The 56640-nt window shown below is 60.9% G+C and carries 57 protein-coding genes (2 of these 57 only partly in view); 37 read left to right on the top strand and 20 right to left on the bottom strand.

All coding sequences use genetic code 11. The features are described from left to right. A protein-coding gene (locus ACXHXG_RS06365; RefSeq protein ID WP_457898768.1) for an SDR family NAD(P)-dependent oxidoreductase crosses the window boundary here: on the top strand, window positions 1–653 show its 3' portion. The gene continues 76 nt to the left of window position 1, outside the view; 653 of the gene's 729 nt are visible here — the last part of the coding sequence; its start codon lies off the left edge, out of view; it ends in the stop codon at window positions 651–653. A gap of 36 nt (window positions 654–689) precedes the next feature. Here the strand turns inward: ACXHXG_RS06365 and ACXHXG_RS06370 are convergent, their stop codons facing one another. Both ACXHXG_RS06370 and ACXHXG_RS06375 read right to left on the bottom strand, forming a co-directional pair. Then, window positions 690–1718: an aldo/keto reductase gene (locus ACXHXG_RS06370; protein ID WP_457898769.1), complete on the bottom strand. Its 1029-nt coding sequence runs from the start codon at window positions 1716–1718 to the stop codon at window positions 690–692. A gap of 97 nt (window positions 1719–1815) precedes the next feature. Further along, window positions 1816–3978, bottom strand: coding sequence for a mechanosensitive ion channel family protein (locus ACXHXG_RS06375; protein WP_104821615.1), 2163 nt, complete (start codon window positions 3976–3978; stop codon window positions 1816–1818). Window positions 3979–4142: 164 nt separating this feature from the next. On the opposite strand from ACXHXG_RS06375, the gene ACXHXG_RS06380 reads away from it, so the two are divergent. After that, window positions 4143–5108 (top strand): DUF1444 domain-containing protein, encoded by a 966-nt coding sequence (locus ACXHXG_RS06380; RefSeq protein WP_283051412.1) that lies wholly within the window; start codon window positions 4143–4145, stop codon window positions 5106–5108. 7 nt (window positions 5109–5115) lie between these two features. Here ACXHXG_RS06380 and ACXHXG_RS06385 read toward each other — a convergent pair whose 3' ends face one another. From ACXHXG_RS06385 to ACXHXG_RS06430, 10 genes are all read right to left on the bottom strand, one after another. Then, a complete protein-coding gene (locus tag ACXHXG_RS06385) occupies window positions 5116–5406 on the bottom strand; it encodes a type II toxin-antitoxin system RelE/ParE family toxin (RefSeq protein ID WP_457898770.1) in 291 nt (96 codons plus the stop codon). Further along, window positions 5394–5678, bottom strand: a complete 285-nt coding sequence (locus tag ACXHXG_RS06390) for a CopG family ribbon-helix-helix protein (protein ID WP_457898771.1) — start codon at window positions 5676–5678, stop codon at window positions 5394–5396. Before ACXHXG_RS06390 ends, ACXHXG_RS06385 begins: the two co-directional genes overlap by 13 nt. A gap of 87 nt (window positions 5679–5765) precedes the next feature. After that, a complete protein-coding gene (gene pncB, locus ACXHXG_RS06395) occupies window positions 5766–7070 on the bottom strand; it encodes a nicotinate phosphoribosyltransferase (RefSeq protein WP_104821612.1) in 1305 nt (434 codons plus the stop codon). Window positions 7071–7268: 198 nt separating this feature from the next. Beyond that, entirely contained in the window at window positions 7269–7538 is a 270-nt protein-coding gene (locus ACXHXG_RS06400; RefSeq protein ID WP_158704412.1) for a hypothetical protein, read from the bottom strand. A 77-nt stretch (window positions 7539–7615) separates the two neighbouring features. Continuing rightward, a complete protein-coding gene (locus ACXHXG_RS06405) occupies window positions 7616–8575 on the bottom strand; it encodes a 2-hydroxyacid dehydrogenase (RefSeq protein WP_457898772.1) in 960 nt (319 codons plus the stop codon). A gap of 12 nt (window positions 8576–8587) precedes the next feature. Next, window positions 8588–10225 (bottom strand): ABC transporter ATP-binding protein, encoded by a 1638-nt coding sequence (locus ACXHXG_RS06410; protein WP_104821609.1) that lies wholly within the window; start codon window positions 10223–10225, stop codon window positions 8588–8590. Continuing rightward, window positions 10222–11376, bottom strand: a complete 1155-nt coding sequence (locus ACXHXG_RS06415; RefSeq protein ID WP_457898773.1) for an ABC transporter permease — start codon at window positions 11374–11376, stop codon at window positions 10222–10224. The genes ACXHXG_RS06410 and ACXHXG_RS06415 overlap by 4 nt, the downstream gene beginning before the upstream one ends. Then, window positions 11376–12467 carry a microcin C ABC transporter permease YejB gene (locus ACXHXG_RS06420; RefSeq protein ID WP_104821607.1) on the bottom strand — a complete coding sequence of 364 codons (1092 nt, stop codon included), beginning with the start codon at window positions 12465–12467 and terminating at the stop codon, window positions 11376–11378. The genes ACXHXG_RS06415 and ACXHXG_RS06420 overlap by 1 nt, the downstream gene beginning before the upstream one ends. A gap of 172 nt (window positions 12468–12639) precedes the next feature. Next, a complete protein-coding gene (locus tag ACXHXG_RS06425; protein WP_457898774.1) occupies window positions 12640–14478 on the bottom strand; it encodes an extracellular solute-binding protein in 1839 nt (612 codons plus the stop codon). Window positions 14479–14586: 108 nt separating this feature from the next. Next, window positions 14587–15222 (bottom strand): TetR/AcrR family transcriptional regulator, encoded by a 636-nt coding sequence (locus tag ACXHXG_RS06430; RefSeq protein WP_457898775.1) that lies wholly within the window; start codon window positions 15220–15222, stop codon window positions 14587–14589. A 36-nt stretch (window positions 15223–15258) separates the two neighbouring features. Between ACXHXG_RS06430 and ACXHXG_RS06435 the strand changes: the two genes are divergently transcribed. From ACXHXG_RS06435 to ACXHXG_RS06475, 9 genes are all read left to right on the top strand, one after another. Then, window positions 15259–15828: a hydrolase gene (locus ACXHXG_RS06435; protein WP_457898776.1), complete on the top strand. Its 570-nt coding sequence runs from the start codon at window positions 15259–15261 to the stop codon at window positions 15826–15828. A 144-nt stretch (window positions 15829–15972) separates the two neighbouring features. Continuing rightward, window positions 15973–17019, top strand: coding sequence for a penicillin-insensitive murein endopeptidase (mepA, locus tag ACXHXG_RS06440; RefSeq protein ID WP_457898777.1), 1047 nt, complete (start codon window positions 15973–15975; stop codon window positions 17017–17019). 122 nt (window positions 17020–17141) lie between these two features. Beyond that, window positions 17142–17519: a methylglyoxal synthase gene (locus ACXHXG_RS06445; protein WP_104821602.1), complete on the top strand. Its 378-nt coding sequence runs from the start codon at window positions 17142–17144 to the stop codon at window positions 17517–17519. 31 nt (window positions 17520–17550) lie between these two features. After that, a complete protein-coding gene (locus ACXHXG_RS06450; RefSeq protein WP_457898778.1) occupies window positions 17551–18576 on the top strand; it encodes a glucokinase in 1026 nt (341 codons plus the stop codon). Between the two features lie 228 nt (window positions 18577–18804). Next, on the top strand, window positions 18805–20598 hold the full coding sequence (locus ACXHXG_RS06455) for an ABC transporter ATP-binding protein (RefSeq protein WP_457898779.1): 1794 nt from the start codon (window positions 18805–18807) through the stop codon (window positions 20596–20598). Window positions 20599–20613: 15 nt separating this feature from the next. Continuing rightward, complete coding sequence (gene dapB, locus ACXHXG_RS06460) at window positions 20614–21438, top strand: 4-hydroxy-tetrahydrodipicolinate reductase (protein WP_285169081.1); 825 nt, start codon at window positions 20614–20616, stop codon at window positions 21436–21438. A 124-nt stretch (window positions 21439–21562) separates the two neighbouring features. Further along, a complete protein-coding gene (locus ACXHXG_RS06465) occupies window positions 21563–22198 on the top strand; it encodes a 2,3-bisphosphoglycerate-dependent phosphoglycerate mutase (RefSeq protein WP_285169082.1) in 636 nt (211 codons plus the stop codon). 105 nt (window positions 22199–22303) lie between these two features. Continuing rightward, window positions 22304–22594 carry a CopG family ribbon-helix-helix protein gene (locus ACXHXG_RS06470; RefSeq protein WP_283048496.1) on the top strand — a complete coding sequence of 97 codons (291 nt, stop codon included), beginning with the start codon at window positions 22304–22306 and terminating at the stop codon, window positions 22592–22594. After that, a complete protein-coding gene (locus tag ACXHXG_RS06475) occupies window positions 22591–22794 on the top strand; it encodes a type II toxin-antitoxin system RelE/ParE family toxin (protein ID WP_457898780.1) in 204 nt (67 codons plus the stop codon). Before ACXHXG_RS06470 ends, ACXHXG_RS06475 begins: the two co-directional genes overlap by 4 nt. Window positions 22795–22892: 98 nt before the next feature. On the opposite strand, the gene phnF is transcribed toward ACXHXG_RS06475, so the two are convergent. Next, window positions 22893–23627, bottom strand: coding sequence for a phosphonate metabolism transcriptional regulator PhnF (gene phnF / locus ACXHXG_RS06480; protein WP_283051405.1), 735 nt, complete (start codon window positions 23625–23627; stop codon window positions 22893–22895). 101 nt (window positions 23628–23728) lie between these two features. Here phnF and phnG point away from each other — a divergent pair, with 101 nt between their 5' ends. The 14 genes from phnG (at window position 23729) to phnN (ending at window position 36136) form a co-directional block, all read left to right on the top strand. Then, on the top strand, window positions 23729–24208 hold the full coding sequence (phnG, locus tag ACXHXG_RS06485) for a phosphonate C-P lyase system protein PhnG (RefSeq protein WP_283048494.1): 480 nt from the start codon (window positions 23729–23731) through the stop codon (window positions 24206–24208). Then, window positions 24205–24834: a phosphonate C-P lyase system protein PhnH gene (phnH, locus tag ACXHXG_RS06490; protein ID WP_283048492.1), complete on the top strand. Its 630-nt coding sequence runs from the start codon at window positions 24205–24207 to the stop codon at window positions 24832–24834. Before phnG ends, phnH begins: the two co-directional genes overlap by 4 nt. A gap of 3 nt (window positions 24835–24837) precedes the next feature. After that, window positions 24838–25947, top strand: a complete 1110-nt coding sequence (locus ACXHXG_RS06495) for a carbon-phosphorus lyase complex subunit (RefSeq protein WP_285169083.1) — start codon at window positions 24838–24840, stop codon at window positions 25945–25947. Beyond that, complete coding sequence (locus tag ACXHXG_RS06500; RefSeq protein WP_285169084.1) at window positions 25944–26840, top strand: alpha-D-ribose 1-methylphosphonate 5-phosphate C-P-lyase PhnJ; 897 nt, start codon at window positions 25944–25946, stop codon at window positions 26838–26840. Before ACXHXG_RS06495 ends, ACXHXG_RS06500 begins: the two co-directional genes overlap by 4 nt. Then, a complete protein-coding gene (gene phnK / locus ACXHXG_RS06505; protein ID WP_104821592.1) occupies window positions 26837–27613 on the top strand; it encodes a phosphonate C-P lyase system protein PhnK in 777 nt (258 codons plus the stop codon). The genes ACXHXG_RS06500 and phnK overlap by 4 nt, the downstream gene beginning before the upstream one ends. A gap of 10 nt (window positions 27614–27623) precedes the next feature. Continuing rightward, window positions 27624–28331: a phosphonate C-P lyase system protein PhnL gene (gene phnL / locus ACXHXG_RS06510; RefSeq protein WP_283048488.1), complete on the top strand. Its 708-nt coding sequence runs from the start codon at window positions 27624–27626 to the stop codon at window positions 28329–28331. Beyond that, complete coding sequence (locus ACXHXG_RS06515) at window positions 28328–28945, top strand: DapH/DapD/GlmU-related protein (RefSeq protein WP_283048486.1); 618 nt, start codon at window positions 28328–28330, stop codon at window positions 28943–28945. Before phnL ends, ACXHXG_RS06515 begins: the two co-directional genes overlap by 4 nt. A gap of 306 nt (window positions 28946–29251) precedes the next feature. Further along, window positions 29252–30106: a phosphonate ABC transporter ATP-binding protein gene (gene phnC, locus ACXHXG_RS06520; RefSeq protein WP_457898781.1), complete on the top strand. Its 855-nt coding sequence runs from the start codon at window positions 29252–29254 to the stop codon at window positions 30104–30106. A 92-nt stretch (window positions 30107–30198) separates the two neighbouring features. After that, window positions 30199–31104: a phosphonate ABC transporter substrate-binding protein gene (gene phnD / locus ACXHXG_RS06525; RefSeq protein WP_104821588.1), complete on the top strand. Its 906-nt coding sequence runs from the start codon at window positions 30199–30201 to the stop codon at window positions 31102–31104. Between the two features lie 66 nt (window positions 31105–31170). Continuing rightward, the gene (phnE, locus tag ACXHXG_RS06530; RefSeq protein ID WP_457898782.1) at window positions 31171–32151 is read left to right on the top strand and encodes a phosphonate ABC transporter, permease protein PhnE; all 981 of its coding nucleotides are present in this window, start codon (window positions 31171–31173) and stop codon (window positions 32149–32151) included. 8 nt (window positions 32152–32159) lie between these two features. Next, window positions 32160–33506, top strand: a complete 1347-nt coding sequence (phnE, locus tag ACXHXG_RS06535) for a phosphonate ABC transporter, permease protein PhnE (protein ID WP_283048478.1) — start codon at window positions 32160–32162, stop codon at window positions 33504–33506. Between the two features lie 188 nt (window positions 33507–33694). After that, entirely contained in the window at window positions 33695–34381 is a 687-nt protein-coding gene (locus ACXHXG_RS06540) for a DUF1045 domain-containing protein (RefSeq protein WP_285169090.1), read from the top strand. 16 nt (window positions 34382–34397) lie between these two features. Next, on the top strand, window positions 34398–35537 hold the full coding sequence (locus tag ACXHXG_RS06545) for an alpha-D-ribose 1-methylphosphonate 5-triphosphate diphosphatase (protein WP_104821584.1): 1140 nt from the start codon (window positions 34398–34400) through the stop codon (window positions 35535–35537). After that, entirely contained in the window at window positions 35534–36136 is a 603-nt protein-coding gene (gene phnN / locus ACXHXG_RS06550; RefSeq protein ID WP_104821583.1) for a phosphonate metabolism protein/1,5-bisphosphokinase (PRPP-forming) PhnN, read from the top strand. The genes ACXHXG_RS06545 and phnN overlap by 4 nt, the downstream gene beginning before the upstream one ends. Before the next feature lie 78 nt (window positions 36137–36214). On the opposite strand, the gene polA is transcribed toward phnN, so the two are convergent. Continuing rightward, window positions 36215–39217 carry a DNA polymerase I gene (gene polA / locus ACXHXG_RS06555; protein ID WP_457898783.1) on the bottom strand — a complete coding sequence of 1001 codons (3003 nt, stop codon included), beginning with the start codon at window positions 39215–39217 and terminating at the stop codon, window positions 36215–36217. Between the two features lie 448 nt (window positions 39218–39665). On the opposite strand from polA, the gene ACXHXG_RS06560 reads away from it, so the two are divergent. After that, window positions 39666–40082, top strand: coding sequence for a MarR family winged helix-turn-helix transcriptional regulator (locus tag ACXHXG_RS06560; protein ID WP_283048471.1), 417 nt, complete (start codon window positions 39666–39668; stop codon window positions 40080–40082). A gap of 113 nt (window positions 40083–40195) precedes the next feature. Further along, window positions 40196–41584, top strand: coding sequence for a M20/M25/M40 family metallo-hydrolase (locus ACXHXG_RS06565; RefSeq protein ID WP_457898784.1), 1389 nt, complete (start codon window positions 40196–40198; stop codon window positions 41582–41584). 101 nt (window positions 41585–41685) lie between these two features. Here ACXHXG_RS06565 and ACXHXG_RS06570 read toward each other — a convergent pair whose 3' ends face one another. From ACXHXG_RS06570 to ACXHXG_RS06585, 4 genes are all read right to left on the bottom strand, one after another. Next, window positions 41686–42747: an ABC transporter ATP-binding protein gene (locus ACXHXG_RS06570; RefSeq protein WP_457898785.1), complete on the bottom strand. Its 1062-nt coding sequence runs from the start codon at window positions 42745–42747 to the stop codon at window positions 41686–41688. Next, the gene (locus ACXHXG_RS06575) at window positions 42744–44345 is read right to left on the bottom strand and encodes an ABC transporter permease (protein ID WP_104821578.1); all 1602 of its coding nucleotides are present in this window, start codon (window positions 44343–44345) and stop codon (window positions 42744–42746) included. Before ACXHXG_RS06575 ends, ACXHXG_RS06570 begins: the two co-directional genes overlap by 4 nt. Before the next feature lie 186 nt (window positions 44346–44531). Further along, entirely contained in the window at window positions 44532–45548 is a 1017-nt protein-coding gene (locus ACXHXG_RS06580; RefSeq protein ID WP_283048467.1) for an iron ABC transporter substrate-binding protein, read from the bottom strand. 235 nt (window positions 45549–45783) lie between these two features. Further along, window positions 45784–47121, bottom strand: coding sequence for an MFS transporter (locus ACXHXG_RS06585; protein ID WP_104821576.1), 1338 nt, complete (start codon window positions 47119–47121; stop codon window positions 45784–45786). Between the two features lie 57 nt (window positions 47122–47178). On the opposite strand from ACXHXG_RS06585, the gene ACXHXG_RS06590 reads away from it, so the two are divergent. The 6 genes from ACXHXG_RS06590 to ACXHXG_RS06615 all read left to right on the top strand — a co-directional run bounded on the left by ACXHXG_RS06590 (window position 47179) and on the right by ACXHXG_RS06615 (window position 52713). Continuing rightward, complete coding sequence (locus ACXHXG_RS06590; protein WP_158704411.1) at window positions 47179–47466, top strand: hypothetical protein; 288 nt, start codon at window positions 47179–47181, stop codon at window positions 47464–47466. 50 nt (window positions 47467–47516) lie between these two features. Further along, window positions 47517–48653: a ubiquinol oxidase subunit II gene (gene cyoA / locus ACXHXG_RS06595; RefSeq protein ID WP_104821575.1), complete on the top strand. Its 1137-nt coding sequence runs from the start codon at window positions 47517–47519 to the stop codon at window positions 48651–48653. A gap of 47 nt (window positions 48654–48700) precedes the next feature. Then, a complete protein-coding gene (gene cyoB, locus ACXHXG_RS06600; RefSeq protein WP_104821574.1) occupies window positions 48701–50704 on the top strand; it encodes a cytochrome o ubiquinol oxidase subunit I in 2004 nt (667 codons plus the stop codon). A gap of 5 nt (window positions 50705–50709) precedes the next feature. After that, window positions 50710–51339 carry a cytochrome o ubiquinol oxidase subunit III gene (cyoC, locus tag ACXHXG_RS06605; protein ID WP_104821573.1) on the top strand — a complete coding sequence of 210 codons (630 nt, stop codon included), beginning with the start codon at window positions 50710–50712 and terminating at the stop codon, window positions 51337–51339. Next, a complete protein-coding gene (cyoD, locus tag ACXHXG_RS06610; RefSeq protein ID WP_104821572.1) occupies window positions 51336–51761 on the top strand; it encodes a cytochrome o ubiquinol oxidase subunit IV in 426 nt (141 codons plus the stop codon). The genes cyoC and cyoD overlap by 4 nt, the downstream gene beginning before the upstream one ends. Window positions 51762–51933: 172 nt before the next feature. Further along, window positions 51934–52713 carry an SURF1 family protein gene (locus ACXHXG_RS06615; RefSeq protein WP_457898786.1) on the top strand — a complete coding sequence of 260 codons (780 nt, stop codon included), beginning with the start codon at window positions 51934–51936 and terminating at the stop codon, window positions 52711–52713. Window positions 52714–52716: 3 nt separating this feature from the next. On the opposite strand, the gene ACXHXG_RS06620 is transcribed toward ACXHXG_RS06615, so the two are convergent. Then, window positions 52717–53283, bottom strand: coding sequence for a histidine phosphatase family protein (locus tag ACXHXG_RS06620; RefSeq protein ID WP_104821571.1), 567 nt, complete (start codon window positions 53281–53283; stop codon window positions 52717–52719). A gap of 238 nt (window positions 53284–53521) precedes the next feature. Here ACXHXG_RS06620 and ACXHXG_RS06625 point away from each other — a divergent pair, with 238 nt between their 5' ends. The 3 genes from ACXHXG_RS06625 to ACXHXG_RS06635 are packed head-to-tail and all read left to right on the top strand — an operon-like array spanning window position 53522 to window position 55154. Then, a complete protein-coding gene (locus ACXHXG_RS06625) occupies window positions 53522–53731 on the top strand; it encodes a CbtB domain-containing protein (RefSeq protein WP_283048454.1) in 210 nt (69 codons plus the stop codon). Window positions 53732–53743: 12 nt separating this feature from the next. Further along, window positions 53744–54484, top strand: a complete 741-nt coding sequence (locus ACXHXG_RS06630; protein ID WP_457898787.1) for a CbtA family protein — start codon at window positions 53744–53746, stop codon at window positions 54482–54484. A gap of 1 nt (window position 54485) precedes the next feature. After that, window positions 54486–55154 carry a hypothetical protein gene (locus ACXHXG_RS06635; RefSeq protein ID WP_457898788.1) on the top strand — a complete coding sequence of 223 codons (669 nt, stop codon included), beginning with the start codon at window positions 54486–54488 and terminating at the stop codon, window positions 55152–55154. 142 nt (window positions 55155–55296) lie between these two features. Here the strand turns inward: ACXHXG_RS06635 and ACXHXG_RS06640 are convergent, their stop codons facing one another. Then, a complete protein-coding gene (locus tag ACXHXG_RS06640) occupies window positions 55297–55605 on the bottom strand; it encodes a GCG_CRPN prefix-to-repeats domain-containing protein (protein WP_104824939.1) in 309 nt (102 codons plus the stop codon). Window positions 55606–55859: 254 nt separating this feature from the next. On the opposite strand from ACXHXG_RS06640, the gene ACXHXG_RS06645 reads away from it, so the two are divergent. After that, window positions 55860–56640, top strand: the 5' end (the start) of a protein-coding gene (locus ACXHXG_RS06645) for an inorganic phosphate transporter (protein WP_457898789.1). 821 nt of this gene lie beyond the right edge of the window; only the first 781 of its 1602 coding nucleotides appear in the window; the start codon lies at window positions 55860–55862; the stop codon falls past the right edge of the window.

Raw genomic sequence — 56640 nt, forward strand, 5'->3', positions numbered from 1 at the left:
CCGACAAAGGCTACCATGTCATCATCGCCAGCCGGACGTTGGAAAAGATCACCAAGGTCGCTGACGCCATCAATGCCTCCGGCGGCAGTGCCGAAGCGATAGAAACCGATGCGACCAACGAAGCCGCGGTGAAGCGGCTGTTCGAGCGTGCCTTTGCGCCGCAGGATGAGATCGATCCGCCGGACTTCATCGTCTTTAACGCCGGCATCAATCGTCATGTCGGCTTTCGCGGCGTCACCGCCGCCGAGTTCGAGGAATTCTGGCGCATCTGCTGTTTCGGCGGCTTCCTCGTCGGCCGGGAGGCGGCCCGGCATCTCGTCCCCCTCGGACGCGGCACAGTGATCTTTACCGGCGCTTCGGCAAGCCTGCGCGGCAAGGCAGGATATGCGCAGTTCGCCGCCGCCAAGGCGGGCTTAAGGATGATCAGCCAGAGCATGGCACGGGAGTTCGGGCCGCTCGGCCTGCATGTCGCCCACACCATCATCGATGGCGGCATCGACGGCGAAAGATTGCGGTCAAGGCGGCCGGACGTGGAGGCCGACGCACTGCTCAACATCGATGCCATCGCCGAGACCTACTGGCATATCCACCGCCAGCATCCCTCCGCCTGGACGCAGGAGATCGACCTGCGCCCCTATAAGGAAACGTTCTGAGGCCGGCGCTTACCAGCGCCGACCCCATAAAAATCCTCAGCCGGCAGGAAAGGGATTGCGTTCACTAAAGCCGCGCTGATGCCAATAGGGGTAGGTGGGCGTTTGGGCGCTGGCGGCATCGAGGCGGGCGACCTGCTCCGTTGTCAGGTTCCAACCGACGGCACCGAGATTGTCGCGCAACTGGCCTTCGTCGCGGGCGCCAACGATAATGCTCGACACCGTCGGCCGCTGTAGCAACCAGTTCAGGGCCACCTGCGGAATAGTCTTGCCGGTTTCCTTCGAAACCTCGTCAAGCGCATCGACCACAGCGTAGAGATACTCGTCATCCACCTGCGGGCCACTGTCCGCCGTCTTGTGCAAGCGGCTGACCTCCGGCAATGGTTGGCCGCGACGGATCTTGCCGGTCAGGCGGCCCCAGCCGAGCGGGCTCCAGACGACGGTGCCGACCTTCTGATCGACAGCAAGCGGCATCAGTTCCCACTCGTAATCGCGGCCGACAAGCGAATAATAGGCCTGGTGCGCGACATAGCGCGGCAGGTTGTGGCGATCGGCCGCCGCCAATGACTTCATCAGGTGCCATCCGGAGAAATTCGAGCAGCCGACATAGCGAATCTTGCCGGCACGCACGAGATCGTCGAGCGCCGACAGCGTTTCCTCGACCGGTGTCATGGCATCGAAGCCATGCAACTGGAAGAGGTCGATATGATCGGTCTGCAGGCGCTTCAGTGAAGCTTCCACGGTCTTGATCAGGTGGAAGCGCGAAGAGCCGACATCATTCGGCCCATCGCCCGAGCGAAAGGTTGCCTTGGTGGAAATCAGCACCTTGTCGCGGCGACCCTTGATCGCCTCGCCCAGCACCTGCTCGGCAACGCCGCCGGAATAAACATCGGCGCTGTCGAAGAAATTGAGACCGGCATCGAGGCATATATCGATCAGACGGCTTGCCTCATTGACGTCGGTGGCGCCCCAGGCACCGAAAAACTCGCCTTTGCCGCCGAAGGTGCCGGTACCGAAGCTCAGGACCGGCACGCGAAAACCCGATCCGCCGAGATAGCGATAGTCCATAACATAACCTCCAAAAGGATGGATGCATCAAAGATGGCGCGCGAGAGCGAACCGTACGGAGGTCGGACCGCACTCGTGCTTGAGTGATGTGTGGCGGTTACCCGGTTTGTTCAACACCTTCGATGCCCGCCGTCCGCATCTCGATCACTTGGCGGGCGGCCGCTGCGGCGGCATCCTTCTCGCTTGCGACTTGGACCGTCGGGAAGGCAAAATGGATGTCGTTTTCATCGAAGGCCTGCTTGATCATCGCCAGGGCGTTACGACGGATGACGGAGACTTCGCCGGGCTTGGTGGTGATCGCCAGCCTGATCTCGATCGCGAAATCACCGAACTGCTCGACACCCTTCATCTTCAGCGTCTGGATGATGTTGGGTGCCAGTTCCGGATCATCGAGCAGTCGCTGGCCGATCTCCTTGATGATCCGCTTGGTCTTCGTCAAATCGGTGTCGTAGGTGACCTTGATGATGATCTTGTCGATCGCCCAATCGCGGTTCATGTTGTTGACCGCTCCGAGCGAGCCGAAGGGAACCGTCGCCAGCGGGCCGCGCTGATGACGAAGTTTCACCGAACGAAGGCTGAAGGATTCCACCACGCCCTTGTGGTTGCCGCTTTCGATATATTCGCCGATGCGGAAGGCATCATCCCAGAGATAGAAGATGCCGCTGATGACATCCTTGACGATGGTCTGCGCGCCAAAACCGACGGCAACGCCAACCACACCGGCGCCGGCGATCAGCGGCCCGATCTCGATACCGAGACCCGACAGCACCATCATGATGGCGATGATGCCGATGGCCACGGCAAGGATATTGCGGAAGATCGGCAGCAGCGTGTGCAGCCGGGCGCGGCGGGCCCTCATCTCCTCGCTGTCGCTGACGAGCGGCGCAGACGCGGACAGCTTGGCATTGATGTAGGTCCTCGACAGATGCCAGAGCAAATCGGCGGCGAGCAGAATGACGATGCCGCCGATGATGCCGCGTGCGATGCGGTCGATCATGGATTCAGGCGGCCTCATCATCATGGTTGCTTCAACACCGAGCATATGGCCGAGCCAGAGGGCAGCAAGCGCGATGATGACGGCGCGTACGCCGCGGTCGAGCAGCACTGTCGCAAGCGTGCCAGCACCTAGAACACCGCCAGCCGCATCATGCAGCGCTTCCACCGCCCGCGACGACACCGAAAGCGCGCGCGGCAGCAGAATGACATAGATGCCAAGCCAGAGCAGACCATTGAAGCCGCTCACCCACAGGCACCAAAGCGCGGCGAAATAGATGGTCAACAGCCACGAGATGACCTTCCTGCCATTCGTTCCAGCATGCGCGGGACGCGCCCAGACAGCTTCGACGGCAATCAGGAACAGGCCGATGCCAAGCGTATAGCCGACAAGAGCGCGGGCGCCATCGGAGAAGCCGAGCGGCTCCATGGCCTGGACCACCGCCCAGCCGCAGGCGAAATAGATGACGAAAAGGGTGCCTCGCCTGTACCAGTATTTCGCGACGCGCCGCCGCTCGGCGATCCGCGCAGCGCCACCATCCTCATCGAGAACATCGCTCGCCCTTCGCATCGCTATCAGCTCCATCAGCAGTCTGCCGAGCGAGACCGCCAGCCTTATGGAGACGATCGCGATGACGCAGGCGATTGCAAAACTTTCGATGATCGGCGGCCAATCGAAGATGAGAAGCGGAACCAGCATCGCCACGCCATGAACGATGGCCGGCACCACGCCGCCCATGAACTGGAAGCGCGCGGCCTGCAATTCGGTCTCAACCCCGGCCGCCCGCTCGGTACGCTGCATATGCTTGGCATTGATCAGGCGGGCAACCACCAGTTCGGCCACGAGACCAAAGAAAAACAGCACCACCGCCTGAATGCCGATGCGCACCCGGCCCGCCGCCTCACCTTCGTTTTCAAGCCGCTTGGTGGCAGTCATCACCTCGGAAGGCAAGGTCATCGCGGCTTGAGACACTATCTCCAGGTGCCGTCGGGTATGGCCGAGCGTATCGGACAATTCCGACATCTGGCCGCCGCCCGAGCTAGGATTGTCCGTCGACGCAGGCTTGGCATTCACCTGCGACGCAAGCCACTGTTTGACGTCGGGCTCGTTCATCAACTGAATGAGTTCGCGGACCTTCTCCGGTGGCGGAGCGGCGGCCGATGGTGCGGCCGCAGTTTGCGCATGGACCGCAGCCGGTACGGCAAATGCAATAAGACATAGAAGCAGAGCTCCAATCGACCGCCTGCCACCCCCGACAATACTCATATGCGCCGCCCTTCTCGCAATCGGCCCGATCAGCCTGTTTTTGCAGACTATACGCCTTTTTAGTGCGGACAAGCAGGCACTTACGCAAGTCACGCAATCAATTAGGTATCGGCATTGCACACGAGCTGGTGGCACGTTAGGTTTTGCAGGAATACCGCTTGGGGATGTATCGCGTGTTCAACTTCCTGAAAAAGCTCTTCGGCAGAGGCAAACGGCCGAACACGCAGATCGAGCCGCCAGCCCCGCCCGCGCCACAGCCTGCCGGCACGCCGGCGATCAAGAGCCTCGATCTCAACATTCCTGACGAAGCGCTGGAAAACGAGGCGCGCTTTGCCGCCTACCTGCAAGAACGCCTGCCCTTTTTCGGTGAGGTAATCAAAGTCGACTATGATCCGGGCGCCGGCAGCCTGACGCTGCACAGCCGCAACGGCGACACGATGACGAAATTCCTGAGCAACGCGCTGCTGGCGCTGCGCGAAAAGAAAGGACAGGCGCGCGCCCGGGCTCTGCTCAACTATCTCAACATGACCGAAGCGTTGGAAGGCGGCGACGAGCTCGGCAAGGTGCTGCCGGTGCTGAAATCGCGCAGCTTCGTCGACGTGGCGCGGCAGCAGATGATACAGGCAGTCAAGGACGAACCCGAGCCGCCGCAATTCGTCTATCTCGATGAGGCCGAGAATCTGGTCAGGCTTTTCGTCGTCAATGGCGAGACCGCGGTCAGCTATGTCATGACCACCGCATTGGACGGCTGGGGCATTGACGTCGGCGAACTGGCGGATACGGCGCAGGATAACCTCTATAAGTTCCTGGCGAAGACCGGCGTGCAGATCGCCAAACGCAGCCAGTTCCAATATGTCGAGATCGACGGCCAGTTCGAATCCAGCGTCGCCTTCCTGCCGAAATTCTGGGCGCAGGTGCAGGACCAGTCCGGTGGCGCTGCGCCGATCGCCGCCTTCCTGTCACGCGACAAGGTATTCTTCACCCACGAAAACGACGCCCAGGGACTGCACCTGCTCGAATTGATCAGCACCGACCTCAGCGACGTGCCCTATGTGATCTCACCCGATCAATATCGCTGGGAGGACGGCAAATGGTCGCTGTTTAAGCGGGTGGGGCGGAGCGTGCAGTGAGGCGTTGTTATTTGTAACCGTCTTCGCGGCCGTGGCGGATAGCTGCTATGAGGACGTCTTCACCAAGATATTGATAAAGAACAATATAGCCATCCCGCCCAAACGTAACGATGAGCTCGCGTAATCCTTGTTCTGAGCCTTCCACGGGCCGCCCCATATCGGGCTGGCTCGACAATATCTGAATTGTTTGAATAATCCTTGCTGATGCCTTCCTCGCCGCAGCATTTTTGGACCGCAGAAATGCCCTCATCCGCTCGAGGTCACGAAGAGCGCGCTGCGTCAGCCTTACCGATGGCATTCAGGTGGGGCCTTCTCATCGTCGTCGCCCCAAGTCTCTAACCAAGCAATGACTTCATCGCCCGTCACATGCAGGCTCGTCGCCTGATAGTCGTCCAATGAACGACGCACATCCTGCAACAGAGAGTCGCGCTTTTCCTCACGTTCCACATACTGCCTAACGGCTTCGTTCAGCAGTCGATCCGGCTTACGGTGGCGGCTGGCTGCCAACTTCTGCAGCCGTTCGTTCACGTCAGGATCAATTTCTACACTGGCCTTCAAAGCGGGTGACATCGAATTCTCCGGAGGTAACCGATACCGACGATATAGTATCAGCCCCTTGCGTAAAGAACCATCGGCTGGTTCCTGCCAAAGGAATGCCTACACCAGCACCTCTTGATCGACCCGATCCTCGGCCCCAAAGAACTTCAGATAACGTTCGACCTCTGCAGGCTCGCCCGTTGCCTTCTGCGGATTGTCCGAGAGCTTTACGGCCGGGCGGCCATTGGCTTGGATCACCTTGCAGACGATCGAGATGGGGTTGAGACCCTCGATTTCGGTGGGGGCGCAGCCGGCGAAATCATTGGTGAGGTTGGTGCCCCAGCCAAAGCCCATGCGCACGCGGCCCTCGAAATGCTTGTAGGTGGCGATGATCGCATCGACATCCAGGCCGTCGGAGAAGATCAGAAGTTTCTGGCGCGGGTCGCGACCCATCTTCTTCCACCAGTCGATGATCTTCTCGCCGCCTTCGATCGGAGGGGCGCTATCCGGACGAAAACCGGTCCAGTCGGCCACCCATTCCGGCGCGTTGCGCAGGAACGAAGCCGTGCCAAAGGCATCGGGCAGAACCACCAGCAGGTTGCCGCCGTAGAGGCGGTTCCAGTCGCGCAGCACCTTGTAAGGCGCCTTGCCAAGCTCATCGTCAGTCTTGGCGAGCGCCGCCGCGACCATCGGCAGCTCGTGCGCGTTGGTACCGACGGCCTCGAGATCGGAATCCATGGCGAGAAGGACGTTGCTGGTGCCGGTGAAGGCATGGCTGACGCCTTCCTTCAGCGCTTCCACGCACCAACGCTGCCAGAGGAAACTATGGCGCCGGCGGGTGCCGAAATCGGAAATACGCAGGTTCGGCAGCTCTCTCAGCCGCTCGACCTTTTCCCACATCTTCGCCTTGGCCCGCGCATAGAGGACATCGAGCGTGAAGGGGCCAAGCGCCTTCAGCGCCGCGCGCGATCGGAGTTCGTTGATGATGGCGAGGGCCGGAATCTCCCACATCGTTGTTTCCTTCCACGACCCGTGGAAGTCGAGAATATACTGGCCGTCACGCTTGGATAGCTCGTACTCCGGAAGCTGAAAGTTCGACAGCCAGGCCAGGAATTCCGGCTCGAAGATCTGGGCGCGGCCGTAGAAGCTGTTACCCGCCAGCCAGATCATCTCCTTTTTGGCAAGCCTGAGCGTACGCGCGTGATCGAGCTGCTCGCGCAATTCCTTCTCGTCGATCACTTCGGCGAGCCGGACGCTCTTGGTGCGGTTGATCAGGGAGAAGGTGGCGTCGACATCTGGATAAAGCTTCCAGATCATCTGCAGCATCAGAAGCTTATAGAAATCCGTATCGATCAGACTGCGGATGATCGGATCGAGCTTCCAGGTATGGTTATAGACACGGGTGGCGATATCCGTCTTCGTCATCTCGTTCCTGCCCGTCTCCCTGCGCCCCGGACGTCATGCTTTCCGCCTTCCAGCTTACTGGCGGCGGGTATAATGCTCTTCTTATCAAAAAATGTTGAGCGAAAGTCCAGTCACTGAAAGAAAATTGATACTAAATTAAAACACGCTGCTCCGGATAGTGGCGGCGCGGCCTTCGATCGAGGCTGATGACCAAATTCGTTACGGCTGGGAATTGCCTTGAACCGGCGGCTTTGGTGCCGTGGTCTGATCCTGGGTCGTTGTCTCTGGCGCGGTCTGCGTGGGTCTGCTGTCCCATAATTCCACCAGCGCCCACACGACCGCCGTCAGGGCAAGCGCGACAAGGAGCACCGCCAACACCCGGCCGCCCATATGGCCTTGTTTGGCCTCGGTCGCCGGCAACTCCTTTTCCTCATGCAGACGGCGATCAGAATCCTCCCAATGCGTATGGGTTTCCAGCTTCCGTGGCATGACAGCCTCCTTCCAAATTCGCCTTGCGGCGATGTTCTTTGGAAAACGGAGGCGGCTCTGGAAGGTTCCGAAGGCGCTCAATAGCCCCGGCGGCGATCCACCAGATATTGCAGCGGTTCGCCGCGTTCAAAGCGGGCGATTTGCTCTTCGACATGACGCATCAGCGAGTATTCCTCGGAAACCGCCGCATCATGCGGGGTGATGACGACATTCTCCATACCCCAGAGCGGGTCATCCATCGGCAGCGGCTCGACATCGAAGACATCGAGCGACGCGCCGCCGAGCACGCCGGTTTCGATCGCCGAGGCGATATCGGCCTGAACCTGGCTCTTGCCGCGTCCGGCATTGATGAACACCGGTTTGCCCAGAGCGCCGTTACGACGGAGCTTGGAAAAGAGCGAGCTATTGTAGAGCCCCGTCGTCTCCGGCGTCAGCGGCAGCAGGCCAACGAGAATATCGGTCCTCGCGAGAAAAGCATCGAGTTCGCCGGCATCGAACGTTTCCATGCCGTCAATCTGCTTTTTCTGCCGCGACCAGCCGATGACGTCGAAGCCCATGACCTTGAGTTTGGCGGCGGCATCGAGGCCGAGAATGCCGAGACCCATGACCCCAACCGTGACTTCGCGCGCCTCAGGCGCCGAAAGATGGCCCCAGACGCGCTTGCGCTGGTGCCTGAAGTGACCGAAGACGTCGCGCAAATGCATGAGGCATTGCAGCACGACCCATTCCGTCATGCGCACCGTCAAGCTGCGGTCGACGAAACGGACGATGGGAATGTCGGGAAGGTCGGCGATATTCATCATGGAATCGACGCCGGCACCGCCGGAAAAGATCACCTTGAGGTTGGGTGCGCGCTGAAAAAGATCGGCATCCGGCTTCCATAGAAGGGCATAGTCGACCTGGCTCAGATCCGCGCCCTTGTTGGCGGGATCGGCGAGATTGATGCTGCCGCGATCCGCAAACGCGGTTTTAAGGGCTGCTACGATGGCCTCAGGCGTGAATTTCAGATCGACGAGAACAGGGCTTTTGACCGGCATGGCGATTGTCTTTTATTGCTGGACGGCGGCGGTGGGGACCGCCTCGATGTTGAAGGCTGCGGCGAGAAGCGCCTTAGTGTAATCCTCTTTGGGCGCACGGAAAATCTCCGCTGACGAACCCTGCTCGACGACCTTGCCGAAGCGCATGACGATCAGCTCGTTGGCAAGCGCCTTCACCACTTTCAGATCATGGCTGATGAAGAGGTAGGCAAGGTCATGGCGCCGCTGCAGGTCGCGCAGCAGATCGACCACCTGGGCCTGCACGCTCATGTCGAGCGCCGAGGTCGGCTCGTCGAGCATGACGAAACGCGGCTTCAGCACCATGGCGCGGGCAATGGCGATGCGCTGACGCTGGCCGCCGGAGAATTCATGCGGGAAGCGCCAGCGGGTCGAGGGATCGAGGCCGACCTCTTCCAGCGCCCAGCAGACGCGCTGATCGCGCTCTTCCGCCGACAAGGATTGCTCGTGCACCTTAAGCCCTTCGGCAATGATTTCGCCGACCGACATGCGCGGGCTCAGCGATCCATAGGGATCCTGGAAGACGACCTGAAGCTGGTTGCGCAGCGGCCGCATCTCCTTGAAGGAATAATCCGCAATGTCCTTGCCGACAAAACTGATGCGGCCTCTGGAGGAAATCAGCCGGGCCAGCGCCAGGCCAAGCGTCGTCTTGCCGGAGCCGGATTCACCGACGACGCCCAGCGTCTGCCCAGCCCTGAGCCTGAGATCGATGCCGTCGACCGCCTTCACATGGTCGACTACCTTGCGCATCAGCCCAGCCTTGATCGGGAACCAGACCTTGATGTCGGTGCCTTCCATGACCAGGGGCTTGCTGATGTCTCCCACCGGCGGCTCGCCGCGCGGCTCGGCGGCAAGCAGATGCCGGGTATACTCATGCTGCGGATTGGTGAAGACCTCCTCGACCGTGCCGGTCTCGACGATATGGCCCTTAGTCATGACGCAGACGCGATCGGCAAATTTGCGGACGATGCCGAGATCGTGGGTGATGAACAGCATCGACATGCCATGCGCACCCTTGAGGTCGCGCAGCAGTTGGAGGATCTGCGCCTGCACCGTCACATCGAGCGCCGTCGTCGGTTCGTCGGCAATCAGAAGCTCCGGCCGGTTGGCGAGCGCCATGGCGATCATCACGCGCTGACGCTGGCCGCCCGAGAGCTCGTGTGGATAGGCCTTGAGGCGCTTTTCCGGCTCGCGGATGCCGACCTGGTTCAGGAGATCCAGGATGCGGCTACGGGCCGCCGGGCCGACCACGCCCTGGTGCAGCGCCAGGATTTCGCCGATCTGCTTTTCGATCGTATGGAGCGGATTGAGCGAGGTCATCGGCTCCTGGAAGATCATGGTGATGTCGTTGCCGCGCACGGCACGCAACTCATTATCGGACGCCTTCAGCAGATCCTTGCCCTTGAACAGGATTTCGCCCGAGGGATGGCTCGCGGACGGATAGGGCAGCAGTTTCAGGATCGAATTGGCCGACACCGATTTGCCAGACCCGGATTCGCCGACCAATGCCAGTACCTCGCCCTTGGCGATATCGAAGGAGACGCCGTCGACCGCGGTCGAAGTTTGGCCGCCCTGATGAAAGGCGACGGATAAATTGCGGACGGAAAGCAATGGGGTGTGGTCTCCGCTCATCGGAACGTCTTCCTCGGATCGAATGCGTCGCGGACGGCCTCACCGATGAAGATCAGAAGCGACAGCATGATCGACATGGTGAAGAAGGCGGAGAGGCCCAGCCAGGGGGCCTGCAGGTTGGATTTGCCCTGCGCGATCATTTCGCCAAGCGAAGGCGAGCCGGGGGGCATGCCGAACCCTAAGAAATCCAGCGAGGTCAGCGTCGTGATCGAGCCGGAGAGAATGAAGGGCACGAAGGTCAGGGTTGCGACCATGGCGTTCGGCAGCAGGTGTCGGTACATGATCGTGATGTTATTGACACCGAGCGCGCGGGCGGCGCGCACATATTCGAAATTGCGCGCTCGCAGGAATTCGGCACGCACGACGCCGACCAAACCCACCCAGGAAAACAGAAGCAGAATGCCGAGCAGGATGAAGAAGCCGGGCGGCAGGACCGAGGCGATGATCAGCAGAATGTAGAGCACCGGCATCGACGACCATATCTCGATGAAACGCTGCAGGAGAAGGTCCGTCCAACCGCCGAAATAACCTTGGATAGCGCCGGCGGCAACGCCGACGACTGCCGAGCAGATGGTCAGCGCCAGGCCGAACAGCACCGAGATGCGGAAGCCGTAGATCATGCGCGCCAACACATCGCGCGCCTGATCGTCCGTGCCGAGCCAATTGAGATTGCTCAAGGTGCAATTCGGATCGGCGACACCTTTTTCATAGCCGGAGCAGCGCTGTTCCTTGCTCATCAGCCAGAAGGGGGCGGTCGGGGCCGAGGTTCCTTTCGGAAGGTTCGAATTGGCGGTCTGGTAGGAATAGTGGATCGGCGGCCAGATCATCCAGCCGTTGGCGTTGATTTCGTCCCGAATATCCTGTGCGCGATAATCGGTCTGCGCGAGGAAGCCGCCGAACTTTTCCTCGGGGTAATCGACGAAGACTGGCGTCAGGATCTCGCCCTTGTAGGAAATGAGGATCGGCCGGTCGTTGGCGATGAATTCCGCCCCGAGACTGAGGAAGAACAGGATCAGGAACAGCCAGAGGGACCAGTAGCCGCGGCGATTCGCCTTGAAATTCTGCCAGCGGCGAACGTTCGTCGGGGAAAAGAGGCCTTTGCGCGGCGGCTTTACCGCTGTCGGGGTCGTCGAATTGGTCGCCACGTCCATCAGACGTCCCTCCGCTCGAAATCGATGCGCGGGTCGATCCAGGTATAGATCAGGTCCGAGATCAGGCCGACGAACAAGCCAAGCAGCGAGAAGATATAGAGCGTTGCGAACACGATCGGATAGTCACGCTGGACGACGGAGAGATAGCTGAGGCGGCCGAGGCCGTCGAGCGAGAAGATATTCTCGATCAGCAGCGAACCGGTGAAGAAGGCCGAGATGAAGGCCCCGGGAAAACCGGCGATGACGATGAGCATGGCATTGCGGAAGACATGGCCGTAGAGCACCCGCCGCTCGCTCAGCCCCTTGGCGCGAGCCGTGATGACATATTGCTTCTTGATCTCTTCGATGAAGGAATTCTTGGTGAGCAGCGTCGTGGTGGCGAAGGCGGCGAGCGACAGCGAGATCAGCGGCAGGACGAGGTGCCAGAGATAATCGATGATCTTCTGCCACCATGTAAGATCGGCAAAATTGTCGGAGACGAGGCCGCGCAGCGGAAACCAATCGAAGAAGGAACCGCCGGCGAAAAGCACGATCAGCATGATGCCGAAGAGGAAGCTCGGAACGGCATAGCCGATGATAATGACGCCTGATGTCCAGACATCGAAGGTCGATCCATCCTGTATCGCCTTGCGGATGCCGAGCGGGATGGAGATGGCGTAGGAGAAGATCAGGATCCAGATGCCGAGCGAGATCGACACCGGCAGTTTCTGCCCGATGAGGTCGATCACCGTCGTATTGCGGAAGAAGCTTTCGCCGAAATCGAAGCGAATATAATTCCACATCATCTGCCCGAAGCGCGTAAGCGGCGGCTTGTCGAAGCCGAATTGCTTGTCGAGCTTGGCGATCAGCTCCGGATCGAGCCCCTGGGCGCCGCGATATTTCGAACTGCTGTCATCGACGTTCTGCTGGCCGAGCACATCGGTGCCGCCGGAAAGACGGCCATTGGCATTGTCCGCCTGGCCAGTCAACTGCGCGATGACCTGCTCGACGGGACCGCCGGGCGCGAACTGCACGATGGTAAAGGAGATCGCCATGATGCCGATGATGGTCGGGATCATCAGCAGCAGACGTCTGAGGATATAGGCGCCCATCAGTCCGTCACTCCCCCATCGAGGAATATGCCTGCTCTCGCCTCAATCCATCCGTCGTTCAAGTCGCTTATTCCCTTCCGCCGAATTGAGCCGGCGCAGTCATTTCAGGCTGAAACTGCCGAATCGGCATGAGGCATTTGGAGCCCAGCATGCCCGTCATTGCAAGAGCCGCTCATTTGCCGGCGTTTTTCGACCACCATGTCTCGGGAAAGCCCATCGAATATTCCGGCAGGTTGGCGGGATGTTCGAACTTGTCCCAATAGGCGATGTGAAAGCTCGTGGCATAGAACAACGGAACGACATAGTGGTGGGCGAGCAGCGCGCGGTCGAGCGCCCTCGCCGATGCCTCCTTCTCGGCGACATTCTTGGCATAGATGACCTTGGTGATTAGCGCATCGATGCCGGGATCGGCTATGCCGGCATAATTTCGAGAACCCTGGCGATTAGCGGAGGCCGAACCCCAGAAATCGATCTGCTCATTTCCGGGATTGAGGGTCTGGGCCCAGACATTCCAGATCATGTCATAATCGAAGCTACGCACCCGATTGATATATTGTGAGGAATCGACCGTGCGCACGCGCGCGTCAATGCCAATCTTCTTGAGGTTCTGCGCATAGGGCAGCACCCATTTTTCAACAAAAGGGCTGCCGAGAAGAATCTCGATGGAAAAGGGCTGCCCGGTCTTGGCATTGACCATCTGGTTGCCCTTGATGACATAGCCGGCATCCTTGAGAAGCGCGATCGCTTTGCGAAGATTGTCGCGCGATTTCTGCGGATCGCCCCCCACGGGATTGCTGTAGGGGGTCGTAAAGACCTCAGGCGGCACCTTGTCCTTGATCTCGTTCAGAATATTCAGCTCTTCGCCTTGGGGCAAACCGGAGGACGCAAGCTTAGTGCCGAAGAAATAGCTGTCGTCACGGCGATACACACCATAGGCGACGGTGCGATTGATCTCTTCGAAATCAAAGGCGTAGTTGAGCGCTTCGCGTACGCGCTGGTCCTTGAACTGATCACGGCGCATGTTCGGCACCAGCGCCTGCATCACGCCCGTTGCGCGCAACGGATTGGGCAAGTCTTCGCGCTTGATGCGTCCATCCTTGGCAGCAGGGAAATCATAGCCTGTGACCCAGCGGCTGGCGCTGTTGTCCTGCCAGAAATCGACATTGCCGCCGCGAAAGCCTTCGAATTCTACATCGTCATCGCCGTAATAAGCGTATGAGATCGCTCCGAAATTGTTCTCGCCGACGTTCACGGGCATGCTCTTGCCCCAATAGTCGTCGCGAAGCTCGTAGCGGATGGTAGACCCGGGCGATACCGAAACGATCTTGTAGGGCCCGGAGCCCATAACCGGCTCCAGCGTCGTGCGCGTGATGTCGCGCGGCTTACCGTCAGGACCCGTGCCTTCCCACCAATGTTTCGGAACGACCAAAAGCTGACCGAGAATGGACGGTAGTTCGCGGTTGTTCTTTTCGTCGAAATAGAAGGTGATGTCGCGATCACCGGATTTTTCGGCTCGCGTTACATGCGAATAATAGCTTGTCAGGAAAGGATTGAGTTCTTTCGACTTTTCGAAGCTGAATATGACGTCCTCGGGGGTGACCGGCGTTCCATCGGCCCATTTCGCCTCTGTCCGCAAACGGAACGTGGCGCTTGAGACATCGTCCGGATAGGACACGCCCTCGGCAAGCTGGCCGTAGGAAGAGAAAATTTCGTCGTCGGCCGACTTCAGCAGGGTATCAAATACAAGGCTGAGCCCCGACGCCGGATTGCCTTTTAGCAGCACCGGATTGAGCGTGTCGAAGGTGCCGTTGGAGGAAAGCTTCAACTCGCCGCCCTTCGGCGCGTCCGGATTGACGTAGTCGAAATGCTGGAAGCCGGGCTGGTATTTCAGATCGCCGAGAATGGCCGTGCCGATGCGGAATTGCGGCTCGTCGGCGTTGGATGGCGCCGGCAAGACCAGCAGGCAGAAAAGAGAAGCAACCAAGCCTGCTTTCAACCGCGACAACGCCATTCATGATCCCCTGTGATTTGACTGGAATCAAGCATAGGCCAAATACGGGCAAAAAACAGGACGGATTGCTCATCTCTTCGCAAACCGGCCCATTGCCACTTCATGAAATCAGGCTTTTGCGGCAGCCTCTTCAAGGCGTTTGCGCAGCATCAGGCGCAATTCGCGGACAAGGCGCCGGTCGCCGGCCGCTTCCGGCTCGTTGGCGGCAACGACGGCGATGCGCAGCAGTTCGAGAACGATCGCCGACATCAGGGCGACATCGTCCGTGATGGGCGGCTCGGCTCGCCGCAGAATGGCGGAAATCAGCTCCTTCAGCTCGGCCCGCGAACGCATCTTGCGGTCCTTCGGCACATCCCGGCGGGTGGCAAGCACCGGAAATTCCGGAAACTCCTCGATGAAAGCGCCGAGCCTGTCGAAGATTGCCTCGCCGCTGTCGGCCGCCGAAAGGCCGCCGCTCTTTTCCGCGATGTCCTGAAGCACCGCTTTCAGCCGCTCCAGCCGCTCGATATGCAGCGCTTCGGCAAGCAGCGACTTTGTCGGAAAAAATTGATAGAGCGAGCCGATCGACGAGCGCGCTTCGGCGGCGATCTCCGTCATCGTGGCCGCGTCATAGCCCTTCTGAACGAAGATTTTTGCAGCCGCTTCCAAGAGCACGGCAACGCGATCATGCCCGCGGCGGCGCTTCGGAACACGCGTCTGCGGCTCCGCGCTTGATTTTTGCGAGGATTCGCTCATGTTTGTCATTGTGAGGATACCCTCATATTTCCCCGGAGCCCCCTGATGCCTCTTTACGATCCCCAAACCACCGCACTTGTCTCCATCGATCTGCAGGGCCTGGTTCTCAGCCGCCCGCTCGCACCCCACTCTGCGCAGCAGATCGTCGAGAATACAGCCGCCATCGCCAGGAAATTGAAAGCCGACGGCGGAACCACAGTCTTTGTGACGGTTGGATTTTCCGCAGACTATGCCGACGCTGTCAACCAGCCCGTGGACGAAAGCTTCAGCTTTCCAGAGGGAGGTTTGCCGCCGGCAGCTCTGGCGGCACCCGCCGAAATCGCTGCGCTGATACCCGACATCGCCATCGTCAAGCGCCAATGGAGCGCCTTTTACGGCACCGAACTCGATCTGCAACTGCGCCGCCGCGGCATCAAAACACTCATCCTTACCGGTGTCGCCACCAATTTCGGCGTCGAATCGACCGTTCGCGACGCCTATGCGGCCAATTATGCCGTCATCGTCGCCGAGGATGCGGTAACGACCTTGTCGCAGGAAATGCAGGATTTCGCCTGCACAAAGGTGTTGCCGCGGCTGTCGCGTATCCGCAAGACGTTGGAAATTCTGGCTGTTTGATCATACACTTAGCGCTCCGGAGCGCCGATATGCGATGGTGCATTAGCCTTGCGCGATAAAACACGGATTCACCAAAATCGCTTTTCAAGGTAGATTCACCCGCAAATCACTTCGGCCATCGCCGGCAGCTTCTCAAGGAACCACATGATTTCTTTCCTGGTTCGGACCCTCAATGTGTTCAGCAAATTTTCCCTCGCCGTAACGATCGGGGCTGGTCTCGTCAGCGGCGATGCGCTGGCGCAGCAGGCAACCCCGTCACCCGGCAGCGCCAAGGCGATTTTCGGGGCTGTGACACTGCCGACGCAGGGACCGCCGCAATCGCTGGGTTTTTATGCCAAGGGCTGCCTTTCCGGCGCCGAAGCGCTGCCGGCCGACGGGCCGACTTGGCAGGCCATGCGCCTGTCGCGCAACCGCCGCTGGGGCCGCCCGGAAATGATCGGACTCCTCGAGCGCCTGTCGCGCGACGCGGCCAAATATGACGGATGGCCGGGTATCCTGGTGGGCGACATCTCGCAGCCACGCGGCGGGCCGATGTTCAACGGTCACGCCTCGCATCAGATCGGCCTCGATGCCGACGTCTGGCTGACGCCGATGCCATCGCGGGCTTTGACAACGGCCGAGCGCGAAACCCTGCCGTTCACTTCGATGCTGGCGAAGGACAAATTCCTGACGATCAACGACAAGGTCTGGACACCGGAGCATGCCCGCCTCCTGATGCGCGCCGCCAGCTACCCCGAAGTCGAGCGTATCTTCGTCAATCCGGCGATCAAGAAGAAGATGTGCGACACGTGGACCGGCGACCGCACCAATCTCGGCAAGCTGCGCCCGGAATATGGCCATGACTCGCATTTCCATATCCGCCTCCACTGCCCCGCAGGCTCGGCCAACTGCAAGCCGCAGGCACCCGTTGCCGCCGGCGACGGCTGCGACAAGTCGCTCGCCTGGTGGTTCACACCCGCGCCCTGGGCCAAGCCGAAGCCCAGCACGAAGCCGCCGGCAAAGCCGCGCGAAGTCATGGTTTCCGATCTGCCGAAGGCCTGCCAGACCGTGCTGAATGAACCTTCCGTCGCCTCGGCCCGCGCCGCCACCTTCGGCGCCAAGGCCGCCGCTGCTACCGCTGCGACCGGCGCGCTGCCGGTTTCCAGCGCCGATACGGGCAGCACTCCCCCGGACAGCATTCCGCAACAGTAAAGGGCGGCAGGGCCGGTTCGGCCGGCTTGACCCGTCATTCAAAAGCCCGTCTTTCAAAGGGCTGTCTCTTGGTATAGAAGGCGGATAAATCGATTAAAAGTTTTGGGCGGAGTGAGAGTTTCATGGCCGGCAAATGCATCGCGCTGATCGCGCATGATCAGAAAAAGGATGCAATGGCGGAGTTTGCACGCCGCAACCAGGATGCGCTGGCCGATTGGCATATCGTTGCCACGGGCACGACCGGCGGCCGTGTGCTCGATGTCTGCCCCGGGCTTAAGGTCACCCGCATGAAGAGCGGTCCGCTCGGCGGTGATCAGCAGATCGGCGCCATGATCGCCACCAGCGAGATCGATGTGCTCATCTTCTTCATCGACCCAATGACCCCCTTGCCGCATGATGTCGACGTGAAAGCATTGACGCGGCTTGCCGTTCTCTACGACATTCCCATGGCTCTCAACGAAGCCACCGCGGAACGACTGATCAAAACACTGAACCATTAATCCGCCTCGGCGGCAGACCACGGACCTGGCCATGCCCAAACTCAGCCACAGCGAAGCCCCCCTGCCCTTTCCTATCCTTATCGGCGATATCGGGGGAACCAACGCACGCTTTTCCATCCTCGTCGATGTCTATGCCGAGCCGAAGCATTTCCCGAACGTGCACACCGCTGATTTTAAAACGATCGACGAGGCGATCCAGCAAGGCGTTCTCGACAAGACGGCGGTGCAGCCGCGCTCGGCGATCCTTGCCGTTGCGGCGCCGGTTCGGGGCGACGAAATTCCTCTGACCAATTGCGACTGGGTGATCCGCCCGAAGACGATGATCGAAAATCTCGGCCTAGAGGATGTGCTGATCATCAATGATTTCGAAGCGCAGGCGCTGGCGATCGCCGGTGTTTCCGAAGAGCATCGCGAGACCATCGGCGAAACGTCGGAAGGCATGATCGCATCGCGCGCCGTATTGGGGCCGGGCACCGGCCTTGGCGTTGCCGGCCTCATCCATGCCCAGCATACCTGGATCCCGGTGCCTGGCGAAGGCGGACATATCGATCTCGGGCCGCGCAGCGCGCGCGATTTTCAGATCTGGCCGCACCTGGAGCCCATCGAGGGCCGCATCTCCGCCGAGCAGGTCCTCTGCGGCCGCGGCCTGCAGTATCTCTATCACGCGATCTGCAAGGCTGACGGCATCGAGCCCGTGCTGACGCAACCGGCCGATATCACCACCCACGCACTCGCCGGCACCAACGCTCAGGCCGAAGAGACGTTGACGCTGTTCGCCACCTATCTCGGTCGTGTCGCCGGCGACATCGCCTTGATCTTCATGGCGCGCGGCGGCGTCTACCTTGCCGGCGGCATTTCGCAAAAGATCCTGCCGGCGCTGCAGAAGCCGGAATTCCGCGCCGCTTTCGAAGACAAGGCGCCGCATAGCGCGCTGATGAAGTCGATCCCGACGCATGTGGTGACCCATCCGCTCGCCGCGCTCGCCGGCCTCTCGGCCTACGCCCGCATGCCGGCCAATTTCGGCCTGGCGACGGACGGCCGCCGCTGGCGGCGTTGACCAAAGGGGCAGCAACAGATGATCAGGCGCGGTCGTTGAGAGGATCGAACCGGCGACCACGCGACGCCTTTTTGGAGGAGTGGCCTTACCTTATAATAAGCTTGGCTCCATGACCTGCCTTAACCAGTGCAACAGGCCATATCTAGCCAAAACCGTCCTAACTCTTTATAGACCCGCGAAAGCACGTGCCATATGCGGCTCGCTTGGTTTGAGACAGGAAGCCGATATTTGAAGTCGCCGGACACCAAAAAAACCGATATCGACAGTGAGACGATCGCCGCTGTGCTGAAGCGTATCATTGCTGAAAACGGTCGTGACCATATCTGGGGCTACTCGATCGCAATATTTTGCCTCGTTGTGGTCGCAGCGTCGACGGCGACGATGGCCGCGGTTATGAGACCGATCGTGAACGGAGCTTTTTACGAGCGCCGCGCCGAGGTTATGTGGCTGATTTGCTTTGCGATATTAGCCGCCTTTGTGGCCCGTGGTTTTGCTGGTTATTTTCAATCGGTCATTCTGTCCAAAATTGGCAATGACATCATTGCCCGTTATCAAAGGCGCCTCTATGCACATCTGATGACATTGTCGGTTGGCTTCTTCAGCGAAGCCCGTTCGGCTCAGATTGCGGCGCGAGTGAGCCAGAACGTTTCCGGTATCCGCGATGTGATGAACCTTATCATCACATCGACTGCGCGTGACTTTTTGTCATTTGTCTTTCTGCTGGCCAATATGGTCTATCAGGATCCGCTGCTCAGTCTCCTATTCTTCGTCATTGCGCCGCCTGTGTTTCTGGCCTTGCGCCACATCTCAAGGCGCCTGCGCGCCGTTACGCGCGAGGCGGTCATTCTCAACAGCCGCGTGCTCGGCGCGATGCAGGAGACTATTCAAGGGGTTTCCATCGTCAAAGCCTTCACGATGGAGCGCGAGCTCGAACGCAAAGTCGATAAGCTGATTACGGCGGCTGAAAACCGACAAAACCGAATTGCCCGTATTTCCGAGCGTAATGGCCCGCTGATCGAAACGGTCGCCGGCTTTGCCGTGGCCGGGGTATTTGCATACGCTGCCTATCGTTCGATCTATGAAAACGTTCCGCCGGGCGCAGTGTTTTCGTTCATCGTGTCGCTGCTGCTCGCCTATGATCCGGCCCGGCGTCTCGCCAAATTGCAGGTGCAGTTAGAGCGCGCCGTCGTCAATGCGCGCATGATCTATGAATTGCTCGATATGGAGCCGCGTCAGCGCGACCTAGCGGACGCCAAGCCGCTCGCCATCACCGAGGCCCGCATCGAGTTTCGCGACGTTCACTTCGCCTACGGCGACGAAGCCGTTCTATCCGGCGTGAGTTTCGTTGCTGAGGGCGGAGAGACGACGGCCTTGGTCGGCCCTTCCGGCGCCGGCAAGTCCACCGTCATTAATCTTATTCCGCGCTTCTACGATCCCAAGGCCGGCAGCATCTTCATCGACGGGCAGGACATAGCGCATGTGACGAAGCAGTCGCTGCGCGAACAGACCGCCTATGTCTCGCAGCAGCCCTACCTCTTCGAAGGCACGATCCGCGACAACATTCGTTACGGTCGTCCGGAAGCGACGAATGCCGAAGTCGAGGAGGCCGCCCGGCTCGCCTATGCCCATGATTTCATCCAGGCGCAGCCCCAGGGCTACGACACGCCGGTCGGCGAAAACGGCGTGACGCTTTCCGGCGGCCAGCGCCAGCGCCTGTCGATCGCCCGTGCGCTGGTGCGAAACGCGCCGATCCTGCTCTTGGACGAAGCGACATCGGCGCTCGACACCGAGTCGGAAGCAGCCGTACAGAAGGCGCTGGACGAAGCCATGAGCGGCCGCACCGTCGTCGTCATCGCCCATCGTCTGTCGACGGTCGTGCGGGCGGAGAAGATCATTGTCATGCAGAACGGGCGCGTCGTCGAAGAGGGCAACCATGAGACGCTTGCGACGGCCGACAATGGCCTCTACGCTCGCCTCAACAACCTTCAGCGGCCGGTCGTTTCCGGCACTTCCCGAAAATAAGACGATAGAGAAGACATGAGCGACGATGCGATGAAGCTGGTGGTGGTGGGCGCGGCAGGCCGCATGGGACAGGCGCTGATCCGCCTCATCCACACCACCGAAGGCGTCACACTGCACGCCGCCGTCGCACGTCCAGGCTCCGCTTTCATCGGCAAGGATGCCGGTGAGATTGCCGGGCTGGGGCCGATCGGCGTCCCGGTCACCGATGACCCGCTTTCCGCCTTCCTGCATGCCGAAGGCGTGATCGACTTCACGACGCCCGCCACCAGCGTCACCTTCGCAGGCCTCGCCGCCCAGGCGCGCATCGTCCACATCATCGGTACGACCGGCTGCTCGGCGGAAGACGAAGCCAAGTTCAAGGCGGCCTCTCGCCACGCCCGCATCGTCAAATCAGGAAATATGGGCCTCGGCATCAACCTCTTGAGCGTCCTTATCGAGCAGGCGGCGCGCGCGCTTCCGCCGGCCGATTGGGACATCGAGGTCCTGGAAATGCATCACAGACACAAGGTCGATGCCCCATCCGGCACCGCGCTCCTGCTCGGCCAGGCGGCGGCAAAGGGCCGCGGCATCGATCTCGGCGAAAATTCTGTGCGCGTGCGTGACGGCCATACCGGTCCGCGGCCGACGGGCACCATCGGCTTTGCCACGCTGCGCGGCGGCGGCGTCATCGGCGATCACTCGGTCATCTTCGCCAGCGAGAGCGAGCGGCTGACACTTTCCCACAATGCCGGCGACCGCTCATTGTTTGCCCGCGGCGCGCTTCAGGCAGCGCTCTGGGCGCGCGACAAAAAACCCGGCTTTTATTCTATGCTCGACGTTCTCGGGCTTTCCACACGTTGATCCCATCCTGGATCGGTTCAGCACGGAACTGCTGAACCGCTTCAGCCTTTTGTTCTCATGCAATTCCGGACGGAAAACCTCTACGCACTTTTCCTGGAATTGCTCTATCAAGGAGGAATATTTCATGAGCGGTACTCTCGTCCTCGTTCGCCACGGGCAGAGCGACTGGAATTTGAAGAATCTCTTTACCGGCTGGAAGGACCCCGACCTCACCGAACTCGGCATCGAAGAAGCCAAGACCGGTGGCAAGGCGCTTGCGGATTACGGCATCAAGTACGACGTCGCCTTCACCTCCGCGCTGGTCCGCGCCCAGCACACGCTGAAGATCATCCTCAATGAAGTCGGTCAACCGGACCTCGAGACCATCAAGGATCAGGCGCTGAACGAGCGCGATTACGGCGATCTCTCGGGCCTGAACAAAGACGACGCACGCGCCAAGTGGGGCGAAGAGCAGGTGCATATCTGGCGCCGCTCCTACGATGTTCCGCCGCCCGGCGGCGAAAGCTTGCGCGACACCGGCGCCCGTGTCTGGCCCTACTACCTCACGGAAATCCTGCCACGTGTTCTCGCCGGCCAGAAGGTGCTGGTCGCCGCTCACGGCAATTCGCTGCGCTCGCTCGTCATGGTCCTCGACCGGCTGACCAAGGAGCAGATCCTGGCGCTCAACCTCGCGACCGGCGTGCCGATGGTCTACAAGCTCAACGCCGACTCCACCGTCGCTTCCAAGGAAGTGCTCGGCGACATGTCGGGCGCGCATTGAGCGCCTAGCAATACAAAGCCACCCCTCATGTGGCCCGACGTGAGGGGTGGAAAATTTGGCATGACGTGTTACCTTGTACTAACGGTGTAACACATGAGATCAGATATGACAGACGCCACGTTCACGTTTCGAGTTGAGGAAGACTTGAAGTCTGCCTTCAACGAGGCGGCGCGGGCGCATGATCAAACCGCGGCGCAACTGCTTCGCGCATTCATGCGCGACTACGTGAAGCGCCAGCAGAATGAAGCTGAATACGACATCTGGTTTCGTCAGCAAGTTCAGGCGGGGCTTGATTCCGCCAATGCCGGCAATCTCATTCCAGCCGATGAAGTAGAAGCCGAGTTCGCTGCTTTGCGGGAAGAAACACGCCGCAAGCTAAGCAGAAAACCCTCGTGAATCTTATCTGGACTCCCGAGGCAAGAGCTGATCGACACGCAATTTACACTTATATCGAGGCGGATAACGCTGCCGCCGCGCTCGCGCTTGACGAACTTTTCGCCAAGAGATCAGCACAGCTTATTGCGCACCCAATGACGGGCCGTCCTGGTCGCGTGTCGGGAACGCGAGAGCTGGTCGTCCATAGACACTATTGCTGATTTACGATCTCGCGGACGAAACGGTGCGAATACTCCGCATTCTCCATGCTGCTCAGCAATGGCCTCCGAGCGGGATTGGACCGATTTCCTAAAGCCTTTCAATTCTCGACGGTGAAACGGACCCTGTCGGCGGCGAAGCGGGAAATCGAATATTGCACCGGAACATAATCGAGATCGGAATTGAGCGCCTGTGCGACCAGCACGATGGCGCCCGGGGATAATTGCAGGTCGGCCAGATCGCCTTCGTCGGCATGCGTCGCGGTGATCTCGGTGACGACGCGCACATAATCTGGCACGCCAAGCTCACGAAATGCCTTGGTGATCGATCCGGTCGTCCGGTAGATCTCGGCAATAGCGCCGAAGCGATCCGCCGGGAACCAACTTGTGGCCCGCGAAACCGGACGGTGATCCGCCTGACCGAGCGTTTCCAGGCGCACAAGCCGTGTGCCGGTCTTGATCTTGAGCTGCCGAGCCAATTCCGTACTCGCAGCCTCCTCGCTGGCGGCCAGCAGGATACTACGGGTCTCGCGCACCTGATCGCCAATGCCTTGCGAAAACCGCGTTCGCTTTGAAATCGGGAAGCTCAGGCGCTCCTTGCGCTCGATCAACGTTCCGCGCCCCTGCACGGCCCTAACGATTCCTTCCTGCGCCAGCGCCGCAAGTGCACTTCGTATCGTATGCCGGTTAACCCCGAACTGCAGCGCGAGCGCCGTTTCCGGCGGCACCATGCCAGTGTCGTCAAAATCGCCGTGGTTGATCGACGTGCGAATCCGGTCGGCGATCTGCCGCCAGAGCGCCACGCCCGTCTGTCTTTGTACCTTCTGCCCCGCCATATCGCCTGCTGCTAATGTCACACGCTTGTCACGTCTCGCCAATAAATATAAAACTACCTTGTATGGTTGTCTATATCAATAGACATTTTGAGGATGACGCGATGAATTCAGCACAGAGGCAAGAGGCGGCAGCGCAGGAGCGCCGGGAACGCAAGCGCGCCGCCGATCTTTTGGCGCGGGCCGAACGCGAAGAGCTAGACGCGGCCTGGGAAGCATTACCCAACAAGCCCGTGGTTCAGCCCGTACGAGGACCGGAAACCGGGCTCGTCATGGTGCGCGGCCGCATCGGCGGCGGCGGTTCGCCCTTCAATCTCGGCGAGGTCACTGTGACGCGCGCCACCGTCAAGCTCGCCTCGGGTACGATCGGCCACGCGCATGCGCTCGGCACCGACCGCGATAAGGTGCGGCTCGCGGCGATCTTTGACGCGCTCTGGCATCAGCCGGCCACCAAGGAGTTCGTCGAGAAAGCCATCCTGCTGCCGGTCACCGATCGGATTGCCGAATATGACCGCAAACGCGCCGAGGAAACGGCAGCCACCCGCGTCGATTTCTTCACCATGGTCCGCGGAGAAGACAAATGAGCCTTTCCACCACCTCTACGACGCGCGGCAACGATGCGTTGACCGGCGGTTTCGCCGATCCGGTGTTCGACGCGCAGAGCGTCTTCAAGATGATGATGGATGCCATGGCGCGGCCTGGCATCATCCAGACGATCACCTCCGATATCGCTCCGCCCGCTCCCCTCGGCTTTGCTGCCGGCGCAATCGGCCTCACGCTTTGCGATCATGATACGCCGGTGTGGCTATCGTCCAGTCTCGCCAAGTCGGCCGCGCCGGAATGGCTGAGCTTCCATACCGGCGCAGCGGTGGCATTCGACAGGATCGAGGCGCGCTTTGCCTTTATCGAGGCCGGCATGGCGCTCGCTTCCCTCAACCAATTCGCCGTCGGCACTCAGGAATATCCCGACAGATCGACGACACTGCTGCTCGAAATCGCAGCCCTTGAGGGCGGCAAGGAACTCGCGCTCTCAGGCCCCGGCATTGCCGGTATCCGCATGATCGCTCCGATCGGCCTGCCCGATACGTTCCTGCGCATCTGGAACGACAATCGCGCGCTTTTTCCGCGCGGCGTCGATCTCGTTCTGACGGCGGGACGGCAATTCCTTTGCCTGCCGCGCACCACCAAGATCATCGCGACGGAGATGTGACGCATGTATGTTGCCGTTAAAGGCGGCGAAGCCGCCATCGCCAATGCTCACCGGCTGCTCGCCGATCGTCGTCGCGGCGACCGTTCGCTGCCGGCCATCGGCATCGACCAGATCGTGGCGCAATTGGCGCTCGCCGTCGACCGCGTCATGGCGGAAGCCTCGCTTTACGACCGCACGCTGGCAGCCCTTGCGGTTCGCCAGGCGCGCGGCGATATGATCGAAGCGATCTTCCTGCTACGCGCCTACCGCACCACGCTGCCGCGCTTCGGCTATTCCCAGCCGCTAGATACGTCAGCGATGAAGATCGAGCGCCGCATCTCCGCCACCTACAAGGACCTGCCGGGCGGCCAGCTTCTCGGCCCCACCTTCGACTATACCCATCGCCTGCTCGACCCGAGCCTGCTCACCGATGCGCCCGTGGACGAGCCGATGCAACGGCCGGCGGAAGAAGGCCGTGTGATGCGCGTCTCGGAAATTTTGAGCCAGGAAGGACTGATCGAGGGCGACGGTGAAATGCCGATCGACCACGAGACCGGCGACCTGACGCGCGAGCCGATGGAATTCCCGATGACCCGCGATCTGCGCCTGCAGGCGCTTGCGCGCGGCGACGAAGGTTTCCTGCTGGCGCTCGGCTATTCGACCCAGCGCGGCTATGGCCGTACCCACCCCTTCACCGGCGAAATCCGCATCGGTGAAGTGGAGGTCGAACTGGACGTGCCGGAACTCGGTTTCGCCGTCTCGCTGGGTAGCATCCAGGTTACCGAATGCCAGATGGTCAACCAGTTCAAGGGATCGGCCAAGGCGCCACCGCAATTTACCCGCGGCTACGGCCTCGTCTTCGGCCAAAGCGAACGCAAGGCCATGGCGATGTCGCTGGTCGACCGGGCGCTCCGTGCCGATGAACTCGGCGAAGATATCGTCGCACCCGCCCAGGACGAGGAATTCGTCATTTCCCATTCCGACAACGTGCAGGCGACCGGCTTCGTCGAACATCTGAAGCTGCCGCACTATGTCGACTTCCAGGCCGAACTCGACCTGGTGCGCCGCATGCGCCGCGACTTCGAAGCCGCCCGCGACGGCGGCAAGGATCCCCTGACGGAGGCAGCCGAATGACCGAACTTGCCACCTATAATTTCGCCTATCTCGACGAACAGACCAAGCGGATGATCCGCCGCGCCATCCTGAAGGCAATCGCCATTCCCGGCTATCAGGTACCCTTCGCCTCACGCGAAATGCCGATGCCCTATGGATGGGGCACTGGCGGCGTCCAGTTGACTGCCGCGATCATCGGGCCGGATGATGTCCTCAAGGTCATCGACCAGGGCGCCGACGACACGACCAACGCCGTCTCTATCCGAGCCTTCTTCCAGAAGGTCGCCAATGTCGCCGTCACCACCCGCACGGACGAGGCGACCATCATCCAGACACGCCACCGCATCCCGGAAGGCAAGCTCGAGCCCAATCAGGTGCTGGTCTACCAGGTGCCGATCCCCGAACCGCTGCGCTACCTGGAGCCGCGCGAGACCGAGACGCGCAAGATGCATGCGCTCGAAGAGTACGGTCTCATGCATGTGAAGCTCTATGAGGACATCGCCCGCAACGGTCGCATCGCCACGACCTACGCCTATCCGGTCAAGGTCGCCGGCCGCTACGTGATGGACCCATCGCCGACGCCGAAATTCGACAATCCGAAAATGCATATGTCGGATGCGCTGCAGCTCTTCGGCGCCGGCCGCGAGAAGCGCATCTATGCCGTACCGCCCTACACCGAAGTCGTCAGCCTCGATTTCGAGGATCATCCCTTCGAAGTGCAGCGTTTCGACAAGCCTTGTGCGCTCTGCGGCGCCGAGCAGGTCTATCTCGACGAAGTGATCCTCGACGACAAGGGCGGGCGGATGTTCGTCTGCTCCGACACCGATTTCTGCGAAGACCGCCGCGCCCATGGCCATGCCGGCCCCATGCTGGCGGCCAATGGGCTGGCTTCCAACCAGGAGGCCGCCGAATGAGCGACACGCCACTCCTCAAGGTCAAGGACATCTCGAAATTCTACGGCAGCCGCATCGGTTGCCGCAATGTGTCCTTCGACCTCTGGCCCGGTGAAGTGCTGGCGATCGTCGGCGAATCCGGCTCCGGCAAGACGACGCTGCTCAATTGCATTTCGACCCGGCTGCTGCCGACCACCGGCAGCGTCGAATATCATATGCGCGACGAGACCTATCGCGATCTCTTCCGCATGAACGAGGCCGAGCGGCGCTTCCTGATGCGCACCGACTGGGGTTTCGTCCATCAGAACCCCGCCGACGGCCTGCGCATGACGGTTTCGGCCGGCGCCAATGTCGGCGAGCGGCTGATGGCGATCGGCAACCGGCACTACGGCAATATCCGCAACACCGCGATCGACTGGCTGGAGCGCGTGGAGATAGACGCCGACCGCATTGACGATCAGCCGCGCGCCTTCTCAGGCGGCATGCGCCAGCGCCTGCAGATCGCCCGCAATCTGGTGACCGGTCCGCGTCTGGTCTTCATGGACGAGCCGACCGGCGGCCTCGACGTTTCCGTGCAGGCCCGCCTGCTCGATCTCGTTCGCGGTCTCGTCAACGATCTCGGCCTGTCGGCCATCATCGTCACGCACGACCTCGCCGTCGCCCGGCTGCTTTCGCACCGCATGATGGTCATGAAGGACGGCGTGGTGATCGAACATGGTCTCACCGACCGCGTGCTCGACGATCCGCGCGAGCCCTATACGCAACTGCTCGTCTCTTCGATCCTGCAGGTCTGAGGAAAAAGCCATGGCAACCCCCCTCGTCGTTTCCGAAGTCTTCAAGAGCTTCACCATGCACCTGCGTGACGGCATCCGCCTGCCGGTCGTCGCCGATGTCTCCTTCTCCGTCGCATCGGGCGAATGCGTGGTGCTCGGTGGCCCTTCCGGCATCGGCAAGAGCTCGCTTTTGAAGATGATCTACGGCAACTACGCCGTCGATAGCGGCCAGATCCTGGTGACGCATCGGGAAAGGATCATCGATCTCGCCGCCGCTGATCCCCGCACCGTGCTGGAAGTCCGCCGCCATACCATGGGCTATGTCAGCCAGTTCCTGCGCACCGTGCCGCGCGTTGCGGCCATCGACGTCGTTGCCGAGCCGCTGCTGGCGCGTGGAACAAGTGCCGAGACCGCTCGCGAAAGGGCGGGCAACCTGCTGGCGCAGCTCAACCTTCCGGAAGAGCTTTGGCAATTGCCGCCCGCCACCTTCTCCGGCGGCGAGCAGCAGCGCGTCAACATCGCCCGCGGCTTCATCACCGATCATGCCATTCTGCTGCTCGATGAGCCGACCGCCTCTCTCGACGCGAGAAACCGTGCCGTCGTGGTCGACATGATCGAACAGAAGAAAAAGGCCGGCGTCGCACTACTCGGCATCTTCCATGACGAGGAAGTGCGCGAGGCCGTCGGCAGCCGCATTCTCGACGTGTCGCAATTTTCGCCCAGAAAGTCCGCCGCATGAGCCGCAAATTGGGCGAAACGCCTTTCATCAGCCCCTCGGCGAGCGTCAGCAACTCGACGCTCGGCCGCTACACCGAAGTCTCGGACCGCTGCCGCATCGACGAAACGGAGATCGGCGATTACTCCTACATCATGCAGGATGGCGCGGTCTGGTGCGCCACCATCGGCAAATTCGTCAACATTGCCGCGGCGGTGCGCATCAATGCCACCAACCATCCGACCTGGCGGGCGACGCTGCATCACTTCACCTATCGCGCCGCCGACTATTGGCCGGATGCCGATATGGAGACAGAATTCTTCACCTGGCGGCGCGACAACCGCGTGACCATCGGCAACGACGTCTGGATCGGCCATGGCGCCACCATCCTGCCGGGCGTCACTGTCGGCAACGGTGCGGTCATCGGCGCCGGCGCTGTTGTCTCCAAGGATGTCGCCCCCTATACGATCGTCGGCGGCGTGCCGGCCAAGCTCATCCGCCAACGCTTCACCGAAGCTGTCGGCGAACGCATGGACAAGCTTGCCTGGTGGGATTGGGATCATGCCACATTGCGCACCGCGCTTGCCGATTTCCGCGCCCTTTCGGCCGAGGATTTCCTAATCCGCTACGGCGCATGACGCCACTGCGCGGTCCTCGCGCAATCCACCCGCAAATCCTCTTCGAAGCCCGAAAATCTCCCCGGTTTTCGGGCTTTTGCGTTGCCGTTACGGAAGGGCGCAAACAGGGAGGAATTGTAACAGCAGTTACACAAATCTGACATTGGAGGTTCATGAACCGGGACTAATGCGTTGCTCATGCTCAGCGCATGGCAGCGTCGAAGGCTTCTTCGAAGCGAAGGATTATGCGCTCGTCCAACAGATTTCCGCGGCCCAGACGTCAACGTTTGTTGCGGCGGAGCCGGGCAGCCGCGAAAGGAAAGCCTCATGTTCGAGCTGAAGAATGTCTCGCGCCGGTTCGGAAACAAGCTCGCTGTCGATTCCGTGACGTTGGACATTCCGCAAGGACAAATGGTCGGCATCATCGGCCGCTCGGGCGCCGGCAAATCCACGCTGCTGCGCATGATCAACCGTCTTGCCGATCCGAGCTCCGGCTCCATCCATTTCGCCGGCATCGAAGTCTCCAAGCTGCGCGGCCGGGCGTTGCGCAACTGGCAGCGCGATTGCGCCATGATCTTCCAGCAGTTCAACCTGGTTCCCCGTCTCGACGTTCTCACCAACGTCATGCTCGGTCGCCTGAACCAGCGTTCGACCACGCTGAGCCTGCTTTCCATCTTCAGCCGCGAGGAGCGCATCCAAGCCATTGCGGCACTCGAACGTCTCGGCATCGAGCAGACTGCATTGCAGATGGCCGGCACGCTGTCGGGTGGCCAGCAGCAGCGCGTCGCCATCGCCCGCGCCCTGATGCAGCAGCCGAAAATGATACTTGCCGACGAGCCGATTGCCTCGCTCGATCCGCTGAACGCCAAGATCGTCATGGATGCGCTGCGCGACATCAACGAGCGTGAGGGCATCACCGTCATCACCAACCTGCACACGCTGGATACGGCGCGCAATTATTGCGAACGCATCGTCGGCATGGCGGCGGGGCGCGTCGTCTTCGACGGCAAGCCATCAGAGCTGACGGCCGCGGCGGTCAAGGAAATCTACGGCACCGACAAGGATGGCGCCGGTATCGACGAGACGATGACGTCGACCGCCATCAATCTTTCCGATCAGCCCGCGCAAGCCGCGGCAAACGCATCCGCCGGCCCGCAACCGCTGGCACTGGCCGGTCTCTGAGCGAGACGGCCGCGATCGAAGGCCCGCGTCAAGGGCGCATTTCTTCTAGACCGAAGACATCCGGGGACACCGGTTAATCAGGAGACGAACCCATGTTGAAGAAGACCCTTCTCGCAGCCACGGCGCTTCTCGCGCTCGCTGGCGGCGCTGCCGCTCAGGACATCAAGGAATTCCGCGTTGGTATTCTCGGTGGCGAAAACGAAGCCGACCGCCTGCGCAACTACGCCTGCCTCTCCGACCACCTGAAGAAGGAGTTCGGTTTCGAGAAGGTATCGCTGTTCCCGGCTGCCGACTATGACGGCGTTATCCAGGGCCTGCTCGGCGGCACGCTCGACTTCGCCGAACTCGGCTCTTCCGGCTATGCAGCCACCTACATCAAGGACCCGAAGGCAGTTACCCCGATCCTGACCACGCAGCAGACGGACGGCTCGACCGGCTATTACTCGATCGGTCTCGCTCTGAAGTCCTCCGGCATCAAGACGATCGCCGACGCCAAGGGCAAGAAGCTCGGCTACGCCGATCCGGACTCCACTTCGGGCTATCTCGTTCCGCTGACGCAGATTCCGAAGACCACCGGCATGCCGAACGACAAGTTCTTCGCTTCGACCCAGTTCAACGGCGGTCACGAGAACAACCTGCTCGCCGCCTATGACGGCAAGGTCGACGTTGCCGTTGACGATTCGTCGGGCCTCGGCGATTTCAAGGACGGCTACACCTCCGGTACCTTCCACAAGGAAGTCGACAAGGGCGCCGTCGATCCGAACAAGCTCGTCGAAGTCTGGCGTTCGCCGCTGATCCCGAACGGCCCGCTCGTCGTACGCAACGCCCTTGGCACCGAATGGCAGGCCAAGCTGACCGACTTCTTCCTGAAGCTCCCGACCACCGATGCCAAGTGCTTCTCGGCGATCGAAGGCGGTGACTTCAAGGGCTACGTCAAGGTGAACCCGGACTTCTACAAGGCCGTTGTCGAAGTTCGCAAGGCTGCCATCGGCGGCTAATCCCTATCCAGACTGCAGGGCGGCCGGCGACGGCCGCCCTTTTCCTATCACAAGGGCAGGACATTCATGACGATTGCCGATACTCAGCTACAGACGCAAGGCGCTCCCCAGGGCGCCAAGGATATCGGTGACGCCTGGAGCAGGATGGTGGCGCGCCGCCGCCTTTATACCGGCATCGGCCTGCTGATCCTGATCATCGCCTTCGTCAGCTCCGTGCGCTTTGCCGACGAGAGCAATGCCGGCCACTTCTTCGATCGCCTGCCGCATCTTTTCGATTTCCTGAGCTGGCTCATCCCCAAGGATTGGGCCGACGTTTATCGCGCGCTCTTCGACTTGCCGAGCCCCAATGGCGCAAACGGCGTCGGCGGCGAGGAGTTCAATTTTCCGAACGGCCGCGTCTATGTCTGGGGCAACTTCTATATTCCTGAATATTTCGAGCTGATGATCATCACGATCAACGTGGCGCTGGTTTCCACCATCATCGGCTTCGTCGTCGCCCTGCCCCTCAGCTTCTTTGCCGCGCGCAACATGTCGCCGTCGCATCCGGTTCGTCTGGTGACCAAACGCTTCATGGAATTGCTGCGCGCCTTTCCCGAAATCGTCATCGCCGGCCTGTTTTCGGCGATCCTGTCGATCGGCCCGATCGCCGCCATCATCGCCGTCGGCCTGCATACGATCGGGGCACTCGGCAAGCTGTTCTACGAAGTGATCGAGAATATCGACATGAAGCCCGACGAGGGCATGAGGGCGGTCGGCGCGAGCTGGACGGAGCGCGTTCGCTTCGCCGCGCTGCCGCAGGTTCTGCCGAATTTCATGTCCTATGTGCTGCTGCGCCTGGAGATCAATGTCCGAGCCTCCACCATCATCGGCGCCGTCGGCGGCGGCGGCATCGGCGAGGAGCTGAAGCTTTCGATCTCGCGCGGCTTCGGCGCCAAGACGGTAGCGCTCGTGCTGCTGCTTTTCGTGACGATCATTGCCGTCGACCAATTTTCCGCATGGCTCCGTCGCCGTCTCATCGGCGAACATGCCTTCCTTCTGCAACACTGAGGTTGCCCATGTCCGTCATCGACGCCGGTCGCATGCAGGAAATCGAAGCACGCTATCCGGAGATCCTGCACCGATCATTCCGCCAGCGCTTCGGCGCGCTGATGATCTTTCTCGGCGTGATCCTTTACGGCATCTACGCCGTCTGGTTCTTCGACCTGCCGAAGATCATCGCGGAAGCGCATTGGGAACGCGTCGGCATCTATCTCAGCGAATGGATCAGCTACGACGTGCAGCCGGAATTCCGCGTTTCAGGCGACAAGATCAGCGTCAAATATCCGCGCTTTTCGCCGCTCGGCGATAATCCGCACCCAGATTGGGTGACGAACAATCCCGACGGCAGCCTGACGATCTCGGTCAGCGGCACCGGCCGCAGCGTAACGGTGACGAAGACGCAAGCGATCCTGACCGCGCATGGCGTCACCGTTCCGATCGACTTCACCGGCGACGCGCCGAAGCTCCTCGGCTCGGAACCGCCGCCGTCGTGGATCACGGTCTATGACGATAACATCCTCGCCAATATGGGCTTTGCCGGCGACGTCAGCATTTCCACCGACCGCGTGAAGATCCGCAAGCGTTTCCTCGGCTGGGCGAATTTTGTCTTCGACACGCACTCGCCTTTCTTCGACAAGCCGGCAAGCGAAGTGATCGGCCTGATCGTCTCCGGGCCACGCCTCGACCCGGCGCAATCCAATCTCTCGCTGGCCTTCGACAACATTTGGAACAATGGCGCCTGGCAGCATGGGGACGTCTGGACCAAGCTGTTCCAGACCATCGTCATGGCCTTCCTCGGCACGCTGCTGGGATCGCTCGCCGCCTTCCCGCTCTCCTTCCTTGCGGCCCGCAACATCACGCCGAGCCGCCTGGTCAATCAGATATTAAAGCGCTTCTTCGACTTCCTGCGTTCGGTCGACATGCTGATCTGGGCGTTGTTCCTGACCCGCGCCTTCGGCCCCGGCCCGCTTGCCGGCAGCGGTGCGATCTTCCTGACGGAGACCGGCACGCTGGGCAAGCTCTACTCCGAAGGGCTGGAGAACATCGACAACAAGCCGCGCGAAGGCGTCAAATCGACGGGCTCCTCGACGGTTCTCGTGCATCGCTACGGTATCATGCCGCAGATCGTTCCCGTCATCGTCAGCCAGACGCTCTATCAATGGGAATCGAATGTGCGCGGCGCCACCATCATCGGCGCAGTCGGCGCCGGCGGCATCGGCCTCAAACTTTGGGAAGCCATGCGCACCAACGCCAATTGGGAAAACGTCGCCTATATGGTGCTGCTGATCCTGATCGTCGTCTTCCTGTTCGATGCCGGTTCCAACGCGCTGCGCTCACGCCTGATGGGGACGCAGAACCGGTAAGAAGCCTTCAGAAAAATCGTGGCGCATCATCATTTTGTCACGGGAATCCGGTAGCGCAGGTCGGCAAGACAACATTGCTCGAACCCGCTTTAGCCGGATTCGAACCGCTGCTGCCTTGCTGCTCTTGCGGTTTGTCGCAAATCACCCAACAGTGTCTCGCGCAGCCGATTTTTCCAAGGAATGCAGCCTTGCGCTATGCTCTCTATTTCACGCCGCCCAAAGACGATCCGTTGACCGCGCTTGCCGCTCTCTGGCTGGGCCGCGATGCATTTTCCGATGAGATTTTCTCGGACAAGGCCATGGGTCCCGTGTCGGAAGACCATGCCGAGCTGACCGCCGATCCGCGCCGCTACGGCTTTCACGCCACGCTGAAGGCACCTTTCGAGCTTGCCGGCTCGGTGACCGAGCGCGATCTTCTCGATGTCGCCACAGAATTTGCCTCACAGACCAAGGCTTTCACCATTCCAGAGTTGGTCTTGGGCCAGCTCGGTCATTTCTTCGCGCTCGTGCCCGGCTCGCTTTACCAGCCGCTGCAGGATTTTGCCTCGCGCGTGGTCAAGGCTTTCGAACCGTTCCGTGCGCCGCTTTCGGATCACGACATAGCCCGGCGCAAGCCGGAAGGCCTGACGGAACCGCAGCGCGCCAATCTGTTGCGCTGGGGCTATCCCTACGTCAATGACGAGTTCCGCTTCCATATGACGTTGACGGGGCGCGTCCCCACCGAACGTCAAGCCGACATGCACGACGTCCTGCGCGCGCGCTTCGCCGACCATATCGGCAAAGCGCTTCACGTTTCCGGCCTCGCCGTCTTTATCGAAGAAGAGCGCGGCGCTCCCTTTACCGTCCGTTCCTGGCTGCCGCTTTCCGGCGCCTAATAGCGAAAGACCTGACATGACCAAAGAAACCGTCCTTTCCAACGCCCGCATCGTCCTCGAAGACAAGATCGTCGAAGGCTCCGTGCTGATCCGTGACGGTCGCATTGCCGGCATTTCCGAAGGTAAGTCCGCTATCGGCGAGGATTTCGAGGGCGATTACCTGATCCCCGGCCTGGTCGAACTGCACACGGACCATCTGGAAGCCCATTATTCGCCGCGCCCCGGCGTGCGCTGGAACAAGACGGCCGCCATCCAGGCGCATGACGCCCAGATCGTCACCTCCGGCATCACCACAGTATTCGACTGCTTGCGCATGGGCTCGGATGAAGACGGCGGTTTCGAGCGCGGCGAGATGCGCGACATGGCCGACGCGATCCAGGCGGCAGAGCGCGAAGATCGGCTGCGCGCCGAACACCTGATCCACCTGCGTTGCGAAGTCTCCGCCGACAACGTCCTCGATCACTTCCAGGACTTCGAGAAAGATCCTTATGTTCGCCTGGTCTCGCTGATGGATCACGCGCCCGGCCAGCGCCAGTTCCAGACCATGGATCAATACATCTTCTACTATCAGAAGAAGCGCGGCTTGAGCGACGAGGCCTTTGCCCGTTTCGTCGCCAAGCGCCAGGAAGAATCGGCCAAATACGCGACCCCACATCGCGACGCCATCTCCAAGGTCTGCGCCGAGCGCGGCATCACCATCGCCAGCCATGACGATGCGACGCTCGCCCATGTTGACGAAGCCATCAATTATGGCGTTCGCCTTGCGGAATTCCCGACCAGCATCGACGCCGCCAAGGCGTCGCACGGCGCGGGCATGAGCGTGCTGATGGGCGCGCCTAACATCGTTCGTGGCAAGTCGCATTCCGGCAATATCGCCGCCCGCGATCTCGCCGAACTCGGAGTCCTCGACGTTCTGTCCTCCGATTATGTGCCGCTCAGCCTGCTGCATGCTCCCTTCATCCTCGCCGACGAGGTGGAGAGCATTTCGCTGCCGCGGGCGATCGCCATGGTGACCGCAACCCCCGCAAAGACCGTCAGCCTGAACGACCGTGGCCGCATCGCCGAGGGCCTGCGCGCCGATCTCGTGCGCGTCCGTCGCGATCATGGTGTGCCGGTGACGCGCTCGGTCTGGCGAGAAGGACGGCGTGTCGCATGACGGTCGAGGCCCACATAAAGCCGGCTAACGGCCTATCGGCCGATACCGTCGGCATCATGGCCGTGGTGGTCGGACCGAGTGGGGCCGGCAAGGATACGCTGATGAATCTTGCCGCCCGGCATTTTGCCGGCCGGCCGGATGTTCATTTCGTCCGCCGCGTCATCACCCGGGAAAGCGATGCCGGCAACGAGGATCACAAAAGCGTCTCGGACGCCGATTTCGACGCCATGGAGCGCGCCGGCGCCTTCGCCGTCTCCTGGGAAGCGCATGGGCTGAAATACGGAATTCCGGCCGCGGTCAGGGAGGAGCTTGCCCGCGGCCATCTCGTCATCGCCAACGGCTCGCGTTCGGTGCTCGACCGCTTCCAGACCGCCTTTCCGCAATTGAAAGTCATCAATGTCACGGCGCGGCGCGAGGTATTGGCAGAGCGGCTGATGGCACGCGGTCGCGAAAGCCGCGAGGATGTGCTGAAGCGGCTGGAACGTAGCTCGCTCACCGTCAACGGCAGCTACGACGTCGCTGATATCGACAATAGCGGCACGCTCGACGAGGCCGAACGCGCTATCATTGCCGTGCTGGAAGCGCTGATTGGGAAGTAAGCGGCCGGTGTTCCGCCTGACGCATTTTTTTGCACACCAAATCGCGGATCTCTCACCGCCTCCTGCTGCGCCCGCGGCTCAATGGGCTTCATCCCAATTGTTGGCGGCGCGGGCGTCCACCTTCAGCGGCACGGACATATCCACCGCCGGCATGGCGGCATTTTCCATCACCGACACGATGATTGGCGTCGAGCGCTCGACATCGGCGTCTTCGACTTCGAAGATCAGTTCGTCGTGCACCTGCAGCAGCATGCGCACGCGATCGGCGAGGCCGGCTGCCGCAAGCGCCGGCTCCATCTTGATCATGGCGCGGCGGATGACGTCGGCGGCGGAGCCCTGGATCGGCGCGTTGATCGAAGCGCGTTCGTTGAAGGCGCGCACGGATGGATTGGAGGAGCGGATTTCAGGAAAATGCACGCGGCGGCCGAAGATGGTCTCGACATAGCCCTTGTCGCGCGCGGCCTGCTTGGTGCTTTCCATATAGTCGCGGATACCGGGGAAACGCTCGAAATACCGCTTGATGTAATCGCCAGCTTCCGAGCGCTCGATCGACAATTGATTGGCGAGACCGAAGGCGGAAATGCCGTAGATGATGCCGAAATTGATCGCCTTGGCGCGGCGGCGCACCTCGCTCGGCATGCCCTCGATGGGCACGCTGAACATTTCCGAGGCCGTCATGGCATGAATGTCGACGCCATCGGCGAAGGCCTGTTCGAGCTGCGGGATATTGGCGACATGTGCCAGCACACGCAGTTCGATCTGGCTGTAGTCGGCGGAGATCAGCTTATGGCCCGGCGTCGAAATGAAAGCCGTGCGGATCTTGCGGCCTTCAGCCGTGCGAACCGGGATGTTCTGTAGGTTCGGCTCCGAGGAGGACAAGCGTCCGGTCGTGGTCGAGGCCAGCGAATAGGAGGTATGGACCCGTTTGGTCTCGGGGTGGACATAGCCCGGCAACGCATCGGTATAGGTGGACTTCAGCTTGGTGAGCTGGCGCCAGTCTACAATCTTGCGCGGCAGCTCGAAGCCGGCGGCCGCCAGGTCTTCCAGCACTTGCGCCGAGGTCGACCATTGCCCGGTCTTGGTCTTGTTGCCGCCGGCAAGGCCCATCTTGCCGAAGAGAATATCGCCAAGCTGTTTCGGCGAGCCGATGTTGAAGCGCTCGCCGGCCAGCGTGTAAATTTCATCCTCAAGGGCTGCGGCGCCCTGCGCCAGCTCGCCGGAGAGGCGCGACAGGATCTGCCGGTCGATGGTAATGCCGCGCTCCTCCATGTGGGCGAGAACCGGCAGCAGCGGCCGCTCCAGGCGCTCATAGACGCTGGTCAGCTTTTCCGCTGCCAACCGCGGCTTCAGCACCAGCCAGAGCCGCAGTGTCACATCGGCATCCTCGGCAGCGTAAGCCGTGGCGCGGTCGATATCGACGAGATCGAAGGTGACGTTGGATTTGCCGCTGCCGGCGACATCCTTGTAGGCGATCGGCTTGTGGCCGAGCCAACGCTCCGACAGGCTGTCCATGCCGTGCGTGGCATTGGCGCCGCCATCAAGCACATAGGACAAAAGCATCGTGTCGTCGAAGGCCTTGAGCTCGATGCCATAGCGCTTCATCAGCAGGTAGTCGTATTTCAGGTTCTGCGCGATCTTGAGGACGGAAGTGTCTTCAAGCAGGTCCTTCAATCGCGGAAGGGCATCGCGCAGCGGGATCTGATTGTCCACCAGCCCGCCGCCGAGCAGATCGCCGACGCCATTCTTGTGCCCGAGTGGCACGTAGGCGGCGCGGATGATCGCGCCGGAGGGATCGTTCCGGTTATCGGCGATCGCCAGCGAAAAACCGACGATTTCGGCCTGCATGGCATCGAGCGAGGTCGTCTCCGTATCGAAGGCGACGATGCCGGTTTCGCGCGCGTCCGCGATCCACCGATCAAGCGCGGTCACGTCGCGGATAGTGACATATGTGGAATGATCGATCGGTGCGGTGGCAAAGCTTGCCGCCCGCGCCTTGGCGAGTTCGGCCGGCTCTGCGGCACTCTCCGACGCCATGCGCGACTTGACGACCGGCGCAGGCACGGAGGCACCCTCGGCCGCGACCTCGCTGCCGGCAACAAGATCGACATTTTCGCCGACATCCAGGTCGGGGCCATGGGCGGTATCGCCCCATTCGACCTTGACCTCGGATGGTTCGATTGCAGCCGCGTCGCAATTGCAGGCATCAGCGACGCGACGCGTCAGCGAGGTGAATTCCATCGTCTTCAGGAAGCCGACCAATTTCGGGCCGTTCTGCGGCTCGAGCACCAACGCATCGAGCGGCAGCTCCAGCGGCACATCGGTCCTCAACGTCACCAACTGCCGGGAAATCCGGGCGAGCTCGGCATTGGCGACGATGTTTTCGCGGCGCTTCTGCTGCTTGATCTCTCCGGCGCGGGCGAGCAGCGTATCGAGATCGCCGAACTCCTCCAGAAGCTGCGCCGCCGTCTTCGGGCCGATGCCGGGAATGCCAGGCACATTGTCGACGGAATCGCCGGTCATGGCCTGCAGGTCGATCATCTTTTCCGGCGGCACGCCCCACTTCTCGATGACATCGGGGATGCCGATCTGCTTGTCCTTCATGCTGTCATACATATGGACCATGGGAGTGACGAGCTGCATCAGATCCTTGTCGGAGGAAATGATGGTGACGTCGGCGCCGATCGCTTCGGCCTGGCGGGCATAGGTGGCGATGATGTCGTCGGCCTCGAAGCCGTCGGTCTCGATGCAAGGCAGGTTGAAGGCGCGCGTCGCCTCGCGGATGAGCCCGAATTGCGGGATCAGCTCTTCCGGCGGCGCTGAGCGGTTTGCCTTATAGGCATCATAGATATCCTTGCGGAATGTCTTCGAGGAGTAGTCGAAGATAACCGCGAAATGCGTCGGCGTGACGCCGACCGAGGTGTCGCGCGCCGAGGTCAACAGCTTCCACAGCATGTTGCAGAAACCGGAGACAGCGCCGACCGGCAATCCATCGGATTTGCGCGTCAGCGGCGGCAGGGCATGAAAGGCCCGGAAAATGAAACCGGAGCCGTCGACGAGGAAGAGATGATCACCTTTTTTCATGGAAGCATGGATAGCGTGGCGCACCTCCAACGTCCATATAAAGTTCCATCTGGCGATGTGCAGAAAGGGCGAAATCTCTCACCGAAACGTTACCAATTTTTAATCAATCTAATCTGCGGATTCCCTTGAAAAACCATATTTGCAGCCTCATTTCATACTCACCGGCGATTGATTACGCCGAGGGTCTGGCAACCGGCCTGTCCCCCGCCATGTCAGACTTGGACAAAGGCCTATCCCCCTCTCCGGGCCTTTGTCCCCCCTTCTGAAGCCGCCATGGTCCCCCCTCCAGGCCATGGCGGCTTTTCTATTAGAATCCATTAACATAGCCAGCAAAACAAACCGCAAAATATAACCCGAATTTGGCTTGCCTCAGACGTATTTCACCCAAGATTTGATGATTGTTTTGCTCCAAAATACGGGCATACTTGCAATCATGGGATTTAATCGGATGGACTCTGCGGCCTACCTTGCCAATCAGATGGCGAAGGGATTTGCCCGCTCGTTGCAACAACGGGCGGCGGGGCTTGGCTTTTCGCCCGGCCAATTTCCGATCCTGCTCGAATTATGGTCCGAAGACGGGCTGACGCAGAAACAATTGCTGGAACGCGTCGATATCGAGCAGGCGACAATGGCCAACACCCTGTCGCGCATGGAACGCGACGGGCTGGTGGAACGCCGGCCGCATCCATCCGACAAACGCGCGCAACTGGTTTTCCTGACCGGCAAGGCCACTGCCATGCAGACGGAAGCCGTCGAGGCGGCGATGGCGGCGGACAAGGAACTGTTCCGCGGCTTCCGCAGCTTCGAGCGCGAACTGCTGCTCGAATATGTCCGGCGCATCCTAGAGAACGCCAAGCAACTCTAGCTCTGTCTCTCTCGTTCAATTGATCGGGCATTCGGAAGTTTTCGATTTTCCTGCCTCGAAACCGGGCCGGCTTTGGTCTATCGTCCGGCCAATTTTCACGTAAGGAGTCGGATATGACCGATGTATCGCCCGTTCTCGACCGTGCGGACCAGAACCTTCCGTCCAGCCTCGATAATCTGTTCGAACTGCTGCGCATCAAATCCATCTCGACCGATCCGGCCTTCAAGGCGGAATGCCGCAAGGCGGCGGAATGGCTGGTCGCCTACCTGACCTCGCTCGGCTTTACCGCCTCCGTGCGCGACACACCCGGCCATCCGATGGTCGTCGCCCATCACGACGCAGCAAATGCCGATGCGCCGCATGTGCTGTTCTACGGCCATTACGACGTGCAGCCAGTCGATCCGATCGAGCTTTGGGAGAGCGATCCCTTCGAGCCTGCCGTTAAGAACTTGGGCAATGGTCGCAAGATCCTGACCGGCCGCGGCACCTCCGACGACAAGGGTCAGTTGATGACTTTTGTCGAAGCGGTCCGAGCCTACAAGGAAATCAAGGGTGCGCTTCCGGTCCGCATCAGCATCCTGTTCGAAGGTGAAGAGGAATCCGGCTCACCGTCGCTGAAGCCTTTCCTCGAAGCCAATGCCGCCGAGTTAAAGGCGGACTATGCGCTGGTCTGCGACACCGGCATGTGGGACGGCGATACGCCGGCAATCTCGGCCGGCTTGCGCGGCCTCGTCGGTGAAGAAATCATCATCAATGCTGCCGATCGCGACCTGCATTCCGGCATGTTCGGCGGCGCGGCCGCCAATCCGATCCATATCCTCGCCGATATTCTCGCCGGCCTGCATGACGAGACCGGCCGTATCACGCTCGACGGCTTCTATGACGGCGTCGAGGAGACGCCGGGCAATATCAAGGCTTCTTGGGAAACGCTCGGCATGACGACAGAAAAATTCCTCGGCGAAGTCGGCCTCTCTATTCCCTCGGGCGAAAAGGGCCGTTCGGTGATGGAACTCACCTGGGCACGGCCGACGGCTGAGGTCAACGGCATCACCGGCGGCTATACCGGCGCCGGCTTCAAGACCGTCATCGCCGCCAAGGCGTCGGCGAAAGTTTCGTTCCGCCTCGTAGGGCAGCAGAACCCGGAAGCAATCCGCGAGAGTTTCCGCGCTTACGTGCGCTCGAAGGTTCCGGCCGATTGCTCGGTGGAATTCCACGAGCATGGCGCCTCGCCGGCAATCCAACTCTCCTACGATTCGCCGGTGCTGACCAAGGCGAAGAATGCTCTTTCCAACGAGTGGCCGAAGCCGGCTATCGTTATCGGAATGGGCGGATCGATCCCGATCGTCGGGGATTTCCAGAAGATGCTCGGCATGGAATCCCTGCTGGTCGGCTTCGGCCTCGCCGACGATCGCATCCATTCGCCGAACGAGAAATACGAGCTGAGATCCTACCACAAGGGCATCCGCTCCTGGATCCGCATCCTGGATGCGCTTGCGGCTTGAGCTACTAAGCGGTGATGGTGCCTCTCACCTTCTCCTCTCGGGGAGAAGGTTCCAACCCCAACGGCTGCTCCAGCAGCATCGTCGGTTCAACCGGAAAGAGGCTATCTGCCGACCAGATCGAATGCATGCGCCTTGCCGAGCACGCTGACATGGACAGTGCTGCCGATCTCCGGCAGGCCCACGCTGGAGCTTTTGATGGTAAGCGGCGCGGCGCCTGCGGCATTGGCGAGGGCAAGCGTCACCGTGCAGACCGCGCCGCCGAATTCGACGTCGATGACCTCACCGGCGCATAGGACACCGGAAGTTTCGCCATCGATCGCATTGAACCGCAATTGCTCGGGGCGCAGCATGATTTCCGCTCGGCCCCGCCGGCCGTTCGCGTCGGTCGGGATGCGGCCAAGCGCGCAATCGGCAAAGCCATCGCCCAGTTCCGCCGGCAGCAGGATGGCGTCTCCAAGGAAAGTGGCCGTCTCGCGGTCGCAGGGATTGAGATAGAGCGTTTGCGGCGTTCCGGCCTGCACCAATTTACCCTCGCGCAGCACGGCCACCTGATCGGCGAAGGAGAGCGCTTCCGCCTGGTCGTGCGTTACCAGGATCGTGGTGATACCGGCGTTCTGCAACACGCGGGCAACGGCCTTGCGCATGTTTTCTCGCAGGCCGGTATCGAGCGCGGAAAAGGGCTCGTCCAGCAACATCAGCCTGGGCTTGCGGCCGAGCGCACGGGCAAGCGCCACGCGCTGCTGCTGGCCGCCGGAGAGCTGGTGCGGGCGGCGATCGAGCATGCCGCGATCGAGCTCCACCATATCGATCAGCGCGTTGATCTGTTCGGCGCGATCGGCCAGCCCGCGCTCCATGCCGAAGCCGATATTGTCCGCCACGCTCAAATGCGGAAACAATGCGCCGTCTTGCGAAACGATACCGATGCCGCGGCGGTGGGCAGGCACGACGGCTGGCCCATTCGCCAGCAAGTGATCTTCCAGCACCACCTGGCCGGCATCCGGAGTCTCGAAGCCGGCGATGATGCGCAGCAGCGTCGTCTTGCCGGAACCGGAAGGGCCGACGACGGCGGTGCGGCTGCCGGCAGCGACCGTGAGGTCGATATTGTCAAGCGCGTGCACCGGGCCATAGTGCTTGCTGATATTCTTGATCGCCAGAAAGGTCATTGTCCGGCCGTCCGCTTGGATTGCGCATAGAGAAGAAGGGTGAGCGGCAGCGACAGCACTACCATCATGAAGGCATAGGGCGCGGCGGAGACATAATCGATCTCGCTGGTGAGCGACCAGAATTTCGTCGCCAGCGTCTCCGTGCCGTTGGGCGACAGCATCAGCGTCGCCGTCAATTCGTTGGTAATGCCGAGAGCCGCAAGCGCCACGCTCGCCGCGAAACCGGGAGCGGCGAGGCGCATGGTGATCTGCCGCACGGCTTGGCCCGGCGTGCGCCCCAACGCCATGGCGGCGCGTTCGAGCTCGACCGGCGCCTGGGCGATGCTGGAGCGCAAGCCCACCATGGCGCGCGGCAGGAACAGCAGGACATAGGCGAGCAACAGTGTCGCAAAGGTCTGATAGAGCGGCAGTATCAGCCGCACGGTGATCGACACCAGCGCCAAAGCGACCACGACGCCCGGCAGCGAGCCGACATAATAGTGGCAGGCTTCGAGGATGCGCTGTAGCCGGCCGGGCGCGCGTACCGAGAGCCAGGCCATGGGGATAGCGGCGATGGTGGCCAGCACACCGCCTGCAACGGCAAGCACGATCGTCTGCAGCAAAGTTGAGCCGATCGTATCCATCCGCCAGATGCCGGCACCGCCGAGATAGAGCCAGCGCGCCAGCGTCACGAACGGCACGCCGAGCGTCAGCACGGCCGCTGCCAAGGGCAGCGCAATGGCCGGGATGACGAACCAGCCGAGACGACGGCGGTCCGCCGGCCGGGCCGCACCGGAGCCGACACGGGCATACCGCTCATTGCCGCGCACCAAGACCTCGATGCCGAGCAGCAGAAGGCAGCAGAAGACGAGAACGCCGCCGAGCATGTTGGCGGCCGGGCTGTTATAGGCGGACTGGAACTGGTCGACGATCGCCGTCGAAAAAGTGTCGAAGCGGATCATCACGTAGAGACCGTATTCCGCCAGCAGATGCAGCCCGATCAGCAGCGAGCCGCCGCAGATGGCGAGGCGAAGCTGTGGCAGGATCGCCCGGAAGAAGACCCGCCAGGGGCCGAGGCCGAGCGAGGCCGCGGCATCCTCGATCGCCGGATCGAGGCGGCGCAACTGTGCAGCCACCGGCAGATAGAGGAAGGGATAATAGGCAAGCACGGAAACCAGCACGCCGCTCCAGAGCCCGCGCATGCCCGGCAAGAGGCTGACCCAGGCGTAGCTGTGCACGAAGGCGGGCACCGCAAGCGGCGCGACCGCCAGCCAGGACCAGATGCGGGAACCCGGGATATTCGTCCGCTCGGTCAGCCAGGCGAGCGTGACGGCAAGCGCGATGCAGAGCGGGATGGTGCAGACTTCGAGAAGGACTGTATTGGTCAGCAATTCGCCGACGCGACTGCGGAAAATGAGCGCAATGGCGTCGCTCCAGCCGGTGTCGACCGTGATCCAGACAATGAAGCCTAGCGGCACGAGGCTCAGAAGGGCGACGACGGATGCAAGGGCGATGACGGAAGCGTGCGGAACACGGCCACCGGACGCAGCGGTCAACGGAGGTAATCGCAGGGCAGCGGCCTGAGCGGCCGGCGCGGCATATGTGTTCTTCTGCAGCAAGTCTTAGCTGCCTTTCACGCCCTGAAATAGGAAAGCAATCGCCACTAAAGGCGATTGCCGGGATCGAAATGGCCGAATGGCCATCCGCATGCCCCTAGCAGGGCATGCGGACCGGATGCAAGGGGCTACCCTTCATTGACGCATAAGCCTTTCCGAAAACCGCTTCGCAGTTTTCGGGGTTATGCGTTAGATCAAACCGGCTTCGGTCATGAGGTCGGTGACCTTCTTGCTGTTCAGCTTGGAAGGCTCGACCTTGGGCGCCTGCAGCTCGGAAAGCGGCACGAGCTTCGGGTTGGACTGAGCACCATTGCCCACGGCATATTCATAGGAATCACCATCACGCAGAACGGCCTGGCCGCCCTTGCCGGTGATCCATTTCAGGAACGCCTGAGCTTCCTTCTTGTGCTGGCTGGAGGCGAGGACGCCGCCGCCGGAGATGCTGACGAAAGCGCCCGGATCCTGGTTCTTGAAATAGTGCAGCGCGACGTTCTTGCTGTTTTCGCCCGTCTTCGCCTGATCGCCGAACCAGTAATAGTGATAGATCACGGCACCCTCGATCTCGCCGGCATTGACGGCCTTCATGGCAACGCTGTTGCCCTTGTAGGGTGTTGCGTTTTCCTTCAGCGCCTTCAGCCAGGACTTGGTGACGTCCTCGCCCTTCAGTTCGAGAAGCGCGCTGACGATCGCCTGGAAGTCGGCGCCGGCCGGCGAGGCACCCCAACGGCCCTTCCACTTGGGATCGGCGAGGTCGAGCAGCGACTTCGGCAGATCGCCCTCTTTCAGCTTGGTCTTGTCATAGGCGAAAACCGTCGAGCGGGCGGCAACGCCGACCCAATCGCCATCAGCCGCCTTGAAGGTTTCCGGCACCTGCGCCAGCGTATCGGCATCCACCGGTGCAAAGAGCTTGCTGGCGTCGACCAGCGTCATGCCGGGAGAATTTTCGGTCAGGAACACGTCTGCGGGAGATGCGGCGCCTTCCTCGACGATCTGGTTGGCGAACTGCATGTCACTGCCGTTGCGGATCGTCACCTTGATGCCGGTTTCCTTGGTGAAGCCATCTGCCCAGGCCTGCGTCAACGCCTCGTGCTGTGCATTATAGACGACGATGCCTTCAGAATCGGCGGCGTTGGCCGTCAGCGGCGCAAGCGCAAGACCCGCGGCAAGCGCCAAGGCGCTGGTGAGATGGGTAAAGGAAAAAGTCATCGGCATCCTCTCGCTGAAACCCGTCCGTGACGGTGGTGCGGTAGCCTATATTTTTCTTGACTATCGTTTTCAAGTTTCCGCACGTTCTTTTTTATCACAAAAGTTTGAAAAGGGAGTCAAGATTTGGGGGTCGCTCCCTGACAAGGTCCGACCAAGTGCGGGAGATAAAGGTCTGATCAAAGAAAAAGCCGCGGCGCTTTCACACCGCGGCTTTCTTGATGCTTCAAAGCTTCGATCAGTTGTCGCGCGTCTCGAGCGTTTTGCTGAAGAAGATCGCAACGAGCGTGCAGACGACGCCCGAGAGCAGGTAGAGGCTGGTATAGACTAGGCCGAACTGGCTGGAGAGGGCGAGCGCGACGAAGGGTGCGAAGCCGGCGCCGATCAGCCAGGAGAGGTCCGAGGTCAATGCCGAGCCACTATAGCGATAGTTCCGGCTGAAGCGTGAGGCGCTGGCGCCAGCGGCCTGGCCGAAGGAGAGGCCGAGCAGCGTGAAGCCGACAACCACGTAGATATGGCGACCGGTGACACCGCCATCGAGCAACCAGGGTGCGACGAAAGCAAAGGCCGCGATCAACACAGCGCCAAGGGCAAGCTGGTTGCGGCGGCCGATACGGTCGGCGAGCAGGCCGGAACAGACGATTGCGGCGATACCGCAGATCGCACCGAGGAATTCCACCAGCAGGAACGAACCGGGGGATTGCGCGCTGTAGAGCGTCACCCAACCAAGCGGAAACACCGTGACCAGATGGAAGGTCGCGAAGCTTGCCAGCGGCACGAAAGCGCCGATCAGCACGTCGCGGCCATGCACGCGCAGAAGCTCCGTCATCTTGACCGGTTCGAGTTCATGGCGCTCCAGCAACGCGCCGAATTCCGGTGTGGCGACCAGGCGGAGCCGGGCGAAGAGAGCCACGACGTTGACCATGAAGGCGCAGAAGAAGGGATAGCGCCAGCCGTACTCCAAGAAATCGAACGTCGAAAGACTCGTTACGAAATAGGCGAAAAGAGCGCTCGCCAGCATGAAGCCGGTCGGCGCGCCGAGCTGCGGGATCATCGCATACCAGCCGCGGCGATCGGCGGGCGCGTTGAGCGCGAGCAGCGACGCCAGGCCATCCCAGGCGCCGCCGAGCGCTAGACCCTGGCCGATGCGCAGGGCCGCGAGCAGGATGATCGCATAGACGCCGACTTCGCTATAGCCGGGCAGGAAGCTCATTGACGCCGTGGAGCCACCGAGCAGGAACAGCGCGACCGTCAGCTTGACGCCGCGGCCGTAGGTGCGGTCGATCGCCATGAAGATGAACGAGCCGATCGGGCGGGCGATAAAGGCAAGCGAAAAAACCAGGAAGGAAAGCAGCGTGCCCTGCAAGGGATCCGCGAAGGGGAAGATCAGCTTCGGGAAAACCAGGACCGATGCGATGGCGTAAACGAAGAAATCGAAAAACTCGGACGTGCGACCGATGATCACGCCGATGGCGATATTGCCGGGGTCGACAGTGGCGCGAGCATGCATGTTGCGTGCATCGCGTTCTAAACCTGAAGACGTTGGATTTAAGGATTCATGTGTGGCGCTGGCCATATACGGGAGCCTCCCTCTCCGGACGCGAATTCCTCCACGAAATCGCGTCGAGGTAAGATGTTTTATCAAACTTACGAACTTATCAAGTATCGTGCATGGAATAATTCGCGAATTGGCGATTGGATCTGGCCTAATTTCCGTCTTTTGCCGCCACAATCCCACGGCGGCGCGCTGCGGCCGGTAGCCATATCCGCCGATCTCGGTATATTAGCCGCAACAAAGCAACTGCGCGTTGGAAAACCTTCTGGATTTCTCAAGATTTTCCCGATAGGGGAAGTTGCGCCCCGATACCGCATTGCACCCAAGCTTGCTGCGGTGCGACGAAACACCTCATACCGTTCATGACCGCCGTCCTTTAGTCGCCATACGGTCAATAACAAAAAGAGCTTTGAGACGTGCCAAGACTATCGAAGATTTTCAGCCGCTTATCCGTCCTACCGCTCATCTTGCTGCTCTCGGGCTGCAACATGGTGGTGATGGCTCCCTCCGGCGACATCGCCGTGCAGCAACGCGACCTTATCGTCGTCTCGACCGTCCTGATGCTGTTGATCATCATACCGGTGATTTTCCTAACCCTGTTCTTTGCCTGGAAATATCGCCAGTCGAACACGACAGCACCCTATAATCCGGACTGGCATCATTCGACCCGCCTCGAGCTCGTCATCTGGTCGGCGCCGCTCGCCATCATCATCGCGCTCGGCGCGGTGACCTGGATCAGCACCCACCAGCTCGACCCCTACCGGCCGCTCGACCGCGTCGCCGCCGGCAAGCCGGTGACCACCACGACAAGACCGCTGAATGTCGAAGTCGTGGCGCTCGATTGGAAATGGCTGTTCTTCTATCCCGATCTCGGCATCGCCACGGTCAACGAAATGGCCGCGCCGGTGGATGCGCCCATCAACTTCAAGATCACGGCCTCCTCGGTGATGAACTCGTTCTTCATTCCCGCGCTCGCCGGCCAGATCTACGCCATGCCTGGCATGGAAACGAAGCTGCATGCCGTCATCAACAAGCCGGGCGAATATCAGGGCCTGTCCGCCAACTACAGCGGCGCCGGCTTCTCGCATATGCGCTTCAAGTTCCATGGTCTGAGCCAGGCCGACTTCGACCAATGGGTCCAGAAGGTCAAGAGCCAGGGCTCGACCCTCGGCCGCCCGGAATATCTGACGCTCGCCAAGCCGAGTGAAAGAGAGCCGGTGCGTTACTACAATTCGGTCGACGACGGCCTATACGACGCCATCCTCAATATGTGCGCCGATCCCAGCAAAATGTGCATGGGCGAGATGATGCATATCGACGCCAAGGGCGGCGCCGGCAAGGACAGCCAGGAAAACCGCGAGCGCCTGATCTACGACAACCGCGGTGCGGATGCAGGCGAAGTGACGCCGGTCAAGGCTGACGGCAGCGCTGGCCATACCATGCAGCAAGGCGACAACTCGATGCAGGGCATGGGCTCCATGCAGGGCATGGATATGGGCAACGGCTCTTCTTCCGATTCGTCGACCGGTTCGGCGCAGCATCAGGGTCACTGATCCGGTGCGCTCAATAACAAGACATTCATAAGGGACAGAGGCGATCCATGTTTTCCAACCCGGACCTCTATAAATTCATCTTCGGTCGGCTGACGCTCGATTCGATTCCCTATCACGAGCCTATCCTCGTCGTGACCTTCATCGGCGTTGCCCTCGGCGGTATCGCCCTTCTCGGCCTGCTGACTTATTTCCGTCTTTGGGGCTATCTCTGGAAGGAATGGTTCACCAGCATCGATCACAAGAAGATCGGTATCATGTACGTCGTGCTGGCACTCATCATGCTGCTGCGCGGCTTCTCCGACGCATTGCTGATGCGCCTGCAACAGGCGATCGCCTTCAACGGTTCCGATGGCTATCTGCCGCCGCACCACTACGACCAGATCTTCACCGCCCATGGCGTCATCATGATCTTCTTCGTGGCGATGCCCTTCGTCACCGGCCTAATGAACCTCGTCGTGCCACTGCAGATCGGCGCACGCGACGTCTCCTTCCCCTTCCTCAACAACTTCTCGTTCTGGATGACGACGGCCGGCGCGATCATCATCATGATCTCGCTCTTCATCGGCGAATTCGCCAAGACCGGCTGGCTGGCCTATCCGCCGCTTTCCGGCATCGCCTATAGTCCCGACGTCGGCGTCGATTATTACATCTGGGGCCTGCAGGTCGCGGGTATCGGAACGACGCTTTCGGGCATCAACCTGATCGCGACCATCGTCAAGATGCGCGCTCCGGGCATGACCTTCATGAAAATGCCGGTCTTCACCTGGACCTCGCTCTGCACCAACATCCTGATCGTCGCGAGCTTCCCGATCCTGACCGCCACGCTCGCATTGCTGACGCTCGATCGCTACGCCGGCACGAACTTCTTCACCAATGACCTCGGCGGCAATCCGATGATGTATGTCAACCTCATCTGGATCTGGGGCCACCCGGAAGTCTACATTCTGGTGCTGCCGGCCTTCGGCGTCTTCTCGGAAGTCGTCGCCACCTTCTGCGGCAAGCGCCTGTTCGGCTACGCCTCGATGGTCTACGCCACCTGCGTGATCATGATCCTCTCCTACCTCGTCTGGCTGCACCACTTCTTCACGATGGGCTCGGGCGCCAGCGTCAACTCCTTCTTCGGCATCACGACGATGATCATCTCGATCCCGACGGGTGCGAAGCTGTTCAACTGGCTGTTCACGATGTACCACGGCCGCATCCGCTACGAAGTGCCGATGCTGTGGACCGTCGGCTTCATGGTGACCTTCACCATCGGCGGCATGACCGGCGTCATGCTCGCGGTTCCGCCGGCCGACTTCGTGCTGCACAACTCGCTGTTCCTGATCGCCCACTTCCATAATGTGATTATCGGCGGCGTGCTCTTCGGCATGTTTGCGGGTGTCAACTACTGGTTCCCGAAGGCCTTCGGCTTCAAGCTCGATCCTTTCTGGGGCAAGATGAGCTTCTGGTTCTGGCAGATCGGCTTCTGGTTCGCCTTCATGCCGCTCTATATCCTCGGTCTGATGGGTGTTACCCGCCGCGTCAACCAGTTCGACGATCCGTCGCTGCAGATCTGGTTCATCATCGCAGCCTTCGGCGCCGGATTGATCGCCATCGGCATCGCCTGCTTCCTCATCCAGCTCGCCGTCAGCTTCATGAAGCGCGAAGAGCTTCGCGATCACACCGGCGACCCCTGGAACGGCCGTACGCTGGAATGGTCCACCTCGTCGCCGCCACCGGCCTACAACTTCGCCTTCACGCCGATCGTCTATGATCACGACGCCTGGTGGGACATGAAGAATCGCGGCTATAAGCGTCCGACGGAGGGTTTCATCCCGATCCACATGCCGAAGAACACGGGCACGGGCGTCATCCTCGGCGTTCTCTCCATCGCCTTCGCATTCGGCATGATCTGGTACATCTGGTGGCTCGCCGCCATTACCTTCGTCGCCATGATCGCCATTACGATAGGCCATACCTTCAACTATAAGCGCGACTTCTACATTCCCGCCGACGAGGTCGTGAAGACTGAGGCCGAGCGCACGAAGGCGCTCGCAGGACAGGTATAAGACCCATGACGACCCATACCGTACCCGCTTCCAAGGATGGCGAAGCTACCGCCTTCTACCTGACGGAGGAGCATCATCCGGAAGGCAGCACGATGCTCGGCTTCTGGCTCTACATCATGAGCGACTGCCTGATCTTCGCGGTGCTCTTTGCCACCTATGCCGTGCTCGGCCGCAGCTATGCGGCCGGTCCGTCGCCGGCCGACCTGTTCGAGCTGCCGGTCGTCGCCCTCAACACGACGATGCTGCTGCTCTCCTCCATCACCTATGGCTTCGCCATGCTGACCATGGAGAAGGACAACAAGTCGGCGACGCTGTTGTGGCTGGCGATCACCGGCCTGTTCGGCGCCGCCTTCATCTATTTCGAACTGAACGAATTCTATCACCTGATCCTGGAAGGCGCCGGCCCGCAGCGCAGCGCCTTCCTGTCGGCCTTCTTCACGCTGGTCGGCACGCACGGCCTGCACGTCACGAGCGGCCTCGTCTGGCTGATCACGCTGATGGTGCAGACAAGCCGGCACGGGCTCATTCCCGCTAACAAGCGCCGTCTGATGTGCCTGTCGATGTTCTGGCACTTCCTCGATGTCGTCTGGATCGGCGTGTTTTCCTTCGTCTACCTCATGGGAGTTCTCGGATGAGCTCGAACGCCAATTCTTCGCATCATTCCGCCGACGCCCACGCTCACGGCCATGGTCACGGTCACGGTCACGGCCATGGCGGCCATGAGGCCGGCCACGGCACGTTCAAGAGCTACGTGACGGGGTTCATCCTCTCCGTCATCCTGACTGCCATCCCCTTCTGGCTGGTCATGGCCAAGGTCTTCTCCGATCCGGCCGTCACGGCGGTGTTGATCATGATCCTCGGCGCCATCCAGATCATCGTGCACATGATCTATTTCCTGCACTTGAACACCAAGTCGGAAGGCGGCTGGAACATGATGGCGCTGATCTTCACCATCGTGCTGGTGGTCATCGCGCTTTCCGGCTCGCTCTGGGTCATGCACCACCTCAATTCCAACATGATGCCCATGTCGCCCGACATGATGCGCAATATGCCGTAACAAACCGGACGGCGGGTGTCCCCACGGATGCCCGCCGCTTTTCCAGCGTAAGATTTCCGCTGGGCTACTGCTTCGAGCATCCGATGGGACGAGCAGCAGTATTTTTTAGATGATGCATGATCTTATCCGAACGCCGCCTCGCACTTTTCGGAATCATGCGACAGCGCCTCCGATGGAGTTCAGCGCCTTGACCGATACCCCCACCGACACTCTTTCCAAAAAGCCCCGCTCCACGCTCGCGCTTGCCATCTGGGTAATCCTGCTTCTGCTATTGACCGCAGCGCTCATTGCGCTCGGCACATGGCAGGTGAAGCGGCTGTCCTGGAAGCTGGATCTGATCGCCCGCGTCGATGCCCGGGTGCATGCGCCGCCCGTGGCCGCCCCCGGCCCGGCGGAATGGTCCGCGATCGACGCCGCCGGCTACGAGTACAAGCATGTTCAGGCGACCGGCACCTTCCTCAACGATAAGGAAGCGCAGGTCTATGCCTCGACCGCGCTCGGCCCCGGTTATTGGGTGCTAACGCCGATGAAAGCGGCTGACGGCACGATTATCATCGTCAATCGCGGTTTCGTGCCGACCGACAAGCGCAATCCGGACACCCGCCCCGCCGGCGAACTGACCGGCGAGACGACCGTCACCGGCCTGCTCAGGATCAACGAGCCGAGGGGCACGCTGCTGCGCTCCAACGTGCCATCGGAAGAGCGCTGGTATTCCCGCGACGTTACGGCGATCGCCGCCGCGCGGGGCCTTCAAAACGTCGCGCCCTATTTCATCGATGCGGACGATACGAAAAATCCGGGCGATCTGCCTGTCGGTGGCCTGACGCAGATCGTCTTCCCCAACAATCATCTCGTCTACGCCATCACATGGTACGGGCTTGCCGTAATGACATCAGGCCTTGCCGCCTATCTTATCTATTTTGAGCGGCAGCGAGCGAAGGCGAGCCGCTAACCACTATCTTACGGCATTCGGAAAACGAAGCTGCCAGCGGCGGCCGTCGCTGGTCATCTCCACGATGCCGAGCGATTCCACATCGATCGTCCAGAACGCGGTAGGCGGCGCTTGCAACACATGGAGAATAGCGGCACGGATGACGGTCGCATGCGTGACGACGACGCTGTGACCGCCCTCGCCGGTGTGGCTCTTCATCCAATCGCCGACGCGGGCGAGGACGGCGGATAAGGGTTCGCCACCATGCGGCGCCGCATCCAAATCCAGCATCCACCGCGACAGCGCTTCCGCATCGGCTTCGTGTAACTCGGTGATCGACCGGCCTTGCCAGCGCCCATAGTCGCACTCGCGGAAAGATGGTTCCGTTGCAGCGTCAAGTCCCATAGCCACAGCCGTCTGGCCGGCCCGTAGAGCCGGGCTCGTCCACGCGCGGTCGACCGTTCCAAGCTGCGCGGCAAGCAGGCCGGCCTGTTGAGTGGCCTTTGCCTCCAGCGGCTCATCTACCGGAAACCGGTTCTTCCGGTTGGCTTCGGTCATTCCGTGGCAGACCCAGCTCAAACGCGCTCTCATAATATCCTATATCCTCAGACCGGGTCCGCTGCCGCGACTTTCGATCACGGCAACGCCTTGATTGACAATCGTCTTTGCAGCCAGCTATAAGCTTAGTCTTACGGGTGTGGAAGCCGGTGAAATCCCGGCGCGGTCGCGCCACTGTAATCGAAGGGCGGATACCGCCCCTAGAGAGCCAGACCCTTCCCGTAAAAAACCCTTCCGTAAATGGAACGCGCTCTTCTTAAAGGGAAATAAAATGGCTGATACCACCTTCGCATCGACCGCAATCCCGACGCCGATCCCGGTTGGCGAAATCATGCCTTGGGCGATTTTCGCCGGTCTTCTCCTCATGCTGGCGATCTATTTCATCGGCACCGAGCAAGGTGCGACCGCACTGATGTCGGGCTCCTATGTGCACGAATTCGTGCACGACGCGCGCCACCTGCTCGGGTTCCCCTGCCACTAAGGGGTCTGGAACATGGTTGGACGTCTTTTGCTCCGCGGCATGCTGGTCGGAGTGCTGGCGGGTGTTCTCATTTTTGCCTTCGCCCATACTTTCGGCGAGCCGCTCGTCGAGCGGGCGATCGCGTTTGAAGAGCAGGCTGCCCAGGCGGCAGGCGAAGCCCCGGAACCGGAGATCGTCAGCCGCGCCACCCAGGCAGGCCTCGGCCTCTTCACAGGTGCCCTGGTCTATGCAACGGCAGTCGGCGGGCTCTTTGCCCTGGTCTTCGCCTATGTCTATGGCCGTGTCAGCCCCTTTGGCGCCCGCGGCACTGCCGCGCTGCTGGCAATCGCCGCCTTCATCGCCATCTCCCTGGTTCCCGACATCAAATATCCGGCCAATCCGCCGGCGGTCGGCAATCCGGACACTATCGGCGCGAGGACCGAGCTGTTCTTCGTGATGATCGTTGCCTCCGTCGTCGCCATGGTTGCCGCAGTGTCCCTCGCCCGCGGTCTGGCGACGCGCTACGGTTCATGGAACGGCGTGATTTTCGCCGGCATCGCCTACATCGTGTTCATCGGCCTGGTTCAATACCTCCTGCCGACGATCAACGAAGTGCCGGAGCAGTTCTCCGCCGTCGTGCTCTGGCGCTTCCGCATCGCGTCGCTCGGCATGCACGCGATCCTGTGGGCGACACTCGGCCTCGCCTTCGGGGCATGGGCCGAACGTGACCTGCCGCAGGTTCGCTACGGTCGCACATCCATGCGCCGGGCCTGAAATGGCAAGCCTGACATGTCCCCCGCATGACTTTTTGCGGGGGATATACTGGCGGCGACCAGCCATTCTGTTTTCGGTCTTTTATCTGATCTGCGCACTCGGCTTGCCGCTGGAGGCGAAGGCGCATAGCGGCAGCTCGTCCGGAACTCGTGCGGGCATTCCGATACCAAGCTTGACCCATGGCGAAATGGCCGTGATCGCTCCTTACTACGGGCGCATCATCGCGCTTGCCTCATCGGCGTCCGATACCGACGAGTCCTTCCGTCGCGTGCTGAACTTCGCACAGATCCAGCGTGCCTATTGCCTTTGGGGCGTCATGCCGGGAAGCGTTGGCGATGAAGACAGTCCTTTTAACGAATGCTCGCATGCCTATCTCGCCGCCGCCAAGATGGCGCTGCTGCAGATGCGGACGATGAAGGACGAAATGGCTGCCGCCGGCGACCTCGTCTCGGAGATCGACGGCGCGCTGGTACGCAACAATCTGTCGCTTATTCTCTGCCAATTCAGCAACGAAGGCTTCAACACCGCCGACTTGATCCGGCCACGGCTCGCCGGCATCTTTCTGCACGTCAAAAGCCTCGCCGCGACGATGCTGGCGCTGATGACGGCAGTGGCCGCGCTGTGGTGGACCGCGCGGCTCCTGCGGACGAAACCGGCCATTGCCGATTAGAGCAATTCCAGGAAAAGTGCGAAACGGTTTTCCGTCCGGAATGCGTAAAAACAAAGAGATAGAGCGGGAAAGCGATTCCATGAATCGCTTTCCCGCTCTAGTAGACGACACCCGCCGTCACCGGACGGCGGTGTGTCTTATTTTACCAATCACGCGGCCGGCCTCGCCAACCACCGTCCCATCCGTCACGATAATAAGGACGATGGCCATACCAGCCCCAACGCGGCGGTGGCGCCCTGTAATATCCCCAGCCATAACCGCGCGGCGGCCCATAGCGGTTCGGCCGGCATACGCCGCGCGGCGTCAAATGCCAGCCACGGCCGCAGGCATAATCAACGTTGACGACCGGCGCTTTAGCCACGGTCCCAACAGCGGCGATAGGCATTGCTTCTGCCGAAGATACGACAAGGCTGCCGAGTACGGCAGCAACGGCAATCACGGGCAATCTCATCGTGATGATCTCCATTCAAGTCCCTTACAAGCGGATTTAAATCCCCGCTGGCTGAACCCCGGGTGAACCGAAAAAGGCCTTTTCGCGGCAAAATCAAGACGTTGAACGTGGAGTTGCAATGCGCGTGTCGCCCACTGCCGCCTTAGGAGAGACGTTCGCAACAAGAAGTTCAGTATCGACACCACGAGTACGCGTCACGAGAGCGTCATCAACCGCGCTTAAATGAAGACCTTATTTGCGATAGGGAGTTTGAGATGGTCGACGTCGTTTCAAGCAATTCGGAGGGTGGTGACCACCCTGTTCACGGCGCAGGCGGTTCCGCCAAATGGTTCCTGCCGCTCTTCGGCATCGTCGTACTCGGCGGCCTTGCTTACGTTGGCTATGCCCTTGGCAACGATCTTGCCAATGCGGCGGCGGTTCCGTGGATCCTGCTCGGATTGGCGTTGCTGATCGCGCTCGGCTTCGAATTCGTCAACGGTTTCCACGATACGGCCAATGCGGTCGCTACCGTCATCTACACCCGTTCGCTGCCGGCCGAATTTGCGGTTATCTGGTCGGGATTCTTTAATTTCCTCGGCGTGCTGACCTCTTCCGGTGCCGTCGCGTTCGGCATTCTGGCGCTGTTGCCCGTCGAACTGATCCTGCAGGTCGGCTCGGGCTCCGGCCTTGCCATGGTCTTCGCCCTGTTGACCGCCGCCATCGTATGGAACCTCGGCACCTGGTATCTCGGCCTGCCGGCTTCGAGCTCGCACACGCTCGTCGGCTCCATCATCGGCGTCGGTCTTGCCAATCAGTTCCTGGCGCCGGCCGGTTCCGCCACGAGCGGTGTCGACTGGTCGCAGGCAAGCAATGTCGGCCTGTCGCTGCTGCTGTCGCCGATCATCGGCTTCTGCCTAGCCGCTGTGTTGTTGCTGGTCTCCAAAGTTCTGATCCGCAACAAGGAGCTTTATGAAGCGCCGAAGGGCAATACGCCACCGCCGCTGTGGATCCGCGGCCTGCTGATCTTCACCTGCACCGGCGTCAGCTTCGCCCATG

This window comes from Rhizobium sp. LEGMi-198b (genome assembly GCF_054114205.1).

Coding starts and splice junctions, on each gene's coding strand:
- ACXHXG_RS06370 (WP_457898769.1), bottom strand. CDS start 1,718: ATGGACTATCGCTATCTCGGCGGATCGGGTTTTCGCGTGCCGGTCCTG.
- ACXHXG_RS06375 (WP_104821615.1), bottom strand. CDS start 3,978: ATGAGTATTGTCGGGGGTGGCAGGCGGTCGATTGGAGCTCTGCTTCTA.
- ACXHXG_RS06380 (WP_283051412.1), top strand. CDS start 4,143: ATGTATCGCGTGTTCAACTTCCTGAAAAAGCTCTTCGGCAGAGGCAAA.
- ACXHXG_RS06385 (WP_457898770.1), bottom strand. CDS start 5,406: ATGCCATCGGTAAGGCTGACGCAGCGCGCTCTTCGTGACCTCGAGCGG.
- ACXHXG_RS06390 (WP_457898771.1), bottom strand. CDS start 5,678: ATGTCACCCGCTTTGAAGGCCAGTGTAGAAATTGATCCTGACGTGAAC.
- pncB (WP_104821612.1), bottom strand. CDS start 7,070: ATGACGAAGACGGATATCGCCACCCGTGTCTATAACCATACCTGGAAG.
- ACXHXG_RS06400 (WP_158704412.1), bottom strand. CDS start 7,538: ATGCCACGGAAGCTGGAAACCCATACGCATTGGGAGGATTCTGATCGC.
- ACXHXG_RS06405 (WP_457898772.1), bottom strand. CDS start 8,575: ATGCCGGTCAAAAGCCCTGTTCTCGTCGATCTGAAATTCACGCCTGAG.
- ACXHXG_RS06410 (WP_104821609.1), bottom strand. CDS start 10,225: ATGAGCGGAGACCACACCCCATTGCTTTCCGTCCGCAATTTATCCGTC.
- ACXHXG_RS06415 (WP_457898773.1), bottom strand. CDS start 11,376: ATGGACGTGGCGACCAATTCGACGACCCCGACAGCGGTAAAGCCGCCG.
- ACXHXG_RS06420 (WP_104821607.1), bottom strand. CDS start 12,467: ATGGGCGCCTATATCCTCAGACGTCTGCTGCTGATGATCCCGACCATC.
- ACXHXG_RS06425 (WP_457898774.1), bottom strand. CDS start 14,478: ATGGCGTTGTCGCGGTTGAAAGCAGGCTTGGTTGCTTCTCTTTTCTGC.
- ACXHXG_RS06430 (WP_457898775.1), bottom strand. CDS start 15,222: ATGACAAACATGAGCGAATCCTCGCAAAAATCAAGCGCGGAGCCGCAG.
- ACXHXG_RS06435 (WP_457898776.1), top strand. CDS start 15,259: ATGCCTCTTTACGATCCCCAAACCACCGCACTTGTCTCCATCGATCTG.
- mepA (WP_457898777.1), top strand. CDS start 15,973: ATGATTTCTTTCCTGGTTCGGACCCTCAATGTGTTCAGCAAATTTTCC.
- ACXHXG_RS06445 (WP_104821602.1), top strand. CDS start 17,142: ATGGCCGGCAAATGCATCGCGCTGATCGCGCATGATCAGAAAAAGGAT.
- ACXHXG_RS06450 (WP_457898778.1), top strand. CDS start 17,551: ATGCCCAAACTCAGCCACAGCGAAGCCCCCCTGCCCTTTCCTATCCTT.
- dapB (WP_285169081.1), top strand. CDS start 20,614: ATGAGCGACGATGCGATGAAGCTGGTGGTGGTGGGCGCGGCAGGCCGC.
- ACXHXG_RS06465 (WP_285169082.1), top strand. CDS start 21,563: ATGAGCGGTACTCTCGTCCTCGTTCGCCACGGGCAGAGCGACTGGAAT.
- ACXHXG_RS06470 (WP_283048496.1), top strand. CDS start 22,304: ATGACAGACGCCACGTTCACGTTTCGAGTTGAGGAAGACTTGAAGTCT.
- phnF (WP_283051405.1), bottom strand. CDS start 23,627: ATGGCGGGGCAGAAGGTACAAAGACAGACGGGCGTGGCGCTCTGGCGG.
- phnG (WP_283048494.1), top strand. CDS start 23,729: ATGAATTCAGCACAGAGGCAAGAGGCGGCAGCGCAGGAGCGCCGGGAA.
- phnH (WP_283048492.1), top strand. CDS start 24,205: ATGAGCCTTTCCACCACCTCTACGACGCGCGGCAACGATGCGTTGACC.
- ACXHXG_RS06495 (WP_285169083.1), top strand. CDS start 24,838: ATGTATGTTGCCGTTAAAGGCGGCGAAGCCGCCATCGCCAATGCTCAC.
- ACXHXG_RS06500 (WP_285169084.1), top strand. CDS start 25,944: ATGACCGAACTTGCCACCTATAATTTCGCCTATCTCGACGAACAGACC.
- phnK (WP_104821592.1), top strand. CDS start 26,837: ATGAGCGACACGCCACTCCTCAAGGTCAAGGACATCTCGAAATTCTAC.
- phnL (WP_283048488.1), top strand. CDS start 27,624: ATGGCAACCCCCCTCGTCGTTTCCGAAGTCTTCAAGAGCTTCACCATG.
- ACXHXG_RS06515 (WP_283048486.1), top strand. CDS start 28,328: ATGAGCCGCAAATTGGGCGAAACGCCTTTCATCAGCCCCTCGGCGAGC.
- phnC (WP_457898781.1), top strand. CDS start 29,252: ATGTTCGAGCTGAAGAATGTCTCGCGCCGGTTCGGAAACAAGCTCGCT.
- phnD (WP_104821588.1), top strand. CDS start 30,199: ATGTTGAAGAAGACCCTTCTCGCAGCCACGGCGCTTCTCGCGCTCGCT.
- phnE (WP_457898782.1), top strand. CDS start 31,171: ATGACGATTGCCGATACTCAGCTACAGACGCAAGGCGCTCCCCAGGGC.
- phnE (WP_283048478.1), top strand. CDS start 32,160: ATGTCCGTCATCGACGCCGGTCGCATGCAGGAAATCGAAGCACGCTAT.
- ACXHXG_RS06545 (WP_104821584.1), top strand. CDS start 34,398: ATGACCAAAGAAACCGTCCTTTCCAACGCCCGCATCGTCCTCGAAGAC.
- phnN (WP_104821583.1), top strand. CDS start 35,534: ATGACGGTCGAGGCCCACATAAAGCCGGCTAACGGCCTATCGGCCGAT.
- polA (WP_457898783.1), bottom strand. CDS start 39,217: ATGAAAAAAGGTGATCATCTCTTCCTCGTCGACGGCTCCGGTTTCATT.
- ACXHXG_RS06560 (WP_283048471.1), top strand. CDS start 39,666: ATGGACTCTGCGGCCTACCTTGCCAATCAGATGGCGAAGGGATTTGCC.
- ACXHXG_RS06565 (WP_457898784.1), top strand. CDS start 40,196: ATGACCGATGTATCGCCCGTTCTCGACCGTGCGGACCAGAACCTTCCG.
- ACXHXG_RS06570 (WP_457898785.1), bottom strand. CDS start 42,747: ATGACCTTTCTGGCGATCAAGAATATCAGCAAGCACTATGGCCCGGTG.
- ACXHXG_RS06580 (WP_283048467.1), bottom strand. CDS start 45,548: ATGACTTTTTCCTTTACCCATCTCACCAGCGCCTTGGCGCTTGCCGCG.
- ACXHXG_RS06585 (WP_104821576.1), bottom strand. CDS start 47,121: ATGGCCAGCGCCACACATGAATCCTTAAATCCAACGTCTTCAGGTTTA.
- ACXHXG_RS06590 (WP_158704411.1), top strand. CDS start 47,179: ATGTTTTATCAAACTTACGAACTTATCAAGTATCGTGCATGGAATAAT.
- cyoB (WP_104821574.1), top strand. CDS start 48,701: ATGTTTTCCAACCCGGACCTCTATAAATTCATCTTCGGTCGGCTGACG.
- cyoC (WP_104821573.1), top strand. CDS start 50,710: ATGACGACCCATACCGTACCCGCTTCCAAGGATGGCGAAGCTACCGCC.
- cyoD (WP_104821572.1), top strand. CDS start 51,336: ATGAGCTCGAACGCCAATTCTTCGCATCATTCCGCCGACGCCCACGCT.
- ACXHXG_RS06615 (WP_457898786.1), top strand. CDS start 51,934: ATGGAGTTCAGCGCCTTGACCGATACCCCCACCGACACTCTTTCCAAA.
- ACXHXG_RS06620 (WP_104821571.1), bottom strand. CDS start 53,283: ATGAGAGCGCGTTTGAGCTGGGTCTGCCACGGAATGACCGAAGCCAAC.
- ACXHXG_RS06625 (WP_283048454.1), top strand. CDS start 53,522: ATGGCTGATACCACCTTCGCATCGACCGCAATCCCGACGCCGATCCCG.
- ACXHXG_RS06630 (WP_457898787.1), top strand. CDS start 53,744: ATGGTTGGACGTCTTTTGCTCCGCGGCATGCTGGTCGGAGTGCTGGCG.
- ACXHXG_RS06635 (WP_457898788.1), top strand. CDS start 54,486: ATGGCAAGCCTGACATGTCCCCCGCATGACTTTTTGCGGGGGATATAC.
- ACXHXG_RS06640 (WP_104824939.1), bottom strand. CDS start 55,605: ATGAGATTGCCCGTGATTGCCGTTGCTGCCGTACTCGGCAGCCTTGTC.